50 protein-coding genes, 2 tRNA genes and 3 pseudogenes (1 of these 55 running past the window's edge) are annotated in these 57,671 nt (G+C 38.9%); 27 read left to right on the forward strand and 28 right to left on the reverse strand.

What is annotated here, in order from left to right:
• A partial coding sequence (locus tag H5115_RS02400) for a transposase DNA-binding-containing protein (RefSeq protein WP_182753451.1) occupies positions 1–121 on the reverse strand: 121 nt, incomplete at its 3' end.
• A 155-nt stretch (positions 122–276) separates the two neighbouring features.
• Positions 277–603, reverse strand: a complete 327-nt coding sequence (locus tag H5115_RS20120; protein WP_259396307.1) for an NrtR DNA-binding winged helix domain-containing protein — start codon at positions 601–603, stop codon at positions 277–279.
• Between the two features lie 146 nt (positions 604–749).
• On the opposite strand from H5115_RS20120, the gene H5115_RS02410 reads away from it, so the two are divergent.
• A complete protein-coding gene (locus tag H5115_RS02410) occupies positions 750–1,205 on the forward strand; it encodes a carbohydrate binding domain-containing protein (RefSeq protein ID WP_259396313.1) in 456 nt (151 codons plus the stop codon).
• A gap of 185 nt (positions 1,206–1,390) precedes the next feature.
• On the opposite strand, the gene H5115_RS02415 is transcribed toward H5115_RS02410, so the two are convergent.
• Positions 1,391–2,344, reverse strand: a complete 954-nt coding sequence (locus H5115_RS02415; RefSeq protein WP_182753453.1) for an MBL fold metallo-hydrolase — start codon at positions 2,342–2,344, stop codon at positions 1,391–1,393.
• Between the two features lie 265 nt (positions 2,345–2,609).
• Complete coding sequence (locus tag H5115_RS02420; RefSeq protein WP_259396308.1) at positions 2,610–2,954, reverse strand: DoxX family protein; 345 nt, start codon at positions 2,952–2,954, stop codon at positions 2,610–2,612.
• A 164-nt stretch (positions 2,955–3,118) separates the two neighbouring features.
• Here H5115_RS02420 and H5115_RS02425 point away from each other — a divergent pair, with 164 nt between their 5' ends.
• Complete coding sequence (locus tag H5115_RS02425) at positions 3,119–4,006, forward strand: LysR family transcriptional regulator (protein ID WP_182753457.1); 888 nt, start codon at positions 3,119–3,121, stop codon at positions 4,004–4,006.
• Positions 4,007–4,033: 27 nt separating this feature from the next.
• Here H5115_RS02425 and H5115_RS20125 read toward each other — a convergent pair.
• The 4 genes and pseudogenes from H5115_RS20125 to H5115_RS02440 all read right to left on the reverse strand — a co-directional run.
• Positions 4,034–4,185: pseudogene (locus tag H5115_RS20125) on the reverse strand (transaldolase); the annotation flags it as partial.
• A 36-nt stretch (positions 4,186–4,221) separates the two neighbouring features.
• Positions 4,222–5,232: pseudogene (locus H5115_RS02430) on the reverse strand (xylose isomerase); the annotation flags it as partial.
• Positions 5,233–5,514: 282 nt separating this feature from the next.
• On the reverse strand, positions 5,515–6,882 hold the full coding sequence (locus H5115_RS02435; RefSeq protein WP_182753459.1) for a TrkH family potassium uptake protein: 1,368 nt from the start codon (positions 6,880–6,882) through the stop codon (positions 5,515–5,517).
• Complete coding sequence (locus H5115_RS02440) at positions 6,879–7,538, reverse strand: TrkA family potassium uptake protein (protein WP_182753461.1); 660 nt, start codon at positions 7,536–7,538, stop codon at positions 6,879–6,881. Before H5115_RS02440 ends, H5115_RS02435 begins: the two co-directional genes overlap by 4 nt.
• Before the next feature lie 182 nt (positions 7,539–7,720).
• On the opposite strand from H5115_RS02440, the gene H5115_RS02445 reads away from it, so the two are divergent.
• The 4 genes and pseudogenes from H5115_RS02445 to H5115_RS02460 all read left to right on the forward strand — a co-directional run bounded on the left by H5115_RS02445 (position 7,721) and on the right by H5115_RS02460 (position 12,373).
• Positions 7,721–9,025, forward strand: a complete 1,305-nt coding sequence (locus H5115_RS02445) for a DUF4118 domain-containing protein (protein WP_182753462.1) — start codon at positions 7,721–7,723, stop codon at positions 9,023–9,025.
• A complete protein-coding gene (locus H5115_RS02450; RefSeq protein ID WP_101163047.1) occupies positions 9,018–9,686 on the forward strand; it encodes a response regulator in 669 nt (222 codons plus the stop codon). The genes H5115_RS02445 and H5115_RS02450 overlap by 8 nt, the downstream gene beginning before the upstream one ends.
• Positions 9,687–10,326: 640 nt before the next feature.
• Positions 10,327–11,475, forward strand: coding sequence for a N(5)-(carboxyethyl)ornithine synthase (locus H5115_RS02455; protein WP_182753464.1), 1,149 nt, complete (start codon positions 10,327–10,329; stop codon positions 11,473–11,475).
• 177 nt (positions 11,476–11,652) lie between these two features.
• Positions 11,653–12,373: pseudogene (locus tag H5115_RS02460) on the forward strand (Crp/Fnr family transcriptional regulator).
• A 96-nt stretch (positions 12,374–12,469) separates the two neighbouring features.
• Here H5115_RS02460 and H5115_RS02465 read toward each other — a convergent pair.
• Positions 12,470–13,471: a LacI family DNA-binding transcriptional regulator gene (locus H5115_RS02465; protein ID WP_182753466.1), complete on the reverse strand. Its 1,002-nt coding sequence runs from the start codon at positions 13,469–13,471 to the stop codon at positions 12,470–12,472.
• A 385-nt stretch (positions 13,472–13,856) separates the two neighbouring features.
• On the opposite strand from H5115_RS02465, the gene H5115_RS02470 reads away from it, so the two are divergent.
• The 3 genes from H5115_RS02470 to H5115_RS02480 all read left to right on the forward strand — a co-directional run bounded on the left by H5115_RS02470 (position 13,857) and on the right by H5115_RS02480 (position 20,354).
• Positions 13,857–16,178, forward strand: a complete 2,322-nt coding sequence (locus H5115_RS02470) for a TonB-dependent receptor (protein WP_182753468.1) — start codon at positions 13,857–13,859, stop codon at positions 16,176–16,178.
• 79 nt (positions 16,179–16,257) lie between these two features.
• A complete protein-coding gene (locus H5115_RS02475; protein WP_182753470.1) occupies positions 16,258–18,582 on the forward strand; it encodes a glycoside hydrolase family 3 C-terminal domain-containing protein in 2,325 nt (774 codons plus the stop codon).
• Between the two features lie 122 nt (positions 18,583–18,704).
• A complete protein-coding gene (locus tag H5115_RS02480; RefSeq protein ID WP_182753472.1) occupies positions 18,705–20,354 on the forward strand; it encodes a carboxylesterase/lipase family protein in 1,650 nt (549 codons plus the stop codon).
• Between the two features lie 763 nt (positions 20,355–21,117).
• On the opposite strand, the gene pobA is transcribed toward H5115_RS02480, so the two are convergent.
• Positions 21,118–22,326 carry a 4-hydroxybenzoate 3-monooxygenase gene (pobA, locus tag H5115_RS02485; RefSeq protein WP_182711651.1) on the reverse strand — a complete coding sequence of 403 codons (1,209 nt, stop codon included), beginning with the start codon at positions 22,324–22,326 and terminating at the stop codon, positions 21,118–21,120.
• 121 nt (positions 22,327–22,447) lie between these two features.
• Here pobA and H5115_RS02490 point away from each other — a divergent pair, with 121 nt between their 5' ends.
• Complete coding sequence (locus H5115_RS02490) at positions 22,448–23,320, forward strand: helix-turn-helix domain-containing protein (protein ID WP_182753474.1); 873 nt, start codon at positions 22,448–22,450, stop codon at positions 23,318–23,320.
• Between the two features lie 5 nt (positions 23,321–23,325).
• Here H5115_RS02490 and H5115_RS02495 read toward each other — a convergent pair whose 3' ends face one another.
• Complete coding sequence (locus H5115_RS02495; protein WP_259396310.1) at positions 23,326–24,465, reverse strand: LysR family transcriptional regulator; 1,140 nt, start codon at positions 24,463–24,465, stop codon at positions 23,326–23,328.
• Between the two features lie 197 nt (positions 24,466–24,662).
• On the opposite strand from H5115_RS02495, the gene H5115_RS02500 reads away from it, so the two are divergent.
• Genes H5115_RS02500 through H5115_RS02540 form a run of 9 tightly spaced genes read left to right on the forward strand, consistent with a single transcriptional unit; the run spans position 24,663 to position 32,375 of the window.
• Entirely contained in the window at positions 24,663–25,352 is a 690-nt protein-coding gene (locus tag H5115_RS02500) for a 4-carboxy-4-hydroxy-2-oxoadipate aldolase/oxaloacetate decarboxylase (RefSeq protein ID WP_154903784.1), read from the forward strand.
• Positions 25,353–26,426: a 4-oxalomesaconate tautomerase gene (locus tag H5115_RS02505; RefSeq protein ID WP_182716387.1), complete on the forward strand. Its 1,074-nt coding sequence runs from the start codon at positions 25,353–25,355 to the stop codon at positions 26,424–26,426.
• 49 nt (positions 26,427–26,475) lie between these two features.
• Positions 26,476–27,495, forward strand: coding sequence for an amidohydrolase family protein (locus H5115_RS02510; RefSeq protein WP_154903786.1), 1,020 nt, complete (start codon positions 26,476–26,478; stop codon positions 27,493–27,495).
• Positions 27,492–28,385, forward strand: a complete 894-nt coding sequence (locus H5115_RS02515; RefSeq protein WP_310736276.1) for an amidohydrolase family protein — start codon at positions 27,492–27,494, stop codon at positions 28,383–28,385. The genes H5115_RS02510 and H5115_RS02515 overlap by 4 nt, the downstream gene beginning before the upstream one ends.
• Before the next feature lie 9 nt (positions 28,386–28,394).
• Positions 28,395–28,784 carry a protocatechuate 4,5-dioxygenase subunit alpha gene (gene ligA / locus H5115_RS02520; protein ID WP_154903787.1) on the forward strand — a complete coding sequence of 130 codons (390 nt, stop codon included), beginning with the start codon at positions 28,395–28,397 and terminating at the stop codon, positions 28,782–28,784.
• Between the two features lie 2 nt (positions 28,785–28,786).
• Entirely contained in the window at positions 28,787–29,626 is an 840-nt protein-coding gene (locus H5115_RS02525) for a class III extradiol dioxygenase subunit beta (protein ID WP_154903788.1), read from the forward strand.
• A gap of 14 nt (positions 29,627–29,640) precedes the next feature.
• On the forward strand, positions 29,641–30,585 hold the full coding sequence (locus H5115_RS02530; RefSeq protein ID WP_182681164.1) for a Gfo/Idh/MocA family oxidoreductase: 945 nt from the start codon (positions 29,641–29,643) through the stop codon (positions 30,583–30,585).
• A 20-nt stretch (positions 30,586–30,605) separates the two neighbouring features.
• The gene (locus H5115_RS02535; protein ID WP_182753478.1) at positions 30,606–31,592 is read left to right on the forward strand and encodes an aldo/keto reductase; all 987 of its coding nucleotides are present in this window, start codon (positions 30,606–30,608) and stop codon (positions 31,590–31,592) included.
• Positions 31,593–31,616: 24 nt separating this feature from the next.
• Positions 31,617–32,375, forward strand: a complete 759-nt coding sequence (locus tag H5115_RS02540; protein ID WP_182753480.1) for a sulfite exporter TauE/SafE family protein — start codon at positions 31,617–31,619, stop codon at positions 32,373–32,375.
• An 87-nt stretch (positions 32,376–32,462) separates the two neighbouring features.
• On the opposite strand, the gene H5115_RS02545 is transcribed toward H5115_RS02540, so the two are convergent.
• Genes H5115_RS02545 through H5115_RS02570 form a run of 6 tightly spaced genes read right to left on the reverse strand, consistent with a single transcriptional unit; the run spans position 32,463 to position 37,866 of the window.
• Positions 32,463–33,593: an FAD-dependent oxidoreductase gene (locus tag H5115_RS02545; protein ID WP_182753482.1), complete on the reverse strand. Its 1,131-nt coding sequence runs from the start codon at positions 33,591–33,593 to the stop codon at positions 32,463–32,465.
• 1 nt (position 33,594) lies between these two features.
• Positions 33,595–33,951, reverse strand: a complete 357-nt coding sequence (locus H5115_RS02550) for a Rieske (2Fe-2S) protein (protein WP_182753484.1) — start codon at positions 33,949–33,951, stop codon at positions 33,595–33,597.
• 2 nt (positions 33,952–33,953) lie between these two features.
• On the reverse strand, positions 33,954–34,889 hold the full coding sequence (locus H5115_RS02555; protein WP_182753486.1) for a VOC family protein: 936 nt from the start codon (positions 34,887–34,889) through the stop codon (positions 33,954–33,956).
• A gap of 10 nt (positions 34,890–34,899) precedes the next feature.
• Positions 34,900–36,060, reverse strand: a complete 1,161-nt coding sequence (locus tag H5115_RS02560; RefSeq protein ID WP_154902989.1) for a S9 family peptidase — start codon at positions 36,058–36,060, stop codon at positions 34,900–34,902.
• A gap of 35 nt (positions 36,061–36,095) precedes the next feature.
• Positions 36,096–36,884 (reverse strand): cyclase family protein, encoded by a 789-nt coding sequence (locus H5115_RS02565; protein WP_154902990.1) that lies wholly within the window; start codon positions 36,882–36,884, stop codon positions 36,096–36,098.
• Positions 36,877–37,866, reverse strand: a complete 990-nt coding sequence (locus H5115_RS02570; protein WP_182716392.1) for a fumarylacetoacetate hydrolase family protein — start codon at positions 37,864–37,866, stop codon at positions 36,877–36,879. Before H5115_RS02570 ends, H5115_RS02565 begins: the two co-directional genes overlap by 8 nt.
• A 149-nt stretch (positions 37,867–38,015) precedes the next feature.
• Here H5115_RS02570 and H5115_RS02575 point away from each other — a divergent pair, with 149 nt between their 5' ends.
• Positions 38,016–38,924 carry a LysR family transcriptional regulator gene (locus tag H5115_RS02575; RefSeq protein ID WP_182753488.1) on the forward strand — a complete coding sequence of 303 codons (909 nt, stop codon included), beginning with the start codon at positions 38,016–38,018 and terminating at the stop codon, positions 38,922–38,924.
• 43 nt (positions 38,925–38,967) lie between these two features.
• Here H5115_RS02575 and H5115_RS02580 read toward each other — a convergent pair whose 3' ends face one another.
• Positions 38,968–39,957, reverse strand: a complete 990-nt coding sequence (locus H5115_RS02580) for an MBL fold metallo-hydrolase (protein WP_182753490.1) — start codon at positions 39,955–39,957, stop codon at positions 38,968–38,970.
• 13 nt (positions 39,958–39,970) lie between these two features.
• On the reverse strand, positions 39,971–42,487 hold the full coding sequence (locus tag H5115_RS02585) for a TonB-dependent receptor (RefSeq protein WP_182681173.1): 2,517 nt from the start codon (positions 42,485–42,487) through the stop codon (positions 39,971–39,973).
• 361 nt (positions 42,488–42,848) lie between these two features.
• Here H5115_RS02585 and H5115_RS02590 point away from each other — a divergent pair, with 361 nt between their 5' ends.
• Positions 42,849–44,051 carry an MFS transporter gene (locus H5115_RS02590; RefSeq protein ID WP_182753492.1) on the forward strand — a complete coding sequence of 401 codons (1,203 nt, stop codon included), beginning with the start codon at positions 42,849–42,851 and terminating at the stop codon, positions 44,049–44,051.
• Positions 44,052–44,070: 19 nt separating this feature from the next.
• Here H5115_RS02590 and H5115_RS02595 read toward each other — a convergent pair whose 3' ends face one another.
• Positions 44,071–44,964 carry a LysR family transcriptional regulator gene (locus H5115_RS02595; protein WP_182753494.1) on the reverse strand — a complete coding sequence of 298 codons (894 nt, stop codon included), beginning with the start codon at positions 44,962–44,964 and terminating at the stop codon, positions 44,071–44,073.
• Positions 44,965–45,062: 98 nt separating this feature from the next.
• Between H5115_RS02595 and H5115_RS02600 the strand changes: the two genes are divergently transcribed.
• Genes H5115_RS02600 through H5115_RS02610 form a run of 3 tightly spaced genes read left to right on the forward strand, consistent with a single transcriptional unit; the run spans position 45,063 to position 47,640 of the window.
• Positions 45,063–45,779: a CoA transferase subunit A gene (locus H5115_RS02600; RefSeq protein ID WP_182681175.1), complete on the forward strand. Its 717-nt coding sequence runs from the start codon at positions 45,063–45,065 to the stop codon at positions 45,777–45,779.
• 2 nt (positions 45,780–45,781) lie between these two features.
• Positions 45,782–46,453, forward strand: a complete 672-nt coding sequence (locus tag H5115_RS02605) for a 3-oxoacid CoA-transferase subunit B (protein WP_182753496.1) — start codon at positions 45,782–45,784, stop codon at positions 46,451–46,453.
• A complete protein-coding gene (locus H5115_RS02610) occupies positions 46,450–47,640 on the forward strand; it encodes an acetyl-CoA C-acetyltransferase (protein WP_182753498.1) in 1,191 nt (396 codons plus the stop codon). The genes H5115_RS02605 and H5115_RS02610 overlap by 4 nt, the downstream gene beginning before the upstream one ends.
• 99 nt (positions 47,641–47,739) lie before the next feature.
• Here H5115_RS02610 and H5115_RS02615 read toward each other — a convergent pair whose 3' ends face one another.
• Positions 47,740–48,456: a GntR family transcriptional regulator gene (locus tag H5115_RS02615; RefSeq protein WP_182753500.1), complete on the reverse strand. Its 717-nt coding sequence runs from the start codon at positions 48,454–48,456 to the stop codon at positions 47,740–47,742.
• A gap of 214 nt (positions 48,457–48,670) precedes the next feature.
• Between H5115_RS02615 and H5115_RS02620 the strand changes: the two genes are divergently transcribed.
• A complete protein-coding gene (locus tag H5115_RS02620; protein ID WP_182753502.1) occupies positions 48,671–49,762 on the forward strand; it encodes an aromatic ring-hydroxylating dioxygenase subunit alpha in 1,092 nt (363 codons plus the stop codon).
• Between the two features lie 14 nt (positions 49,763–49,776).
• Positions 49,777–50,733 (forward strand): PDR/VanB family oxidoreductase, encoded by a 957-nt coding sequence (locus tag H5115_RS02625; protein WP_182753504.1) that lies wholly within the window; start codon positions 49,777–49,779, stop codon positions 50,731–50,733.
• Positions 50,734–50,802: 69 nt separating this feature from the next.
• On the opposite strand, the gene H5115_RS02630 is transcribed toward H5115_RS02625, so the two are convergent.
• The 3 genes from H5115_RS02630 to H5115_RS02640 all read right to left on the reverse strand — a co-directional run bounded on the left by H5115_RS02630 (position 50,803) and on the right by H5115_RS02640 (position 54,437).
• Positions 50,803–52,155 carry an MFS transporter gene (locus H5115_RS02630; protein ID WP_404936117.1) on the reverse strand — a complete coding sequence of 451 codons (1,353 nt, stop codon included), beginning with the start codon at positions 52,153–52,155 and terminating at the stop codon, positions 50,803–50,805.
• Between the two features lie 244 nt (positions 52,156–52,399).
• Positions 52,400–53,452: an aromatic ring-hydroxylating dioxygenase subunit alpha gene (locus H5115_RS02635; RefSeq protein WP_182753508.1), complete on the reverse strand. Its 1,053-nt coding sequence runs from the start codon at positions 53,450–53,452 to the stop codon at positions 52,400–52,402.
• 37 nt (positions 53,453–53,489) lie between these two features.
• Positions 53,490–54,437, reverse strand: a complete 948-nt coding sequence (locus tag H5115_RS02640) for a PDR/VanB family oxidoreductase (RefSeq protein ID WP_182753510.1) — start codon at positions 54,435–54,437, stop codon at positions 53,490–53,492.
• A gap of 202 nt (positions 54,438–54,639) precedes the next feature.
• Here H5115_RS02640 and H5115_RS02645 point away from each other — a divergent pair, with 202 nt between their 5' ends.
• Positions 54,640–55,131 (forward strand): MarR family winged helix-turn-helix transcriptional regulator, encoded by a 492-nt coding sequence (locus tag H5115_RS02645; protein WP_182681183.1) that lies wholly within the window; start codon positions 54,640–54,642, stop codon positions 55,129–55,131.
• A gap of 417 nt (positions 55,132–55,548) precedes the next feature.
• Here the strand turns inward: H5115_RS02645 and H5115_RS02650 are convergent.
• The 4 genes from H5115_RS02650 to H5115_RS02665 all read right to left on the reverse strand — a co-directional run.
• Positions 55,549–55,625 (reverse strand) — tRNA-Val (locus H5115_RS02650).
• Positions 55,626–55,745: 120 nt separating this feature from the next.
• Positions 55,746–55,822 (reverse strand) — tRNA-Val (locus tag H5115_RS02655).
• Between the two features lie 113 nt (positions 55,823–55,935).
• Positions 55,936–57,000: a DUF3080 family protein gene (locus tag H5115_RS02660; protein ID WP_182753512.1), complete on the reverse strand. Its 1,065-nt coding sequence runs from the start codon at positions 56,998–57,000 to the stop codon at positions 55,936–55,938.
• Positions 56,963–57,671: the 3' portion of an MATE family efflux transporter gene (locus tag H5115_RS02665; RefSeq protein ID WP_182753513.1), read on the reverse strand. The gene runs 662 nt beyond the window's last position; the window shows 709 of its 1,371 coding nt (coding positions 663–1,371); its start codon lies beyond the right edge, outside the window — the gene reads right to left on this strand; its stop codon occupies positions 56,963–56,965. The genes H5115_RS02660 and H5115_RS02665 overlap by 38 nt, the downstream gene beginning before the upstream one ends.

Consider the following 57,671-nt stretch of genomic DNA (forward strand, 5'->3'; position numbering starts at 1 on the left):
GTTTTCCTGGTTCATTTGCAAGCGTTGATGCTAACTTTACCAGACGCGCTGTTCTTCTTGGATCACCTAAGTCCGATTTACCGAATTGTTGTTTTGCCCAATGAGTATGTTCGTTAATCATAATGGCCCTCAAACAAGATTTGAAGATCTGATCATGAAATTGAGATTTAGTTCAAAAAAATCCCCGCTAATTTCTTAGCAGGGATTTGTGTATAAGAGACAGCTTTCTAGGGGCTATTTATTCTTTGTTGCTCGGTTTTTACTTAGCCCACTAGGTTACAAACCTCGCGCCGCGATTAAATAGCCCCTAGTTTGAACAAATTTTAATCCGCAAAGATCAACAGACCCTAGTAAGTTCATTTTTTGGAACTTACGTCTAAAGTCAGGCTTATCGAGTGATTTATTTAAAATCGACTCGTAAATTCCTTGTAGCTCAAGAAAGGTAAACTTTTCAGGGAGCAGGCTAAAACCAATCGGCTCGTGCCTTACTTTATAGCGTAAGTAATCTAAACCACTTTTTAAAATGTCGGCGTGGTCAAACATTAAAGGGGGAACGTTATTTACATCAAACCATTCACATTCTAAAGCATTGTCGCCGCTCACAAGATTGGTTTCTTCAAAGCGTACGAGCGAATAGTAAACAATGGTTATAATACGTCTAGCAGGGTAGCGGTCAACGTTACCAAACGCACCTAACTGATCTAAATAAAGGTTTTCAACACCGGTCGTACTTTTAACAACACGCAGAGCTGCTAACTAATGGTGACTTTGAAGGCGGTCTTGATTCATGGCAATCACGAGGCAGTGCTACTATTTCACTTGAAACATCCCAAGCTCACAGCGCAAATAATAGCGCTTTAGTACAAGGGCGAGCTGAAACGTGGAATGGGTTACAAAAAGATGTAAAAGGCTTATTTACAGCAGGTAAAACCTATAATGTATCTGCGTGGGTTAAGTTATCTGACTATAACACAGCGGTATCGCCAGGAGTTAAGCTCACACTGCAAATTGAGCATGCGAGCACTGAATACCTCGAGCTAACCACTGTTAAAAACGTAGTTGCAGGCGATTGGGTACAGCTTTCGGGCACTTATACCCATTCAATAACAACCGAGGAAAGTGCGGCTTTACTTTATGTGGAGTCAAACGAACTGACTGCTGATTTTTATGTAGACGACGTATCGGTCACTTTGGTAGAACAATAAACCAAACTAACAGTAATTAACCCCACATTTGATAGTCTGTATTTTTATACAGACTATTTTTTTGAGGGCTTTCATAAAAAGAAGTGCACTATGCTTTTATATTAGTAATGAGTATCGCTTTAAAGCGACACATACCGTCATGATAAATACATTAGCACGATAACACCGGTGCGTGAAAAGCTATATTAGTTTGACTCAAATGACGAAAGTTTCTTTTGAACGTTAATTCGTAATACATCGTCTATGTACTCATTAAATGCCTTATTACCGGTTACCACGGGGTTTTGTTGATCAGATTTACGATTTTTTAATGTATTAATTTGATTAATTAGATCATGTGAAAACGGGTGGTTTGAGATACTTCCATCAACATCGTTTTTGTTTGCAATTTTTTGAAAATAATTTAAAGAGTGCAAATAAGTTTGATTTGCTTCTTTAGTATCCGGTAAACCGGTACCTCCCCAAAGTGCAACTGTATGAGGTATGTCATTATCTGTAACAGGTATTATCAAAGACAACCCACCAGGCGTATGCCCTGGTGTAGCAAGTACCGTTAAATTAGTTTTACCTAAACTTATTTTTTCACCATCGATAACTTGGGTGTAAGTGCTAGGTAATGGTATTTCGGTAGAAAAATTACCGAAAGGATCAGTTAATACAGGTGCATTTGGATTATGGATGTAGTTCCACTCATTTTTTCTCATTAAAATTTTAGCGCCATAATGTGATTCAAAGTAGTGAGCGCCACCATAATGGTCGCTGTGGCCGTGAGTAACTATCACGTATTTAATATCTTCAGGATTTAAGCCTAACTCTTTTAGTCCAGGAACAATCACATGTTTGGCATCGTGCGGGGTCCACATGGTATCGATTAAAATAATGCTCTCAGTTGTCGTGATAACAAAAGTACCTACGCTGACATATCCTACAAAATAAAGGTTATCAAATAGCTGGGTGGGTTCAATAACAGTGGTATTGAACAAATCACTAGAGGTTAGCGAGGAAGGTAATTTATTTAATCTAGTACTTATTTTATCTTCACTCAATTTTGTAATATTACCGTTATTTGATGTTGTGCAGCCGCTCAGTAAGTAAGTTATTACTGTAATCGAGAAAATGCCTAAAAATGTTTTTTTCATATTTACACCTTAGTTAATTAGGCATATTAAAAGCCCAAGTAATAAACTTTAGTACGTCGTATATTTAATTATTAAATACAGGGTATGAACTCAAAATTAAAATTTAATGAATAAAACAACTTTAGCCTTTGTTTGTTTAGAGATCGAGTTTGTTATCTTTAGGCTAAATGAGAGATGCGAAAGCATTAGTCATTTTGTAAAAGAGGGTTTGAATAACGATAGAAGCGAATATATCGTTATTCATTGTATTGAAAATAGCTCTAGGTTACTTACTATCTAAGGCGTTTATATCATTGACTCGGTTAATTATGATATTAATTAATAAAGCACATAAAATAACGGCAGGTATTGCATTGGCAACACTGTCGTAAACTACATGAAAAAATGTTGCACCAGCCATAATAACTAACAAACCACTTGCAGCTAAAATGCTTAGTTTTTTGATCCAAATAGCAATAGCACCCGCAAGTTCACTTGCACCAATAAAATAGCCAAACCAAGCAGGTAAACCCATAAGAGCAAAAGATAAGTGCATTTGCTCAACTCCTGCTAGTTTTGCAGAGCCTGCAGCTATAAAGGTAAGTGTTGTTAATCCTAGTGATGTATACATAAAAATTCTTTTTACTTTTGTGCTCATGTTATTCCCAACTTTAATAAGAGTGATTTAAGCAGATGCTTAGCTTTTGACGTTAGAATAATCACAGTTCTTATTAATTAATATTGAATGTTTTTTTATAAGATATAAACTTTAGCTTTACATGTTTGGCGTAAATTATGAAATTAGAACAGCTTAGTATGTTTGTTACTGTTTCTCAGGTTGGATCATTGAGTGAAGCAAGTGCTCTTTTACACAAAACTCAACCAGCTATAAGCCAAGGTATTAAGCAACTAGAAAATACCCTTAACTTTGCCTTATTTAGTCGTAATGGTTATCGGTTAGAGCTTACCAGTGCAGGAAAAACTATGTTTCATAAGGCTATGAAATTGCTAGATGATGCAGCACAACTTAAACAAGTTGCACACCACATAGCACAGGGGAACGAGGTAAGTATAACGATTGCAATTGAAGCATCATTTAATTTAAAGGGTATTTTACCATTACTAAAAAATATGCAAAATCAGTTCCCTGAAACTCAAATAATAATCAGGCAAGAGTACATAACAGGTGCAATTGAAGCCTTACTTGATGGCGGTGCCGATCTGTGTATAACACCAACAATGGAATTTTCTGCACAAGAAGAGAAAATTCAAAAGCATTTGTTAAATAGCGGCTCATTAATCAATGTAGCTTCCCCTTTGTTGTTAAAGCGAAATCCAAACCTTAGGCAGGCCACTGATTTGTTGAACGAATACCAAATAATTGTGCAGGACTCAGGCACTGGTTCAAAAAACATAGAGTGGGGTGTACAGCAAGGTCAGCGACGATGGTATGTAAATGACTTTCCAACTAAAAAAATGCTTATCGAAAGTGCAATGGGTTGGGGTAAATTACCAGGTTATTTAGCTGATGAAGGTATTGCAAATAATACTCTGAAAATGCTGTCACTTAGTGATGTGCAAAATATAACGCCTCTAAAATATTACATTATTAAGAAAAGGGGAGAAGTGTTGGGGCCTGTAGCAGAGGCTGTGTGGGAGCAATTTAAAAACTATCAGATATAACAATCTTATATATGTGAAAAACTTATTTAAGTGTTTATATTGAGGTAATTTTGCAGCTTGTAAAATTAACGAAGGATTGGTTGTTGCATCAACCGGTTGTAGGCTTTGATTGTCTCTACATCGCCACTGTCGGCAACGACCGTGGTTACTTTTTTGAGTTGTTCTAACAAGTTCATAATGATGTACGCCTCGGCTTTAAAACCGAGGCGATGTCCTTATACGTAGCGGTTAACAATATTCTCAAGCAGCTCTTGTCGGCCAGAAACTTGCTTAGGATCGATGTTGTTTTCGTGTACTAACGCAGCAAGGCTCTCAAGTGATTGTTCACCTTTTAAAATGCTTTGGCCTAGTTCTTCTTTCCAGCCTGCGTAACGTTTTTCTACAAAGTCAGAAAGCTCGCCGCCTTCAATCATTGCTGCTGCATTGAGTAATGCTTTTGCCATCGTATCCATACCACCAATGTGACCGATGAATAAATCATCGCGTTCACACGATTGACGACGAAGTTTAGTATCAAAGTTAAAGCCACCGGTTGTAAAACCGCCATTCTTTATAATTTCGTAAACGACAAGTGTGCACTCAGCTACATCGTTAGGGAATTGATCTGTATCCCATCCGTTTTGCATATCACCACGGTTAGCATCAATACTACCCATAATACCTTCAGCGCAAGCAACGGCAATTTCGTGGTGGAAGCTATGACCTGCAAGTGTTGCGTGGTTTGCTTCAATGTTTACTTTAATTTCGTCTTGTAAGCCGTGCTTGTGTAAAAAGCCTGCAACCGTTGCTGTATCGTAATCGTACTGGTGCTTAGTTGGCTCTTGTGGTTTTGGCTCAATTAATAATGTGCCTTTAAAACCAATTTTTTTCTTGTGTTCTACAACCATTTTCAAAAAGCGTGCGTACTGCTCGCTTTCTTGCGCAAGGTCTGTATTTAGTAGTGTGTCGTAACCTTCACGACCACCCCAAAGTACGTAGTTTTCGCCGCCTAAACGATGCGTTATTTCCATTGCATGTTTAACTTGTGCTGCTGCATATGCATACGTATTAGGATTTGTTGCACCACCGGCACAAAAACGTTTGTTTGAGAATAAGTTAGCAGTACCCCACAGTAGTTTTACACCTGTGCGCTGCATTTCTTTTTCGATAATGTTAGCTATGTGCGTTACGTTATCGTGGCTTTCTTGTAGTGTTTTGCCTTCAGGGGCAATATCAATATCATGAAAAATATTTGTATTTAAGTTTTTACACGAAACCAAAGGCAAAGAGCTTGAACAAATGAAAGGGTAAATATTACCCCTTTAATAAGCGCCAAAACTATTGTAATGGTTTGGCGCTTATTTTATTTATTTTCATACCTATAATGAAAAAGAGTGCTTATATTCATTTTTATTTTTCTATAAAAGACTCCTAATAGATAAAGTTATATTTAGGAGTCATTAATTTTCTATCTTGCACCGCAATAATACCTTACATAAATTATGCTGGCTAAGTGGTCTTAATAATAGTTACCCTATTTGTATGGTTGTTTTAGCAAATTTAAGAGGTTGTAATTTAGGTTTTGCAAAACAATAAGCAAATGTCAGTGGGCCTACTCTGCCAATCAGCATAAGTAAAATAATTATTAGTTGGCTTGGCATACTTAAATTACTAGTAAAATCACGAGATAGCCCTACAGTGCTCAATGCAGAAATTACTTCAAAAGTAATATCTAAAAGAGACGCTTGCTCGATTTTACTCATAATCATGATGCTTAAAAAAGCCGTAAATAAGTATAAAATTACAACACTCAATGCTTTTATCACAAGTTTGTCGCTTAGCTCTCTGTTAAATATGGTTACCTGTGGTTTTTGACGTAAATAACTATACATAGCAAGTAGTAAAATAACAAAAGTTCCTATTTTAATGCCGCTTGCTGTACTTACCGAACCGCCACCTATTACCATTAATAACAATGTAAGCAATGTCGAGTCGGAACTGAGCTGGCTAATAGGTAAAGTATTAAAGCCTGCAGTACGTGGTGTAACTGCTTGAAACCAAGCAGTAATTATTTGCTCGCTAATAGGTAGGTTGGCAAGTGTGGCTGGATTTGAATATTCAAATAAAAAAATAAGCAAAAATGCACTGCAATTTATTACGGCACTTGCAATTAATACAATACGTGTATTAGTTGCTAATTTATGCCAGCGACGTTGTTGATATATATCTATTAAAACGGTAAATCCTAAGCCACCGATTATAAATAATGCACTGATAATAAGATTAACAGATACATCACTTTTAAAAGCCATTAAGCTATTACTATCGAGTGCAAACCCGGCATTGTTAAAAGCCGAAATAGTATAAAATAGACTTTGATAGGCGCTACCCGCAATACCATAGTCATCTACCCAGCTAATAAAAAGTAAGCAAAATGCTATAGTCTGAATTATTAGCGAGTAAGTTATTACACATCTAGCTACATGGATCACTCCATTTAAATCGCTTGTATCGAATGCTTGGCTTGCAAGTAAACGTTGTTTTAATCCTAAGTTTTTACCAATACTTAAAAATGAAATAACGGCCACGGTCATAAAGCCGATTCCTCCAATTTGAATAAGTACCATAACAACACATTGCCCAAATGTGGTTAGCGCAGTACCTGTATCAATAACAACTAGGCCTGTAACTGTAACCGCAGAGGATGCAGTAAAAAAAGCTTGAATAAAGCTAAGCGATTCAACACTTGCAAAAGGTAATAGTAATAAGCAAGTGCCTAAAATAATGAGAGCAAAAAAACCAGCAGTTAAAATTAAAGGGGGGTTAACAGGCCTTTTAAAATTATTTAAACGGCGATTAAATTGCTTTGGAAGTACGTGTGCTTGCCAGTTAATCATAAAGCTTTAAACCGTTTGGTGAGTTTTGTTAGGTAATGTTTAGAGCCCAGTAATACAAGGCTATCACCATGGCGTAACTCGGTGTCGAGTGTTAGGTCTGTATTGAAATTATCATCTCGGCGTAAGGTGAGCGGTTTTATATCTGAGTTACGCTCTTTTAGAAGCCAGCCAATATTGCGCCCTGATAAATGTAAATCTATGGCAAGCTCAACAATAAATGTAGATTGTGTAAGTGCAAAGTACTGGTTAACCATAGGGTAGTTAAGTGCATGTGCTACTCTGATACCCATTTCTTCTTCGGGGTGAATAATACGAGATACGCCAAGTTTACTTAAAATTTGATGGTGACTTTTAGAGCACGCCTTAACCCATATTTGTTTAACATCAAGGTTTTTTAAATGCAGCACGCATAAAATACTCGCTTCTATGTTTTCACCAATTGCAACTAATACAGCTTGGCAGCTGGTTAAGTCGAGTCGAGCAAGCTGTGTTTCATCACTAGCATCTAAAATGACAGTGTAATTTAACTGATTAGCAAACGTGTTAATGGTGCTTTCGCTTATATCGGCTGCGCAAACGTGATGCCCCTGATTAGCAAGCTCAAGCGAGGCGGTAACACCAAAACTACCTAATCCAATTACTGCAAACTGTGCCATGTGCGTTCCTATTTAAAAAATACTACATAGCAAAGACTATGGAATTTTAAAAAAGAGTCACCCCATATCAATTAAGCTTTATAAACATTTAACACTACAGCCAAAAATCTTTATAAAAACTTTATACACAACGTATTAAAAAGCAGTAACCTATAAAAAGAGAATTTTATGGGAGTGCACAAATGGGTATTAATAAATGGCTTAAGCCACTTTTATTAACAACAATTGCGCCTATTTTTATTGTGCTGGCTATTTTTCCAGTTCGAGAGTGGCTAACGACCACCGACATTGTGATGTTGCAATTACTTTGGGTGGCATGGGTTGCGGTGCGTCAAAATGCCGCCTTAGCGGGGATTACAACGTTAGTTAGTGTGGCATGTACCGACTGGTTTTTTGTACTGCCGTACTTTACATTTCATATCGAAAAAATTGAATACTTAGTCACATTTACTGTCATGCTTATAGTTGGCTTGATGATAAGCAAATTGGCGGGCGAGCTAAGTAAAAACGTTCGTGATACCCAGTTACATGCCAGTAATACACGATGTTTATATGAGTTAGCTAAGGCGCTTAATGGGCTTGATGATATAAACGCTCAGCGCCAAGTATTTACAACATCGATTAAAAACCATCTAGGTATTACACTTCGTTGGAACAATAATACAATGGATAATGGAGAGTACTTCAATATCGAACAAAACACACAATGGGGCGGCTTTATTTCAGATGCCAAACTTAGTCCTGAAAACCGTGCATTTATAGACACGGCACTGTCTTTGTTGTTTCAGGTCCACGAAAACTCAAATCTTAGAAACCAGTCGGCATCGATGAAAGTACAAGCAGAGTTAGAACGTGCTAAAAACGCATTGCTGCGTAGTTTATCTCATGATCTACGCACGCCTTTGGCTACTATTATGGGCTCATCAAGTATGTTAGCTGACGAAAATATTGAGCTGAGTAAGGCATCAATTACAGAACAAGCAAAAAATATTTATGAGCAAAGTGAAATCTTAAATCAGCATTTTAATAAAGTGATGGAGCTTAGTCGGGTAAATAAAATAGGAGAGCAGCTAGCGTGGCAAGCTATCAACGTACATACACTGGTTACTGAGGCTAAAGCACGCAGGCAGCAGCAATTAAGTGGTTTTAACTTAGCGTTAGTCTTTGATAAAGCTACTTGTTGTATAGGTGATATAACACTTTTAGAAATCGCGCTTGCGAATATATTCGAAAACGCGGCACGTTACGGTGATGGAGTGGCGACAGTGGACTTTAATACTGAACGAATTGGTAATATAACACACTATAAAATAGCCGTAAGCAACCTCATAGTTACTCATCCAAGCAGTTCGGATGAAGGAGTTGGGCTTGGTAGCGTAATTTGCGATGTAGTTGCTCAGTTTCATCAAGGCGAATTTGTATTATCTATTGATGAGCTGACCCAAGTAGCCACAGCAATACTTAGCTGGAGTGCAAAGAATGATTAATGTATTGGTGCTAGAAGACTCACCTGCACTGCAAAGTTTTTTAAAAACATTACTAGGTGCCAGTGGCTATAACGTATCAATTAGTGCGAAAGGGCTTGATGGTTTTTCATTAATGAGTGAGCAAAGCTTTGACTTAGTGTTACTTGATTTGGGATTGCTTGATATGGATGGACAGGCTTGGTTACTTGAAGTACGACAATGGAGCCAAATACCAATATTAGTGCTTTCGGCTCGCGATGGCGAGGTGGAAAAGGTTACAGCCCTTGATAATGGGGCAAACGATTATATAACCAAACCTTTTAGTGCAAACGAACTTCTGGCAAGAATGCGTGTGCTACTAAGAGTAAATACACAGCCCAGTTTGGCACTGCAATGCGGTAACATCATTATAGATCCGCATAAGCACACAGTTACGCTTAACAGCAGCGATGTAAAGCTCACTAATAAAGAATATAAAATTTTGCTTATGTTATTTCAAAATAAAGATAAAGTGCTTACTCATAATGCTATTTTAAGTCAGGTATGGGGGGAGCAATACATTAATAGACCTGAGTATATTCGTGTACATGTAGCGCAACTAAGACAAAAGCTTGAGGTAAACCCTGCAAGCCCTATTCATATCTTAACTGAGCCAGCGGTAGGTTATAGATTAGTTGGGTAGGCACTAAAAAATTATCGTCCTAAATTTAGCTATTTAGGACGATAAAGTTATACGTTTTCTAGTTTCGTTCCTTTGGTTTCAGTTACTAAGTAAATAACAAAAAGTACCGATATAAAAGCAAAAAAAGCATAGAGCGAATACGCGAGTGCAAGCCCTCCACCGGCTAGCATTACGGGAGTCCATTAAAGGTTAAAAAAGAATACATATAAGTTGGCCTTTACAAGAAAACCAAAGCAGCAAAATCTTGATTCCATACAGAAAATTAGTAATAACCGCTCATGGTCATAGCCGAAGTTGATATAAAAGCTGAACATTCAGCTAACCCAATACAAAGCGAATTAAACCTGCTCTACAGAGTAGTGCTCTTTTTATTTCAGTGTGAGATACCCAAGTTAGTAATACTTATTTCTGATATACTCAGTCAGCACTTTTACTCAAAAGGTAACAGTCTTCAGCTTGCAACTCAATGCAAGTTAACTCACTGCTCTTCATTATTTATTGTCAAAATTACACATTTGTAAAATAGAGTTGGTTCATCCGAGCCAAAAACGTACAGAAAAAATACCGCCTAAGTTTATTGGCGAAGTATGATGATTCGCTGATGAACTCAAGCGTACTTACTTTATAAACAGGACTTAGCATGAGTGAATTAACTATCGGCGTTATCGGAACATCCCGCAAGACAGATGAAAGACGGTATCCTATTCACCCAGAGCATTTATTACGAATTCCCGAAAATCTTAGAAAACAAATGGTGTTTGAACAAGGCTATGGCACCGCTTTTAATGTTAGCGATGAATATATTGCAACGTTAACGGGTGGTATTGCATCGCGCAGCGAAATACTTACCCATATTGGCACGGCCATTATCGCAAAGCCTGTACTTGCTGACTTAGAAGAAATGCGCGAAGGAGGCACTATTTGGGGCTATGCCCACTGCGTTCAACAGCATGAGATAACACAAGCGGCAATTGAACGTAAACTTACCTTAATCGCTTTTGAAGACATGTATGTGTGGTCACCACAAGGAAATGTAGGGCGCCATACTTTTTATAAAAACAATGAAATGGCAGGGTATTGCGCTGTAATACATGCCTTGCAACTTAAGGGTATTGATGGCCATTATGGCGATCAACGTAAAACGATTATATTTAGTTTTGGTGCAGTGAGTAGAGGCGCTATTTACGCTCTTAAAGCGCATGGCTTTAGAGATATTACAATTTGTATTCAGCGCCCTGATCACGAAGTGCGTGAAGAAATATTAGATTGTCACTATGTTAAGGTACGAGAAGGTGTTGAAGGGGAGGCGCGCATGATGGTTGTTGAACATGATGGGACTAATCGACCACTTGGCGATCTTATTAGCGAAGCCGATATTATCGTGAACGGGACTTATCAAGAAACAGCTCATCCGGTTAACTTTGTAATTGAATCAGAAGCCGGCTGCTTAAAACCAAACAGCTTAATTATTGATGTTAGCTGTGATGAGGGGATGGGATTCTTTTTTGCAAAGCCGACAACGTTTAAAAACCCTTTATTTCGATATAACAACACGGATTATTATGGCGTTGATCATACACCGAGTTATTTATGGGAAAGCGCGACGCGTTCAATCTCTGCGGCGCTCATTGTATATTTACAAACGATACTTAAAGGTGCTTTGCAGTGGCAAAAAGATGAAACCATTCGCCGTGCAATAAACATTGAGCAAGGAATAATTAAAAATATGGCTATTTTGGCATTCCAAAACCGTGAAAATATTTACCCTTATAACGTAATAACACAATGATTAAATCTATCTCTAATCTAATTTTACATTAGATTAATTAGGGGTGTGCACTTCGTCTTAATGCTAGTAATTTTAAGGCGAAGTGTTTGTTTATTGATAGTAAAACTGGAGAACTTAAATCTTAAAAGTTTTGATAAAGCGAACACCCACAATTTATAAGGCTACCTGATATGCCTAATGTTTCCGCTTTTAAAGCGAGTCAATTTATCCCTTGGAGAAGTTATTTATGAAACAAGTGAAAAGCTCGATTACGTTTATTTTCCTATAGATAGTATTGTTTCATTATTGTATGTGATGATTGATGGCTCATCTGCTGAAATATCAGTTATCAGTTATCGGTAATGAAGGGGTTGTAGGTATAGCTGTATTTATGGGGGGAGAAAGCACCCCCAACCGAGCTATTGTACAAAGTGCTGGTACCGCTTATCGCTTACCCGGTTGTGAATTACACAGGCAATTTAATAGCGAGCCTGATATGCGTATGCTCATGTTGCGTTACACGCAATCATTAATTACCCAAACGGCGCAAACCGCAGTTTGTAATTGTCATCATAGTATAGTGCAACAACTAAGCCGCTGGCTTTTACTATCAATTGACCGCTTACCAAGTAACAATTTAATAATGACTCAAGAGCTGATAGCAAATATGTTAGGCGTAAGACGTGAGGGGGTAACTGAGGCCGCTGGTAAACTACAAAAGCTGGGTATTATCACTTATAAACGTGGTCATATTAGTGTGATAGACCGACCTCAATTAGAGTCCCAGTCTTGCGAGTGCTATGAGGTTGTAAAAAGAGAAACAGACAGGTTGGAGTCTTATATGGAAAAAAACCTAACGTTAGGAAACTATCCATTATCAGTTAATATATTTTGGTATCTAATAAGTTTATTTACATAAAAATAAAATCCGGTAATAACTTCAAAAAACAGCCAAGCAAGTTGTTCATTAAACGAGGGATCTCAAATAAATTTATTTTAGTTTTTAAAACTATGCTCATTTTGGGGCCGCAGAGCTGGCTCTGACGATTAGTTCGGTTGGCAAAAAATAAGGAGCTGGTGCTTTATTTTGAGTAAATTTTCCCTTGATAATATCGCATAAAAGTTTCATTGCCTCAGAGCCAAGTTCTTTTGCTGGTTGGCGAATTGTTGTAAGCGTAGGATCGCAGAACTTTGCAAACTCAATGTCGTCAAAGCCGACTACTGAAATATCTTCGGGAACTTTTAAGCCAAGCTTTTTAAAGCCCTGAATTAACCCTATTGCCATCTTATCACTCATGCTAAATATTGCGGTTGGTCGTTTGGGCATGTTAGCAAAAAGTTTTGCAGCTTTTATTCCACACGTTGAAGAAAAATCGCCATTAATGATTAAGCCAGAGTCAAACGGAATATTGGCTTTTTTGAGTGCGTTTTGATAACCCTTTAGACGATGTTTTGATGCATGTATAAAATTTAAACCACTAAGACAGCCAATGTGCTTATGGCCCAAAGATGTAAGGTAATCGACCATTTCTTCAGCCGCCCCTACATCATCAATGGAAACAACAGGATAGATACCATTAGGTTTATAATCACAAAGTGTAACAATATTTTGCATCGGGGGGGAGGGTGTTTTAGAGTCTTTAAGCCTAGCTTGAAAGTCAATTATCCCATCGACGAGTCGTGTTTCTAACATGTTGTAATAATGTGTGCCATCGCGCTGTGACTGCATAATGTCGGCCAGTAGTACAGTATATCCATTAGCTATAGCAACTTCTTGAATACCACTTATTACATCAAGTAAAAAAGGGTTATTAATTGGCGCAATAACTAAAATTGAATAGGATTTAGATTGTGTAAAGTTTCTTGCCAGCAAATTTGGTTTGTAATTAAGTTCTTCGATAGCTTTTGCCACTTTAACGGCCGTTTTCTTTGATAGTTTTTCTGGTGAGCTGAAGTATCGAGATACTGTTGCAACAGAGGTTTCAGCGGCAAATGCAACATCTTTTATGTTAGCCATAGAGAATTAGTTCCGAAAATATACTACGACTAGTATACACATAATCCCAAAACTGTAACCAATTACAAATTACGTATTTATATTATTGATTATATGCATCAAAAATAACAATAGATGTAAATTTAGGGGGGAGGTTGTTTGTGTTTTTATTATTTATTATTTTCAACCTCATGATTATAAACATTTAAAATTTAGCCTGTAGTGTGTTGGTTATAAATACGAAGCTTTTTGTTAATAAATTGTAGTTGAGAGATCTTATGTAATCGATTACATTTTGTGTGGCGATTATATCGTCATCACACAAAGATAAATTACGTTACGCTGCCATAAGTAATATAAATCAAGAGCTTAACTTTTAGAATTGTAAAACACACTAGGACCAACTATGAATCACCACACAAAAACACGACTCAGCTGTCTTATTTCTGCGGCATGTACATCCGTGGCTTTATCGACACCATTAGCTTTTGCGCAAGAGGCAAATCTTAAAAAAGAAAAAGATCTTGAAGTTATTGTTGTATCGTCAACTCGCACAGGTAAAGACCTTGCGAACACATCTGCTGCAGTAACCGCTCTATCAGCAAAAGCGTTGATGAACGCAGGAATAACAGATCCCACAACGTTACAAGATCAAGCGCCTAATATTTCTATTGATCGTGCAGGCTCAGACGGACTGCAAATAACAATTCGTGGTGTATCTAGTACTGATAACACCGAAAAAGGTGATCCCTCAGCTGCATTTTTACAAGATGGTATTTATATCGCGCGACCTCAAGCACAAGAAGTCTCATTTTTTGACTTAGATCAAGTTGAAATCTTACGAGGCCCACAAGGCACACTTTATGGACGAAATGCAACAGCAGGCTTGATTAATGTTATTTCTGCTAAGCCGACTATTAATGAAATATACGGCTCACTTGATGGGGGCCTAGGGGATTATGGACGCCGCCAAGCAACAGCCATGGTCAATGTGCCTATTTCAGAAAGTGCAGCCATACGTGCTGCAATAAATTGGGATAAGCGCGATACATACCTAAATAAAAATCCAGAATCTGAATACAGTATTGATCCAGGCAAAGATAACGCCTCGATTCGTTTAAGCGGGTTGTTTGAGCTTACTGATGATGTAAACCTTTTAGTCAGAGCCGACCATTCTTCTATTAAAGGCTCTGGGCGCAGTGCAGTAAAGCTTTCTAATTTTTATGATTTGAGCAATATAAATACATCGAATACAGTCAAAGGAGAAAACCCACCTTATATTGCAGATAACTTAAGCTCAGATGAGTTAAGAACCATAGGTTGGAAAGACTTAGCGCAAGCTTCAAAAGATGGTTACTCTTGGGGGGTTATGAGTGAGCTTAATTGGGAGATATCACCGAGTATAACAATAACCTATTTAGGCTCATACCGAGAATTTAAACGAAATGATCAAAATACCACTGGTTTAGTTGGCACAGTAGAGCTTCCTTTTGACACGATAAACATATCAGATAGACAAGTGTTTGAGGGTAACTACGACCAAAACTCTCATGAGCTTCGCTTTACTTATGTGACTGATACAATGAACTTGCAAGCGGGTATTTATTCATTTTCTGAGAAATCAGCTATTGACTACTATATTTATGCGGGTGAGCAAGGTGAGGATGGTTACATATTTGGTTTCCCCCAAAACCCAACAAAGTCTGAATCCTTAGCTGTATTTAGTCAAGGCACGTTTGACTTAAATGATCAGTTCAGGTTCACATTAGGCGCGCGTTTAACACAAGATAAAAAATCCCGTCTCGGCGCTATTATTAATCATTATACCGTTGATGAACCACTTGATTTTACGTTTGATGAGCAAACCAACCCAATTCCTGACTCTCTAAATAACGCAGAAGTCGATTACTCAGAGCTAACTTGGAAAGTGGGTTTGGACTATGATTTAAGCGAAGATACTTTGCTTTACGCTTTGGTATCAACAGGTTATAAGGCAGGTGGTTTTAACGATGGATGTACACAAGGCATGCCTAATTGCTTTAGTCCGTTATCTGAATCGGCATTATTTTACGACCCAGAAACACTGACAGCGTACGAGCTTGGCATAAAAATGGACTTAGATAGTGGATTACGTACATTTATAAACATGTTTAATTATGACTATCAAGATCTTCAGCTAAGTAACGTTTCTGAAATATGTGGTGGTTCGTGTCAGGTAACCAGTAATGCAGGGGAAGCAAGTGTAAAAGGTCTTGAGGTGGAATCTCGTTATTATATTACTGCTAACGATAAGCTCAATGTAGCCTTTACATGGCTAGATGCTCATTATACTGATTATCAGTTAAATCAAGACATTAATTTAAAAGGCGAAAAACTAAATCGCTCTCCAGAGTTTACGGCATTACTTAATTACCAGCATGTATTTATGCTCGATAGCGGGGCTGATATAGAAGTTGATCTTTCATCTCGATGGAGTGACTCGTATTCAATTTTATCAACTGCGTCGATATCACAGTTTGAACAACCTTCTTTTCATAAATCAGATATTTCTGTCACTTATCGCTCAGCTGAACGCGATTGGTTTGTACAGGCTTATGTTAAAAATATAGAAGACGAAACTACCGTATCTAATGCTTCATTAGGCCCAGCGTTTCCTGGCTTATCAGATGGTACTGCAACAATTTCAGACCCTCGTACAAGCGGGGTTCGCTTTGGTTGGGAGTTTTGATGTTTAACTGCTCGTACAGTGTACGAGCTTTTTTATTGTTAGCCAAAATTTCCAATTCTAAATACATAGGTATGTTTATATGAAAAAAATTAGTAATAAATCGGCAAAACTTAAAAGTGCATCAGCAGTATGGATCCCCTTATTACTTGTCAGTGCGTTAACTACATTAAATACGCAATCGGCTGAGTTACCTAAACTTGGTGTTGACCCTCTTGATGATGTGATTAATACATTAACAGTCGAAGAAAAAGTTAAGCTCGTTCGTGGTACAGGTATGGATACAGGTCAGGACAGCCCAACCGTTGGTCAAACAAAAGATAAAGTGGCCGGTGCTGCAGGCAATACGTTCTCTATTCCTCGTTTAGGGATTCCTTCAATAACATTAGCAGATGGTCCCGCCGGTCTGAGAATAGATCCCAAGCGAGATACCGATAAAAGCAACACGTTTCATGCAACGGCATTTCCTATAGCCAATTTGATCGCTTCTTCTTGGAACTTAAAGCTAGCGCAGGAGGTTGGTAAAGCTATCGGGAATGAGTCTAAAGAATATGGGGTTGATGTATTACTTGCACCTGCACTAAATATCCATCGTTTTGCATTAGGGGGGCGTAATTTTGAATACTATTCAGAGGATCCACTACTGAGCGGAAAAATTGCTGCAGCGGTTGTGAATGGGGTTCAGTCTCAAGGTGTAGGTACATCACTTAAACATTTTGTAGCAAATAACCATGAATGGAATAGGAATACGATTGATGTTCAATTAAGCGAGCGAGCTCTTAGAGAAATTTATCTGCGTGGATTTGAGATTGCCGTAAAAGAAAGTAATCCGTGGACAATTATGTCGTCTTATAACAAGGTAAATGGTGTTTATACATCACAAAGTAGCAACTTATTAACTGACGTTTTAAGACAGCAATGGGGATTTGATGGCGTTGTTATGACAGATTGGTTTGGTGGCACAGACCCTGTTGCACAAATGCAAGCTGGGAATGATTTGCTTATGCCTGGTATGGATTATCAAGAGCAAGCAATCTTAGGCGCTGTTAGCTCTAAAAAATTAGATAAAAAAGTGTTAGATCACAACGTTAAGAACATTCTTACTTTAGTTCAAAAAAGTTTAGTGTATAAGCAATATAAATACACTGATCACCCCGATTTAAAGACTCATGCAAAGCTGTCTCAAGTGGCTGCTGAAGAAGGCATGGTATTACTTAAAAATAGCGCAGATACTTTACCATTGAAAGGAGCTAAATCGGTTGCGTTATTTGGCATTCATTCTTTTAATATTATTATTGGGGGGACGGGCAGTGGTGATGTAAATGAAGCATATGTGACTTCGCTAGAGCAGGGTTTAAAAAATGTAGGAGCAGAAATAGAAGTTGGTCTTGCTGGTGCCTACAAGGCTCATATAAAAAAAGAACAAGCTAAAATACCGGTTTCAAAGCATCCTTTAGCGCCTTTCATGCCTAAAAAAGCTTTACCAGAGTTTTCACTTAATCAAAAGTACCTTAATGCGTCAGCTAAAAAATATGACTACGCACTCGTAACACTTGGCAAAAGTTCGGGTGAATTTATAGATAGACCTGAACACGATTTTTATCTTACTGATAAAGAGTTAGCCATGCTTAACATGGTGTCTAAAACATTTCGTGAGCAAGGCAAACCCGTAGTTGTTATTCTCAATGTGGGTGGTGTAATTGAAGTTGCCAGTTGGCAAGAAAAAGCCGATGCAATTTTATTAGCTTACCAACCAGGGCAAGAGGCAGGCAATGCGATTGCTAATATTTTAGTCGGTAATACTAATCCATCGGGTAAGTTAACAGATACGTGGCCGTTAGAGCTTAATGATTACCCCGCAGCTAAAGGATTCCCAGGCACCGTACTTGACCCTGACGCAAAGCCTGAAGGCATAATGCAAACTGTGCCTGCAAAAGTTAACTACGTTGACGATATTTGGGTAGGGTATCGCCACTTCAATAAACACAATAAAGAGGTTGCCTATCCGTTTGGTTTTGGTATGTCTTACACCAATTTCACTTATGGTGATATTACACTTAGCACTGAAACATTTACTAATAAAATAACGGTAAAATTAGCCATTACTAACACTGGTAAGGCAGCTGGAAAAGAGGTTGTTCAGCTTTATATATCAGCGCCACAAAATGTGTTAAAAAAACCTGAAAATGAACTCAAAGCATTTGCTAAAACTGACCTCCTTAAACCAGGTGAAACACAATTAATAAGCTTTGAGCTTGATGCTAGAGCGCTAACATCTTTTGATGAAAAACAAGATATATGGTTAGCAGAGGCTGGTCAATATGAGGTAAATATTGGTTCTTCTTCACGTAATATTCTAAAGCGTGCCACATTTAACTTAGACGAAAACATGGCTATTGAGCCTTAATGCTTAATAGAATAATTAAGTAAAATAATGCGGCTTTTTCATGTGGCTGCATTAATCAATAAGCAATTGCTTAATAAGGCAACCTGCTTAATTCAGCAACCTGCTTAATTCAGGAATTTAATATGAATACCTTAAAACGAATTCGCTTTATCATTGCAATGTTTATGAGCATAAGTATTTGTGCGAACGGGCAAGACTCAGCTGAACTTAATGAGCAAGCAAAAGCCACACATAATGTGATTGCAAAAACACAATTAGGGCTTGTTAAAGGGGTGTCTGTACTAGATACAAAAATGCCAGTTAATAAATTTTTGGGGATCCCTTATGCACAAGCACCTATTGCTAATTTACGCTGGCAGGGACCTAAAAGTGCGACTCAGTGGCGAGACGTGCTTGATGCAACTCAATATGCCCCTGACTGTATGCAAACCACATTTCCTGGTGATTCGGCGCCCCTAAAAGGCTCATTGAGTGAAGACTGCCTTTACTTAAATATATGGGCACCAGCACAAGATATCACTCAAAAGCGCCCAGTTATGGTGTGGATACACGGTGGAGGCTTTGTCAATGGCGGTTCGTCAGCGGCTATTTATAGTGGTCAGTCGTTTGCCGAATCGGGCGTTGTATTTGTTAGTTTTAACTACAGGTTAGGGCGTTTTGGTTTCTTTGCTCATCCTGGGTTGAGTGAACAAAGCAAAAATACACCGCTTGGAAATTACGGCTTGATGGATCAAATCGCGGCCCTAAAATGGGTTAAAAATAACATTACCCATTTTGGTGGAGACGCTGATAATGTAACACTTTTTGGTGAGTCAGCTGGTGGGCGCTCGGTGAATTTTCATATGTTATCGCCCCAATCTAAAGGGCTTTTTCACAAAGCGATTGTGCAATCAGGGGGTGGTAGAAGTGATTCGACAGAGACGGTCGTATACTTAAATAAAAAAGGCACTAAAGGTAACCCTTCAGCTGAGGATGCTGGCATTCAATTTGCTAGAAGTGTGGGAATTAATACCAATGATATAAAAGCACTCGCAAAACTACGTGCTTTACCTGCAGAAAAGGTATTGAGCGGTTTGAATATGATGAACGCAAATACGCCTACTTACAGCGGGCCTATGATTGACTCATCTATTGTATTAACAAGTGACGAGGAGGGGTTTGCTCAAGCTCTACAAACAAAAGTTCCACTTTTTATTGGCAGTACGGATTTTGAGTGGGGATTTTTAAAAGACTACGATCCGAAAGGTGCTATTGCAATAGCCACAGAAACGCTCGAATCAGTGAACAATAAAGCTCAGTTTACTAAAGCGTATGCGCCATTTGTGCTAGCTAAAAATGGGGAGTTAAATTATCCACTGCTAGGCTCTATGATATTCGGTGATAAGCGTTTTGTAGAACCTGCGCGCTATATTGCAAGCAAAGCGAGTATGAGTGAACAGCCTACATGGCTTTATCGTTTTAATTACGTTCCTAGCCACTTAAAAGGCAAAGTTGATGGCGCATACCATGCCACTGAAATACCTTTTGTATTTAATACTCTTGCGCAAAATCCGTTAACATCGCAAAACGATTTTAAAATTGCCAGTGCAATGCACGCTGCATGGGTAAGGTTTGCTAAATACAGCAACCCGTCACCTAAGCAAGGCATTGCTTGGCCTAATTACAATGCTAAAGATAATAGAATAATTGAATTTAACGAGAACGGAAGTGAGGTAAAACAAGACCCACTTGAGAATCGCTTAAATGAGATAACCAATCTAATTAGCCAATAAACATTTATAGAGCCCGTATATATACGGGCTTTTGTTGGCATAAATATTGATTTTTCATAACTAAAATTTATATTTTTAGAGCGTGTTGATATGTGTTTATTAAAAAATTAAACAAAGCATGTTTAGTGCATTTTAAGCATGATATTAGATTTTAATGTATTAACCATTTGGTCCGTCTGTTAGGCTGATTCAGTATGCTAAAAGCTGCATATGTGCCATTTAAATTAAACTCAAATACCACACAATAGCATTAAATCAAGGCGCAAACCCTGACCAAAGCGTTGCTGTTTACTTTTTAATTATTACGAAAAATTTCATTGATTCAGTAAAATTGCAGTTAGGTAAGCCGTATTTATTAGGTAGCAGACATGGCCTTAACGATTCAAATACATAGCTTATAGCTTAAAAGGAAAAGTTTAGGAGGCATATTATACAATTTGAATTCAATTGTTTTGATTCTGTGAAAGTTAAATTTCAGCAGCAAATCACCTCCAGATAAAATGTTGCCACTGAAATGTATGTTGCTTGGGTTAAATTTGTTACATATGGCAACTCATCACCTTATTTTACTAAAAATTTGCCACTACTTTCAGCGATAAAGAATGAAATTATTGAATTTAATCAGTTTTGGGAAGCTATCAAAAACGATCAGATAGTTAAGCGTTTAAACGATATAACTAAGTTAGTTAACTAATCGTATATATTAATAAATAAAGCCCATGTTACTAATATCATATGAGCTTATTATTTTAAGGGAACTTGTTTAAATTTTCTCGTATGGCATTCCCACATATTGGATTGCTATTACTTTTTTACCTTCTTCATAATTTAGATGAAAATCAAGGTCGGATGCCATGAATCGTTCAAGCGTTTTAGTCTCGTTTTCATTCATGTTGTCATCATCGTATTCATGCAGCATGTTTGACATCCACCATGAGAATCGCTCGGCGTGCCATACTCTTTTTAATGCTATTTCGGAGTATTTGGCTACCGCATCAGGTTCCTCACCATTGTATGTCTTATCTAGCAATTTGCTGAGGGTGGATACATCAGATGCTGCCAGATTAAGACCTTTAGCGCCTGTAGGTGGTACAATGTGAGCGGCATCGCCAACTAAAAATAAGCGTCCATCTTGCATTGGTTCACATACAAAGCTACGCAGAGGGGCAATACTTTTTTCAATGCTGGGGCCGGTAATCAGCATCTCAGCTACGTCTTCAGGTAAGCGTTTTTTAAGCTCAGTCCAAAATTCATCATCAGACCAATCTTCAATTTTATCAGTTAATGGCACCTGTAAATAATAACGTGAACGGGTTGAAGAGCGCATACTAGCTAAAGCAAAGCCTCGTTTAGTTTTACAGTAAATAAGCTCATCAGCAACGGGGGGAGTATCGCTAAGTAACCCAAGCCAGCCAAAAGGATAAATACGTTCAAATTCGTTACGTTTTTCTTTAGGGATAGATTGTCGAGAAACGCCATGAAAGCCATCACATCCAGCAATATAATCACAGTCTAATTTATATTCAATACCATTTTGTGTAAACGTTACAAATGGGGAGTTTGAACTTTGCTCATGAATGGCAACATCACTAGACTCATAATAAGTCGTTGCCCCTATGTTTTGGCGCGCTTGCATTAAATCACGGGTAACTTCTGTTTGCCCGTAACACATAACGGTGCTGCCATTTGTAAGTGCCTTTATATCGATTCGATGACGTTGACCATAATGTGCTATTTCAAAGCCATCGTGAATGTGGCCTTCCTTTTTCATTCGCTCATCTACACCAGCTTCTGCTAGTAGACTCACTAATCCTTGCTCTAAAATACCTGCACGAATACGACCTAAAATATATTCGCCTGATGCGCGCTCTATAATTATGTTATCGATCCCCTTTTTAGCTAGAAGTTGACCGAGTAACAATCCAGAGGGCCCTGCGCCAATGATTGCTATTTTAGTTTTTAATGATTGCATTTTTATACTCGTTGAAAACATCGTGTTCTTTTATATTGCTCATTAGTTAATGTTTAAACCATTCACAATTGATGTCATCTGTTGTACTTTTGAGTCAAAGTTAATTTGAGTACACGTGCACATGAATAAAAAAATTCCATTTTATGACCTATACGGAGAGCCGTTTATTCGCCAAGAGCCAGGTGCTGTTCATGTTGAAAATATAGCTTATCGAAGCAGTGAGCTTAAATGGGAGATATCACCACATCGTCATAATAAGTTAGTTCAAATTGTAATTGTTTTTAATAACTCTTGGGCTGCGAGGTTAGATGAAAGAGAGTATCAACTGAATGGTGATTGGGGGGTAATTATTCCGGCTGGTGTTGTACATGGCTTTCATTTTAAACCACGCACACAAGGCTTTGTAATTTCAATAGACGACAGTTTTTTAGTAAGCAATTATGGTGAGACTAGCCTGAATCAATTGTTATTAAAGCCATTGACGGTTGAGTTTGAAAATGCAGCACGTTTAGTGCATTTAAAGCACTACATAGAGCTGCTAATGTATGAAATTAATTATAATGAATTAGGTGCGCCTATTGCCGTTGAGCAATTGCTAAAATTGATATTATTAAATATTTTTAGGCAAAAAAACACTACTCTTTTGGCAAGTAACGCCCGCAGTCGAGAAACAGAAATAGTCGTTAATTTTAGAAGCTTAATTGAGCTAAATTATACCTCACATATGACTATTCCTGACTACGCTGAGAAGCTACATATATCTACTTCAAAGTTAAACCGTATTTGTAAAAGTTTATTAAATGATTCTCCCAAAGCAATTGCTCATCAACGTCTGATCACTGAGGCAAAGCGACGTTTAATCTATACTACACAAACAATCGACGAAATAGCGCTTCATTTAGGATTTAAAGATAGCGCGTATTTTTGCCGTTTTTTTAAGTTAGCCACTAATACAACCCCAACATTATTCAAGCAACAGTCGAATATTAACTAGCTCGATTAAAGCATGCGCGTATTGTTTTTAATTATTGTTAAAAAACGCGATTGCATTTGGGTAGGCTGCCAGTCTTTTCGTATCGTCAGTCCTATACTACGGTCAGTATCGGGCAGTGTCATCGGGCAGATAGCTAATATTCCTGTTTGTACTTCTATTTCAACTTGCTTGGCTGGTAACAAGGCCGCTCGAGAACTGTTTAATAAAATACCGCGCGCAGCAACTTGCGAGCTGCACTCTATTACATGGCTTGGTGGTGGTAAACCTCGGCTAACAAATATGTTACTAAAAACCTGCCACGCGGGTGTGCTTTTGTTAGGTGCTACCCAATCAAGTTGCTGGAGCTCTTTTGTTGATATTGTTTGGCGGCTTGCCAAAGGGTGTTGAGCATTTACTACAACACAAAGTTGATCTTTAAATAATGGAATTTGTTCAATATCATTATGTTGAGCAGGGATGCGTAATGCACCGACAATGATGTCAATTTCACCATGAAGCAAGTTAGCTAGCTGCTCTTGGTATGGACCATCTATAATACTTAGCTGGGCATCAGGAAATTCATTATTTAAAGCAATAATACTCAATGGCACAATAGCTGAGCGTGCCAATGGTAAGCTACCTACTTTTAGAGCACCATCCATTTGTCCATTAAACTCCCTCATTTCATAAATACCTTGGCGTAATTCAGAGAAAAACAGCTTTGCAAAACGATTTAGCAAGTTTGCCGTCCAAGTAGGTTCAATACCCAAGGGTGAACGTACCGCGAGGTCCTTTTTACATAGTTGCTCTAAATCTTTGATGCTGCGGTGTAAGGTGGGTTGCGACAAATTAAGTTTATTGGCTGCAGCGGTGTAGTTTTTCATTTGTACTAAGTGTATGAGTGCTACTAATTGCTTTGAAGTGACAGAGCGATTAAAGGCATCTTGCTTATGTTTATTATTAAAAATAACCCTCGAAAATTCATCTAAATACTCAAATGCACGTTCAACCCGATTTAGAAAAAATATACCGCTTGGCGTCGGTGTCATCCCCGAGTGGGTCCGAATAAATAGGACTTGATTAAGTTCGTTTTCAAGTTTTTTAATGCCTTGGGTGAGTGCCGACTGGGTTAAGTGAACAGTATTAGCTGCCTTGCTTAACGACATTAAGTTCTTTATATACAAGGCGCTTAACAAATGTCTATTATTAAAATTCATTTTTATTTAACTCACACATTAATATTTGATTACTACCACTATAGAAAAAACTAATGTCCTTTGACAGCTTTTTAAAGTTCTTTATATAGCTGACTTCAATATACTCATTGCATCAATAGCGTTTAATTATAAATAAGGTAAATAGTATGGCTGTGTGTATTACAGATATAGCGCGCCCTAATAAAGAGATATTAGAAAAATACCAAAATGCTGAAGTTGCAACGGTACATGAGGCACAAGGTCGCGTTGGCTTATTAGCCAGCTATATGAAGCCTATTTATCGCTCTGCTCGTATTGCTGGCAGTGCAGTAACATGTGAAGTGGCTCCTGGCGACAACTGGATGATTCATGTAGCTGTAGAGCAATGTCAGCCAGGTGATGTACTTGTTGTTACACCTACGAGCGGGTGTATTGACGGTTTTTTTGGTGACTTGTTGGCAACTTCATTACAAGCGCGAGGCGTTAAAGGTTTAATTATTGATGGTGGCGTACGCGATATCGCAACACTGACTGAAATGGGCTTCCCGGTTTGGTCTAAAGATGTTTATGCGCAAGGTACAGTTAAAGAAACCATTGCAAATGTCAATGTGCCAGTTGTGTGCGCAGGGGCTTATATAAAACCTGGAGACATCATTGTTGCTGATGATGATGGCGTTGTTGTTGTTGAACAAAGTCGTGGTGAAGAGGTTCATGAAAAAGTCCTGAAACGTGTTGCTAACGAAGAAGACAAGCGAAAGCGTTTAGCTTCGGGTGAGTTAGGTTTGGATATATATGCTATGCGCGAGCGTTTAGCAGCTAAAGGCTTAACTTATATAAAGCAAAGTGAGGATAAGTAAATGCACGCGGCTATTCCTTGCTCAATTATGCGCGGTGGTACCTCTAAAGGGCTTTATTTTTTAGCCAGTGATCTTCCGAGTGATTCCTCAAAGCGCGATGAATTACTGTTACACATAATGGGGTCGCCTGACACAAGGCAAATTGATGGTTTAGGTGGTGCGCATCCTCTCACCAGTAAAGTGGCTATTGTTGAAAAATCAATGCGAGCAAATACTGATGTGGATTACCTTTTTTTACAAGTTGTAGTTGATAAAGCGGTGGTGAGTGATACACAAAATTGTGGCAATTTACTCGCCGGTGTTGCGCCATTTGCAATTGAGCAGGGATTAGTGAATGCAAAAGAAAAAACAACCGATGTACGAATTCATATGCTAAATACTGCAGCCTCAGCTGTTGCACGCGTTCAAACTCCTAATGGCAAAGTAAGCTATAAAGGAGAGGCCGTAATCGACGGTGTACCAGGTTCAGCAGCGCCTATCACGCTCGACTTTCTAGATATAGCGGGTGCCAATTGTGGTGCACTTTTTCCTACGGGTAATGCCATAGATGAAATTAATGGGTATTCAATAACCTGTATTGATAACGGCATGCCGGTGGTTATTTTAGATGCTAGCGAGTTTGGTTTAGTGGGTGATGAGTCGCCTAATACACTCGAAGATAATACCGATTTAAAGCAAAAGATTGAAGCTATTCGTTTAATCGCGGCTAAGATGATGAATTTAGGGGATGTAACTAATAAAACGATTCCAAAAATGTCTTTAGTAAGCCCTGCAAAAAATGGTGGGGTAATTAACACTCGAACATTTATACCCCACCGTGTTCATGAGGCTATTGGGGTGTTAGGCAGTGTGAGCGTAGCAAGTGCATGTGTTTTAAAAGGTACAGTAGCCTATAGGCATGCTAACCAAAACTTTATTGATGGGGAGTTTGATATCGTTGTTGAGCATCCAACGGGTCAGTTTACTGTTGAAATGCAGGTATCAGGTATCGCTCAACTGAGCACTTATAAAATACATCGTTCTGCGCTGTTAAGAACCGCGCGCTTATTAATGGTCGGCTCAGCAATGGCTTGATCGACTACTAAAAGATAGTTTCAATAATACTCTCAGCAGGAGACACACAATGATAATAGACTGCCACGGACATTACACAACAGCGCCAGAGTCATTACAGCTTTTTAGAGCAGCGCAAATTAAAGCATTTGAAGAGGGAAGAGCCCTTCCAGGCGTTCCCTATATTTCGGACGATGAAATTCGCGAAAGTATTGAAAAAAATCAGTTAAAGTTGCTCGATGAACGCGGCCTAGACATGACTATTTTTTCACCTCGTGCATCGGCTATGGCGCATCACGTAGGTAATGAAGAGGTATCAAAACAATGGACCTCAGCCTGTAACGATTTAATAGCGCGAGTTGTTGACTTATACCCTACGCGTTTTATAGGAGTGTGCCAATTACCACAATCGCCGGGAGTACCAATTGAAAATTCAGTTGCTGAGCTAGAGCGCTGTGTTAATGAATTAGGATTTGTTGGTTGTAATTTAAACCCTGACCCTTCTGGTGGTCATTGGACTTCAGCTCCGTTAACCGATCCGAGTTGGTTTCCACTTTATGAAAAAATGGTTGAGCTCGATGTTCCTGCAATGATCCATGTATCGGGCTCATGTAATCCAAATTTCCATGCGACGGGCGCGCATTATATGAATGCTGATACCACCGCATTTATGCAATTTTTACAAGGTGACTTGTTTAACGAGTTTCCTGATTTACGGTTTATTATACCCCATGGTGGTGGAGCGGTGCCTTATCATTGGGGACGTTATCGTGGATTGGCTGATATGATGAAGCAGCCACCACTTAACGAGCATGTTATGAAAAATGTATATTTTGATACCTGCGTTTATCATCAACCAGGCATAGATTTATTAGTAGACGTTATTGATACTAAAAATATTTTATTTGGCTCTGAAATGATTGGGGCTGTGCGTGGTATTGATCCGCAAACCGGACACTATTTTGATGATACTAAACGTTACATTGACACATTAGAAATATCGGCAGCAGACAAAAAAGCGATTTTTGAAGAGAATGCGCGTCGCGTATACCCACGCTTGGACGTCAAATTAAAAGGGATGGGTTTGTGAGTAAATTTATAATGGATGCCGATTGGCTTCATTGGCATCAATCGCCATCAAAACCTGGTTTTGAGTTACTCGAAGGTGCGGTTGATGCGCATTGTCATGTATTCGGCCCCGGCAATGAGTTTGGTTTTGCGCCCGAGCGTAAATACACACCGTGCGATGCATCAAAACAGCAGCTCTGGGATTTACGCGATTACTTAGGATTTAGTCGAAATGTTATTGTGCAAGCAACCTGTCATGGAGCTGACAACAATGCGATGGTAGATGCGCTTTTAGCATCAAATGGTTTAGCACGTGGTATTGCAACTATTAAAGAAGATATTAGCGAAGCCGAGCTTGATAAATTACATGCTGCAGGTGTACGCGGTGTGCGTTTTAATTTTGTAAAGCGCCTAGTTGATGCCTTGCCATTTGACTCGTTAAAACGTATAGCTGATCGTATTGTTAAACGTAATTGGCACATTGTTATCTATTTTGAAAGCCAAGATTTGCCCGAGCTTTATGATTTTTTCACTAGTTTGCCAACGACATTAGTCGTTGACCATATGGGGCGCCCAGATGTTACTAAACCTGTTGAAGGCGAAGACTTTGCGTTGTTTTTACAGTTTATGCGTGAGAATGAAAATGTGTGGTCTAAAGTAAGTTGCCCTGAACGGATCTCTGCTGATGGTCCTGATAAAGGCTACCAAGACGTTGTTCCTTTTGCGCGTAAAGTCGTGGAAAGTTTTCCTGATCGTGTTTTATGGGGCACTGATTGGCCGCACCCAAATATGAAAAGCCACATGCCCGACGATGGTAAATTAGTGGACATGATTCCACTTTTTGCACCTACTGCTGAATTACAGAAAAAGTTATTAATTGATAATCCAATGCGTTTGTATTGGTCGAAATAAGGAATACATATGGCTATTAATAAACCTTACAAAGAGGTGCCAGGTACCATTATATTTGACGCCGATATGGCGCGTTTAGGTTTTCACTTAAATCAATTTTGCATGTCGTTGATGAAAGCGCCAAATCGGAAGAAATTTAAAGCAGGTGAGAAAGTCTACCTTGATGAGTGGCCAATGAGCGAAGCACAAAAAGAAGCGGTTATAGCACGTGATTACAACAGAATGATGAGCCTAGGCGGCAATATTTATTTTCTTGCAAAAATATTTTCTAGCGACGGTATTAGTTTTCAAGCCGCAGCATCAACGATGACGGGGATGACACAAGATGAATACGCGCAAATGATGCTATCAGGGGGTCGTGCACCCGACAGCAGTAATACATTAAAGAAAGGAAGTTAATCATGGCCAAAATAAATGCAGGTGTTGCTACATCACATGTTCCGGCTATTGGGGCTGCTATTGATAATGGCATAACAGATAATGAGTATTGGAAACCATTATTTGAGGGCTATGATTACGCTAAAGAGTGGATAAAAAAGCAAAAACCAGACGTTGTATTATTAGTATATAACGATCATGCAACCGCGTTTGACTCTAATTTAGTTCCTACCTTTGCGATTGCAACGGGTGAAGAGTTTAAGCCAGCCGATGAAGGATGGGGGCCACGTCCTGTGCCAAATGTAAAAGGCTATCCTGAATTTGCTTCACATATTGCTCAATCTGTTATTCAAGACGATTTTGACTTAACTGTCGTCAATACTTTAGATGTTGATCATGGCTTAACGGTCCCGTTATCACTGATGTTTGGTCAGCCTGAAAATTGGCCGTGTAAAGTTATTCCTATTGCAGTAAATGTAGTGCTTTATCCAACCCCATCTGGGCAGCGTTGTTACAATTTAGGTAAATCGTTACGTAAAGCTGTAGAAAGTTTTGATGAAGACCTGAATGTACAAATTTGGGGGACGGGCGGCATGAGCCATCAATTACAGGGACCGCGTGCAGGTTTAATTAATAAAGAATTTGATAATGCTTTTTTAGATGACATTGTTGATGATGCTGAAAACTTAGCCCTAAAACCACATCTTGAATACATTAACCTAGCTGGCTCTGAAGGCATTGAGCTTATTATGTGGCTCGTAATGCGTGGTGCGCTCAATGATGAGGTTGAATTAAAGAAGCGTCATTATCATGTACCCGCATCTAATACTGCTGTTGGTCATCTTGTTTTAGAAAATAAATAACCTGGAGAAATTTTATGAAAGTAATTGTTGTTGGACCAGGCGCATTTGGAATTAAGCACCTTGACGGTATTAAAAATATCGACGGTGTTGAAGTGGTAGCACTTGTTGGTCGTACGCTAGAAAAAACTCAAAAAGTGGCTGATGAGTATGGCATTCCACAGGTTTTTACAAGCTTAAATGATGCGCTTAAAATTGACGCAGATGCAGTTATTTTATGTACACCTACTCAGCAACACGCTGCGCAATCTATCCAATGTATGGAAGCGGGTAAGCATGTGCAAGTTGAAATCCCATTAGCAGATAGCTGGGAGAATTCATTAAAGGTAGTTGAGGTACAAAAGCGCACGGGGCTGACTTGTATGGTTGGGCATACTCGGCGCTTTAATCCATCACATCAATGGGTTAATAATAAAATAACGGCTGATGAGTTTAGTATTCAGCAAATGGATGTACAAACGTACTTTTTCCGTCGTAAAAATATCAATGCTAAAGGCGAGGCCCGGTCGTGGACTGATCACCTTTTATGGCACCACGCTGCGCACACTGTTGATTTATTTGCTTATCAAGCAGGCGCTAAAGTGGTTAAAGCGAATGCTATTCAGGGACCAATTCACCCAGAGCTTGGTATTGCTTTAGATATGTCTATTCAATTACTAGCTGAAAATGGTGCAATTTGTACCTTATCATTATCGTTTAACAATGATGGGCCTTTAGGAACATTTTTCCGCTATATTGGTGACACAGGAACATACATAGCACGCTATGATGATTTAGTGGATGGCAAAGAAAATGCGATTGATGTCTCCGCTGTTGATGTATCAATGAATGGTATTGAGCTGCAAGATAGAGAGTTTTTTACTGCTATAAAAGAAGGTCGCGAGCCTAATTCAAGTGTGGAGCAGGTACTTGATTGTTATCGGGTGCTTCACGACTTAGAGCAGCAATTAAATAATCAATAATTAATCGCAAAGGAGGGCGTATGAATAAGCGTAAAATTAATGGTCATAGCGTTAATCCAATTGGGTTGGGCTGTATGAACTTGAGCCATGCCTATGGGAGTCCTCCCTCAGATGAAGCTGCAATTAATTTATTACACGCAGCGATTGATTTAGGTGTTGAGCATTTTGATACTGCCGCTTTGTATGGATTTGGTAAAAATGAAGCCCTACTAGGTAAAGCTTTAGCTCCACACCGAGATAAAATTTTTTTGGCGAGCAAATGTGGTATGGCGGGCGTTAATGGCAAGCGTGTTATTGATGGGCGTCCACAAACGCTTCGATCAACAATAGAGGCGTCTTTAACTAGTCTAAATACAGAAGTTCTAGATTTATATTACTTACATCGTATGGATAAATCTGTGCCGATTGAGGAGAGTGTTGGCGAGCTCTCGCGCTTAGTTGGTGAAGGAAAAATTAAAGCAATTGGCTTATCTGAGGTATCAGCCGACTCAATAAAGCGAGCAAATAATGTTCATTCGATTGCAGCGGTGCAATCAGAGTATTCGTTATGGACACGTAATCCTGAAATTGCAGTCCTCGAAACATGTAAGCATATAGGGGCTGCTTTTATTGCATTTTCACCATTAGCGAGAGGCTTCTTAACTGAGCAGGTTACCAGTCTAGAGGTACTAGTTGAAGGTGATATTAGACGTGGTATGCCACGCTTTAATGAACCTCATTTTAGCAAAAACAAGCAATTGTTAAGTGCATTAAAATCTATCGCACAAAGCACAAATTTAACACTGGCTCAATTGTGTTTAGCCTGGGTGCTTCATCAAGGTGAGCATGTTCATGTTATCCCTGGCACACAGAATAATGAACATTTAGCCGATAATGTAAGTGCTGAAAAAATTGTACTGTCAGCAGAGCAGTTAACGCAACTATCAGCTTTATTCTCACCGTTCTCAGTTAGTGGTCCGCGTTATCCTGAGGCAACTCAAGCGGAAATAGACACCGAAGAGTTTTAAATGTAGCAATTAAGGTTTTTCGTTTTGAGCTTATTACTAAATGATTTACTCACCCCGCTATATGCGGGGATTTTAATTGCATTCGCTTTTTTTGGATCATTTATTACCGCCGCATTTGGCGCAGGAGGCGGCTTATTACTACTGCTTTCAATGGCCTCTATACTGCCTATGTCAATTGTTATTCCCGTTCATGGCCTTGTTCAGTTAGGCTCTAATGCGACTCGAGCAATAGCAACGTTTAGATACATTGACCTGAATATGTTGGCTTATTTTTCAGTAGGAGGGCTGTTTGGTGCTGTGCTATCGACTACTGTAGTAACACAAATAGCACTTGAGCCGATGAAAATTGTGTTGGCAATATTTATTTTTTATTTGTTGTGGGGCCCAAAGCCTAAATTTAGTGGCACATCACCAAGCGTGCGCTTTATTGCAGGGTTAAGTACTGCCTTTCTCTCTGTATTTGTTGGCGCTAGCGGCCCAATTGTAAGCAGTTACTTGTATACAAACGAGTATGAAAAATTAAAATTTACGGCAACATTTTCAAGCTGTATGGCACTTCAGCATGTATTAAAAGCGGGAGTTTTTAGTGTTGTTGGATTTGCATTTTTTAATTGGCTGCCTTTAATTTTTTGCATGGTTGTCAGTGGTATGCTCGGAACGTTTATAGGTTTACATGTACTAAATAAGATTCCCACATCTAATTTTAAAAAGGGATTACGACTTATTTTGAGCTTTTTATCTCTGCATTTGATATGGCAAGGTGTCCGTTATTTTTATAATTAGTAGAGATAATATAAATAATACCCCCTCGCTGTCACTCATTTTCAGCGAAGGGATATTAACAACCTATTTAATCTAAGTTCTGGTAAGTTAAATTGCTTTAGCTAAGGCAATATGGGAGTCACGCATAATTGCAGAGTGCTCAGCTTTGTCGCCTCCTTCTATTTCTATTTGAGCAAGTCGACCTGAGTTTTCAACAACAAGCTTACAACGCTCCCAACGACGCTCTTTAAAAGCGGTTAGTGCGTGTTCTAACTGAGCATGCTTAGTGAGTTCATCAGCCAGTACAATAGCGTCTTCAATACCTATACATGCACCCGACGCTAAATGAGGTGTCGTTGCATGTACTGCATCGCCAATAAGTACGATTCGGTTTTTATGCCATGCTTCTTTAACTAATAGCCCTTCAAGTGGTCGGTAATCAATTTTAGAGTTTTCATTTAGGTGAGCATGTATTTCTTGTACTACCGGTGCTGAAAATTTGGCTACAAGTGCTTTTAATAAAGGTAAAAAGTCTTTTGGTTCAATATAATTATTTTCAATTTTATCCTCTGTAACAAACATATACATTTCGTTTTTCGACATAGGGTTAACCCCTACTTTAATATGTTCGCCTACCCACATTACCGTGTTATCAATGCCTTCAAGGCGAGGCAGTACGGCTCGCCATACACCTTGGCCTACAAATTTAGGCTTTTCAGCTTCAGGGAATGTGACTTGTCGTACTTTTGAGTACAAGCCATCAGCACCAATAATTAGGTCATATGTTTTTGTTGTGCCATCGGTAAAGGTTACTGTTGCCCCATTTTCGTCTTGTTCAATAGATGAAAATGTACAGCCAAGCCTAACATTGGCATTGGTTTGTTTCGTTTTATTTGCCAAAATTTGTGCAAGTGCTGGTCGCATTATAGCGCCCGCTTTTGGAATATTAGCATTAGCCATTAATGGCGTTGGTATATGGGCCAGGTGCAAACCATGTGGGGCATATATATCTAACCCTTCATGGGCACTGCCTTTTGCTAAAAACTCTTCTAAAATTCCAAGTTGTTGAAAAGCTCGAATTGTAGCTCCACCTAAACTGATCCCAGCTCCTTCTGCTCGCCAGTTAGGATCAATTTCTACCAAATCGACAGCAATATTTTTTTTCTCAAGTTCGATGGCTGCCGACATACCAGAGAAGCCACCACCAATTATTAATACATTAGAAATACACGGGTTCATTTTAGAACTCCTTTATTGTTGTTATATCCACCCAAATTTCATTGTGTTGGTGAATATCTAATTCAATGTTTGTTAAGGCCTGATTTTTACATGGCCCTTGTGTGCAAATACCAGTGCTAATTTCGAATAAAGCGCCGTGAGCAGCACAGACTATTTGATCACTTTTTGAATCTAAGTATTTATCTTTTTTCCAAGGTAATGTGGTATCACCGTAGTGAGGACAGATATCTTTATAGCCATAATACTCCCCATTTTTATGAACTATAAAGAGGCTGTCGCGCCCTAGATTAAGAGGGTCAAAGCCTTTAGCTTGACCCTCTGTAATATCGCTTTTATAGGCGATAAATACTTTACTCATGATTACTCTGGTTTACCGGGAGGTGGGCCCATTGGTGCCCACTTTTCGCGGTACTGAAGCAAGAAAGCTTGCGAATTATCAGCACCCGGCATTGCTTCTCGTGCAGTCCATTCATCATCGTGTAAATCCATATCAGCATCATATTCAATGTTGCAGCCAAACGGACTTTTGAAGTACCAAAACCAGTTTGATCCGAATATATGACGACCTGGCCCCCAAAAGCTTTGATAGCCTTTATTAACTAAGGCAGTACCTGCCTGAGAAACTTCTGTTGGTCCGCTCATATGAAAAGTGAAATGCTCAATACCTTGCATGTGTGGCGGGGTATTTATAAAAAATAATGTGTGGTGATCGTTGGTACCGGCGGGGCGCATAAAAGGACCTACATGGGTAAAACGATCCGTAGTAATAAAGCCTAAACGCTGTGCGTAAAAAGCTTCAGCTTTAACGGCATCCGGTACAAAATACACAACATGAGAAAGGCTACGAGGCTTTGCCTTGAAGTCTGTATTAATACCAATATTGTTTACAGCACGGTTGTTTTCACACCCTGGCGCGTTGACTTTTTCTGCTGGTAGATTCTCGAGCGATTGCCGTATGGTCACTTGAAAACCAATAACAAACCCTAAATCGTCAACAGATTCGATACTGCCATCGTCTAAAGTTGTTACTGTTCGGTCTTTTTCAAGCTCTGTTTTTAAAGCATCTATTGTATACTGATCTTTTACACCGTAAATTGTTTTACGCAGCATTGAACCAGTAGCAAGAGGATTCGGTAATGAGCTGTCATCTGCTTTTTTAATCTCAATACCTGTGCCATCAAGAGCAACAAATCGTGTTTCAGTTTTTTGTGTTAAGCCATAATCTAGTGCGAACTGCTTACAACTCTCGGTGTCTTCAACACCAAAAACAAGCGTATCGGGGCCAATAATATTCATGGTGTGATCCTTATTGTTTTTTTAATTCGTTAAATGTTTCAGCTACCCAATCAGCTATGTACTGACCCGCGTTTGAACTGTTGTCGAAGCTAGAGTGCTGTACACCACCTTCTCGTTCTGTAAAGATTTTTAGCTCACGCTTAGGGCTATTGACTAGTTGCTCAAAGGTGCGCTCGGCCCATTTAAGTGGAATTTGCGAATCTTTAGCGCCGTGAGTGACTAAAAATGGCACTTTAATTTTTTCAATTTGACCATCAAGGTGGACGTTTTCAGCAATTTCCATGAAATCATCCATATTTTTTGCACCCCAAACCCATTGCACATGTGCCCAGTAATGAGGTACGGGGAAGTCACCTTCTTTTTCTAAGCGACGTTTTTGAACGTCACGCCAATCGTGGTTTGCACCCCATACACAGCCTAGGGCAAGTCTCGGTTCATTCGCTACCGCACGAGGGCAGTAATAGCCACCTAAAGAGACACCTTCCATGCCAATTAGCTTGCTATCTACTTCATCATGTTGTTCTAACCAATCAACAACAACACTTGCCCAATGCTCAGTGTCAAAACGAGCATGGAAGTCTTGTAGCTTTAACGCTTCACCTGTACCTGGTTGATCTAAAACAAGTGATGAAACGCCACGTTCTGCTAACCATTGTGGTAAACCAACGCGATATTTCATTTCCTTTGATGAATCTAGGCCGTTTATTTGTATAAGAATAGGGGCAGGGCCTTTAACGCCTTTGGCTTTGACATAAAGAGCACTAAGGTGTTTGCCTTCATAAGGAATTTCCACGCGTTCACAGTTTTCGTGACCCAGTTCGATTGATTTTTGAAAAAGCGAAAGTGAACGTTTATACAGCTCTGTTCTTCCCGAGGCGCCATGTGCTTGAATGCGTTCACAGGTTATAAGGTAGGTTGCAGCGCGATTATATTTGTACCCTGCAGAAAGTAGTCTGCCACGTTCTAGATCTTCTTCAGCAAGACCACATAGTTTATCGGCCATTTTAGCCCACGTGTCTCTAAATGCTTGAACGCCTTCTTTATCTGGTGATTTTGCAGCCTCTTGTAAAGGGCCACACATTTCTTCGATTTCGCCAATGCGAGCGCCCATTTCGATAGCTAAATTTACTGATAAATTCCATACATAATTCGTCGGGAAATACTTAAACATAATAACCTCTTAATAAATTAATGTGTTGTGCTCAACTACTTTTCTAGAAATGCGACAGCTCTGACAAAACCTGCTGAGGCATGTTTAATTTTGTAAGGAAAACATGAAACTAAAAAACCACTACTTGGTAGTGATGCTAAGTTTGCTAGCTTTTCCATTTGCCCATAACCAATGTCGCGACCCGCTTTATGGCCTTCCCAAATGATTGATGGGTCGCCGCTTTCTTCGAAACGTTGTTTAGTGAATTTAAAAGGAGCATCCCAGCTCCAAGCGTCGGTACCTACAACTTTTATACCGCGCTCTAAAAGATACAAGGTGGCTTCGCGGCCCATACCAACACCAGCATCAAGGTAACCAGGCTTACCGTAAACAGAGCCTGCACGGGTATTGACTAAAACGATGTCTAACGGCGATAAGGTGTGATTAATTCGGGCTAGCTCTTTTTCAACGTCTAGGGCAGTAATTACATAACCATCAGGGAAATCTCTAAAATCTAATTTAACACCGCGTTGAAAACACCACTCCAAGGGCAACTCATCAATACCAAAGGCTGGTTTTCCACCATCTGTGGTAGAGGCATAGTGCCATGGTGCATCCATGTGAGTGCCACTATGAGTGGTGATCTCTAAACGTTCAGCCGCCCACGATTCATTTCCTGGGAGTTGATCTTTTTTTAAACCAGGGAACATTGATGACATTTCTGGCCAACCTTGTTGGTGGTCGGTATACTCGATTTTTGGTAATAATGGCGGTGGATCGGTATAGGGGTTATTCTCAAGCGTTACCGATAAATCGATTAATGTGTATTGTGATGGATTAAACATGTGTATTCTCCATTATGGCTTCTTGTTTTATATCTCCAAATATTGACTTGCCCTGCGAGTCTAGTACTCGCATATGAACTGTTTCGCCAGATTGTAAAAAGTCTGTTTGTGGTTTGCCTGTGGCAATCATTTCCTTAGCACGTAGCTCTGAGATACAGGCTTGTCCTTTACTAATATCTGCGTTAGAAACAGTACCTGAGCCAAACACGGTGCCCGCTTTAATAGGGCGAGTTTTAGCGACATGGGCAATTAATTCATGAAAACCAAAAAACATCTCTGTGCCATCAGGCGCACCAAACCATTTGTCGTTACGGTAAACTTCTAGTGGCAGTGAAATACGACCATTGCGCCAGTTTTCACCAAGCTCATCAGGGGTAATAGCAAATGGTGCGAAGCTGGTAGGGCCTTTAGCTTGTACAAAGCCAAAACCTGTTTTCATTTCTCTTGGCCCGAGTGCGCGATAGCTGATGTCGTTAAGCATGACTATTAGACGTATTTTCTCAAGTGCAAACTCTGGACTACTCCCCATTGGGATGTCACCGACCATCACGCCAAATTCGCCCTCAAAATCAAGACCAACTTCGTTACTTGGAGCTGCAATTTTATCATTAGCGCTAAGAAAGCTATCGCCAGCACCTTGATAAACAAGTGGATAAATATCAGCATCTTCGATTGGGTCCAGATGAAATGCTTGCTGCATCAACACGCCATGATTTAAAAAAAGTGAACCGTCTAACCATTGCCAACTACGTGGTAAAGGGGCCATTAATTGAGTGTTACACACTTTATTAATGCCTGTTAGCTCAAGTGCGTTAAGTGCCTCGTAGCGAAGTAAAAGCTTATCTTGTATAGCAGGCCATAAATCTAGTGCCTCTTGGAGCGTGCCGGCTAGGTCGCTAATGTCTACGTAGTCAGTTAGATCCTTAGAGACTAATACAAGCTGACCATCTGGTTTTGAATTATTAATTGTTGCAAATTTCATTGTGTGTCCGCAGATGTTGTTAAACTTTGGTTTAAGTTATATTAATACTTCATTTGCAATTGATGAAATTGAATGTTTAGATAGGTTGTATCAATAATTTTAATACTTAAAAATAATCAAAATTTAAAAATCAGCAGTGGACCAATGTTATGAGATTTGAGCATTTAGATTTAAATTTACTGGTTGCATTAGATGTTTTACTAGAAGAAAAAAACATAACCAAAAGCGCTAAGAGACTGCATTTATCGCAGTCTGCTATGAGCAGTATTTTGGGTAGAGCACGTGCCTTTTTCGAGGATGACTTGTTAGTGCAAGTTGGTAAAACTATGCAACCGACCCCTTTTGCGCTTGAAGTTCAAGTACCAATTACTGAAGTACTGACAACCATTAGAGGCGGGATTATTGGTAAGCGATTTAATGATCCATTAAAAAGTGAACGTCATTTCAAAATTGTTGCATCGGATTATGTTATTCAAGTTTTGTTTTCTAGTATTTTAACCGAGCTTGCTACGTTAGCTCCATTATTGACGTTTGAGTTTTTATCGCCGTTTTCGCATGAAGTTAGTATACTTACCAAAGGAGGAGCCGATTTATTTATAGCACCGGAATCGGTAATGCTTGATGGTTACCCTAGTTCATTACTTATGGTTGATGAACTTGCATGTGTAGTCGATATGGATAACAAGTTAGTTGTTGGTGATGTAATTTCAGCTGAACAAGTTGGCAGTATGGGGCATGTGTCGGTAGGTTTTGCACGAACAAGTCATTTAAGTATTGAAACATGGTTAACGGAGACGATGGGAGGAAGTCGAAAAGTTGATATTATTACAAATGACTTTTCTACTATGATTTATACTTTGAAGGGGACTCAACGCGTAGCTATTTTACCAAAAAAGTTTGCCAATATACACGCACAAAAGCATGGTTTAAAGGTAGTTTCATTTCCCTTTGATACACCCCTTTTAGTTGAATCAATGATGTGGCACCCTACACTTGATAACGACCCTATACACCGGTGGTTAAGAGAAAAAGTAATTTCTACTGCACAAAACTTATAAAAAAGTCGCCTTAATAGGCGACTTATAGTTTTATATAATTAGGTCAGTGCTTTAATTCATACCGATTCAAATCTTGAGCTATTGATATCGTCCCTTTGTATTCACCTTGCACTTGCTTGGTATAAAAGTCGATTTCCTCTGAAGTATCTAACCCTGGCGCCATATGAGTAATGACGAGTTTTTTTACGTCTGCTGCTTTAGCCAGCTCACCGACCTGCTGAGGAGATAAGTGATGCTTTGAAAGGTGCCTATGAATACCTTTAAATTTTTTCTCTGGCATACGAGGATTCGTTTTCTTAATTTGATTAACGGTATGATCAATATCCATCATCTCACTAACTAATAAATCAACGCCGTTTGCGAGTTTTTCTACGGCCTTACTAGGGCCCGTGTCACCAGTGTAAACAGCAGTATAACCATCATCCAGTGTAAACTTAAACGATAAAGCTTGAAACTTGTTCCATTCGTCACTGCCTTTTGGCCAGCTATAATGAGTGTTTCTAATTACATTTAGAGTAAAGTCATCAAATTTAATATCTGAGCCATCTTGAACCTCAATTACTTTAATATTGTTATTTGCAGGAGCTGGAACTTGACCAGGAACACCATAATGACCTAATGCACCGTAAGTCATGTATTTAAAAATACCATCAACGGTTTGCTGAGTACCTGGCGGGCCATATATAACAAGGTCATTATTAGCACTTGTTTGCCACCTTAAGCTAATAATTGCAGGCAAACCACCTGTGTGATCAAAGTGAAGGTGACTTAAAAATATAGCATCCACATCCTTTATATTAAGGCCTGCTTTTGCTAATTGCCCTGCAGTTCCATCACCCGCATCTACTAAATAGGTATTACCATTAACAAGCATCGCATTAGCTGGTTGAGAGTGTTTTGCATTAGGAATAGGGCCTGCCATCGTACCTAGAGTTATCCACTCATTTTTTGTTTCGCTTGCGTTACCGTTAAACGTAAATGCTAAACAGCCTAAAGATAGAAATAAATTAAATAAAATACTACTTTTTTTCATTGTGTGTGCTCTCTTAATAGAAGTCATATTTAAATGTAATGCCGTATGTTCTTGGTTTTTCATAGGTTGATACCATGGTATTGCCACCATTTGCAAATAACTGTGATGTTGCTTTTATCTCTTCGTCAGTTATGTTTCTCACATATGCGAGAATTGACCACTTATCATTTGCTGAAAATAATTGCATAGAAGTGTCTAAGGTAATAACATCTTCAGCACGCTGTGATGGTAAGAAGTCAAAGCCAACCCAACGTTCGTCGCGGTAACGAGCATCAAAAGACACCGATGCCGAATAACCATTATTAAACTCTAAGTAATGGTTAATACTTGCAGTTAAAGAAAGTGATGGCGAGTTTCTGCCTTCCTTACCTGAACAGTTGACATTATATGTGGGCTCCCCATCAGTCATGCTTATTACCGTTGTGTCACAACCAGTCACAACATTTACAGCTTCGTCTGGCGTTTTTTGAAGGTAACTAAACTCTTCAATCTCATTTTTTAGGTATTGAATATTACCTTTGATTCGTGTTGCTTCAGTCAGTTGATAAAGAATATCAACTTCAACGCCTTTAATACTTGATTGACCTATATTTTCAGTAAAGAACGCGGAATTACCATTACCATCAATACCAAAGTGACTTGCCTGTTGATCTTCATAATCCCAAATAAATGCCTCAGCATTGATTTGTAAATAATTATCTAAAAATCTATTTTTAGAACCAAATGTCCATGCATTTATATACTCAGGTAAAAACTCTTCACGACCTGCTGTTGGACTAAACCCTCCTGAACGATAGCCTGTTTCGTAACTAGTGTAGAGTAAATTACTATCAGCAATATCGTATTCTATTGCTGCTCGATACGTTATTTCGTCATTTTCTTGAACACGGTCAATTTGTGTTTGGTTAATGAAAAGCAAGTTTGCACGCAGGTTATCTGGCGCACCAGGAAACAACGGAATTTGGCCATACGGAACAGGACCTCGGTTAGCTATAGGAGCTCCTTCTGGCAAATCAGCTGGATCAATAGATGCAATTGTTTCTGCAACAGTTGCACCAACAGGAATAACTGGCGCACCGTCACAATTAGGGATTTCTGGTCCGCCAGGGTAGGCTGGTAAATCTCTAATACATAAATTTAGAAATACATCCGCTTGTCCCTGGAATTCTTTTTTATCTTTGGTCCAACGCACAGCACCAACGAGTCTAAGATCTTCAGAGATGTGATATTTACCATGAACAAAAAACGCGGTTGACTTTGTACTGGAGTTTTCAATATCTTGCGTTGATTGCAGGCTGTATTGGTTAAATGAGGCTAGACCATCAACTTTTTCATCAAAGTAAAAGCCACCCATAATTAAATCAAGCGCCCCTACGGTTGTAGAGAAACGAGCTTCTAAACTAGATTGCTGGTGATTTTCTTGATTAATAGCTGCTTGGAAAGCGGGATTATTAAATAAAACGTCAACCGTATTCTCTCTATAAGCCGGAATAATTGTTAGATCACCCAATGATGTTGCAACGTTTAACTCTGCCGATACCCCCATATACTCGTTGTCTATATAAGGGTCATATAGGGGAGTGATAGAAGTAAATGCTGGCGAGGTTATTTGGCCTGTGTAGTATTCAACTGCAGCTGGTGTACCTGGGCCTGTATGAGGAGCTGATACGTTATCTGGAGCAGGATTGAAGTTGTAACCTGGAATATTTTTTGGGTGGTTATTACTTCCTTGGAGTGGGAATCCGTAACTACCTTCAAATGAAGGTGAATTACCATTGCCTTTTGTTGTTGAGTAATCTGCAGTGACGGTAAGGTTTACATCTTCTGAAAACTCACCAAATAAACGTGCGCGGAATGCGGTATCATCTGTTGCCGCTGTACCATCATCGTTGTAGCCGTCATTTTTAGTTTTGCCAATCGCAAAACGAGCTGCCCAGTCATCGCTTATTGGTAAATTGACAGCACCAGAAGCTGTTATTGTTCCATAGTTAGCAGCACCAATAGAAATATTGCCAAATGTCTCACCAAGTTCAGGTTTTGTTGAAATAACATTGATCGCACCCGCTGTTGCATTTCGGCCATAAAGAGTGCCCTGAGGTCCCTTTAAAACCTCTATACGTTCTACATCTAAAAATGATGCCGTTGTGGCTGTTGGGCGCCCTAAAAATACACCGTCTACGTTAAATGCTAAAGCAGCATCTGTGTATGCATTTACAGCAAAGTTACCAACGCCTCTGACAAAAAATACAGTATTAGAGCCGCCACCAGAGACAACATTGAGTGCAGGTGATATTTTATTAAGCCCTGTTGCATCGGTAACACCGATGCGTGATAGTTCTTTACCTGTTGCGGCATCAATAGGTACAGCCACATCTTGTAAACTTTCTGTTTTTCTAAGTGCTGTAACCGTTATTAACTCAATACCACTATCTGCTTTAGGTTCTGTAGTTTTTTCGGCAGTTTGAGCCGAAATAGCTAAAGGTGCTAAACATGCAGTCAGAATACATGAACGTAAATACGATTTGTTCATAGTTCTATCCTTATAATTGTGTGTGTAAAAGCGTTTTACTAATAACTTGTTAATACAAGTGACGAGATTGCGATGTGTGTGCAACGCAAAAGTAAAGATAAAGTAAAAACTGCATATCAAGTTAATTGATTTTTATGATTGAAGTTACCTATTTCATAGATACATGAGAGAGCTAGGCACTCTAGCGAGGAAAGGTGATAAAAAAGGTAATTGCAATTAACTATTTATTTACGTGATACATTCTATCTAAATATTAAATTCTACAATTGGAAACTTTCAACACATAGTGGAGCCTTCGGGTTTGTATTTAATGACCCGACAACACACTAAGCAAAACACACAATAATTAAAGGAAGTTTTTATGAATACTATCTCGCCCACTGTGGCTTCTACTAAACACGGTATTATTTTAATTTTAGCGGCTATTATGCCTGTTATGGCAGTCATCTCCCTTGTTCCTGTGCTGCCTATGTTACTTGAAGAGTTTAAGCAAATTAGTGGTTATGAGGTTTTAGTGCCTATTGCTATGACTATTCCTGCACTCTGTGTTGCTGTCTTCTCTCCAATTGCGGGGTCTCTTTCTGATAAGTTTGGCAGGAAGTCGCTCCTTATTTTTGCTCTGTTAATATACAGCGCTGTTGGGGTATTACCTTATTTCTTGGAAAGTTTATCTCATATAATAGTATCTCGTATTTTTTTAGGTATTACAGAAGCGGTTATTATGACAATTGCTACCGCATTAATTGCTGACTACTTCATAGGAAAAGAAAGACAAAAATGGATTTCTATACAAATAGCGTCAGTGAGCTTAAGTGCTATTTTTCTCATTGCACTTGGCGGTATGTTGGGTGAAGTATTGGGTTCAAGAGGCCCATTTGTTTTATACTTACTTGCCTTGCCTGTTGCTTTGCTGGTTGCTTTAAACTTATTTGAACCTAAAGTAAGAGCAAATGAAGACAAACAACTCACGGGATTCCCTGTAAAAAAAGTACTGCCTCTATTATTTATAACACTATTTGTTGGTATTATTTTTTATTCTATGATTGTAAAACTAGGTGAAGTACTGTCGATTAGTCAGACAGTGACGCCCGCTATTATTGGCGGAATAGGAGCTTTAGCAAATATAGGTGTTGCATTAGGTGCATTTTGTTACGGAAAAATTAAGCATATCTCAGGGCCACTTTTATTATGTGTTGGTTTTGGTTTAAGTGCCTTTGGTTACTTTGCAACAGCAGTGTCTTCTTCAATTGTAATTTCATCAATAGCTATTTTTATTGGTTGCTTGGGTTTTGGCTCTTTATTACCAACGACTTTAACATGGGTATTAAAGCTACTCCCTGAAAATGTACGTGGTAAAGGAACTGGGATGTGGACGGGTATGTTCTTTTTAGGTCAGTTTACAGCACCTATTGTTGTAACTTTACTTCAAAAAACATTGGACTCTTTGAGTGCTGTGCTTGTGCTAATTGCTATTTGTTGTGCAATTGCATCGCTGGTCGCTGCACTAAAAAGTAAAGGTGCAAGAGATTTAAAGTGTGATGATACAAATAAGGCACCTGTTTGAACATTCAATGGACCTAAATTCAATCTCTTAACTCCAATGAATAGAGCTTAATTGTTTCAAGCATTGATTTAGCCGCGATAGATAAAGACGTGATAGGTTTAGAAATAACGCCTACACGTCTTGCAATAATAGGGGAATTTATTTCTCTGCATATTACGCCTGCTTCTAATGCTTGCTCTTTGCAAAGTGCAGGTACAACAGCCACTCCTAAATCATTACTCACCATCCTTATAACTGTCGCTAACTGGTGCGCATCAAATGCAGGGTTGAGTGCAATGTTATGCTGCGAGAGAGTGTCTTCAATTAGCCCTCTGACAGAAGAGGGACTTTGCAGAGTAATTAACTCAAACTTTAGTAGCTCCGACCAACTAATACTATGGCACTTAGCAAGCGGATGAAATTGAGGTAAAACCACAATAAATTGATCGTTATACAGCGGATGAAATACTAAGTCACCATTATGTTTAGGCTCAAATGAAATACCGAGTTCCACCAAGTCAGCATTTACCAAGTCAATAACCGTATCAGATAACACATCGTCCACTGAGAGTTTTATGTTTGGGTACTTTGTATGAAAACGCTTAATTATTTTTGGCAAAATTGAACTGGCAAAAGAGGGCATGGCTGCGATAGATGTATGCCCAAGATCCAGTGCAAATCGCTTATTCATCTCTCGTTCTGCTGCGTCTATTTGGTTTAATAAGTTTTTAGCGACAGGTAAAAATGCTTTACCTTCTTGGGTGAGTATTAATGTACGTGTTGTGCGAGTTAATAATTTACCGCCCAAGCTCTCTTCTAAATTTTTGATACTTAAACTAAGCGCGGGTTGCGATAAGTGTAATTTAGCTGCGGCTTCTACAAAGCTTAGGCTGGAAGCCACCTGCGTAAATGCCTTCAATTGTCTTATATTCATTTATAAGAAAAACTAATTAATAAAACATAATTATAAAATTAACTATATCTTGCTTTGTTGTCAAACTAATAAATACATTCTTAATTTGGACTTAAACAATGGCTGGATTTAATAAAGTAGTAATTACGTATTCTCAAGCGCTTGAAGGACTTGAAGACGGTATGACCGTTTTAGCTGGTGGCTTTGGCTTATGCGGTATACCAGAGAATTTAATTAAGGAAATACAAAAAAAAGGTACTAAGGGGTTAACGCTTGTGTCGAATAACTGTGGTGTTGATGACTTTGGTTTAGGATTGCTGCTAGCAAAACGACAAATCAAAAAGATCATTGCGTCTTATGTTGGTGAAAATGCAGAGTTTGAGCGACAAATGATGTCTGGTGAACTGGATGTTGAATTGACACCTCAAGGTACATTAGCCGAAAAAATGCGTGCCGGTGGTGCCGGTATTCCTGCCTTTTTCACCGCAACGGGTTATGGAACTCAGGTTGCACAAGGAAAAGAAGAACGTAACTTTAAAGGTAAAACCTACATTTTAGAAGAATCGATAAAAGGTGACTTTGCCATTGTAAAAGCGTGGAAAGCCGATACGTATGGTAATTTAGTTTATCGAAAGACAGCACGTAACTTTAACCCTTTGGCGGCTACAGCGGGGAAAATTACGGTGGCAGAGGTTGAAGAGATTGTAGAGGCAGGACAATTAAATTCAGATGAAATTCATACTCCTGGCATTTACGTGGATCGTATTATTAAAGGTTCATTTGAAAAACGTATAGAACAACGCACTATTCGTGCTTCGCAAGCTGAAGGAGTGTAACAATGGCTTTATCTCGTGAACAATTAGCAATGCGTGTTGCGCAAGAATTACAAGATGGATACTACGTAAACTTAGGTATTGGTATTCCAACGCTGGTGGCGAACTATGTGCCTGAAGGCATTGAAGTGATGCTTCAATCTGAAAATGGATTGTTAGGTATGGGGCAATTTCCAACAGAAGATGAACTTGATGCTGATTTAATCAATGCAGGTAAACAAACGGTAACAATGGCTACGGGCGCCTCAATTTTTGATAGTGCAGAGTCGTTTGCCATGATCCGTGGCGGGCATGTTGATTTAACCGTATTAGGTGCCTTTGAAGTAGATGTGAATGGTAATATTGCGTCTTACATGATCCCTGGTAAGTTAATTAAAGGGATGGGAGGCGCTATGGATTTAGTGGCGGGTGCTGATAATATTATTGTCACAATGACTCATGCATCAAAGCATGGTGAATCAAAGTTATTAGCAAATTGTACATTGCCATTAACAGGTAAAGGTTGTATTAAAAAAGTATTAACTGATTTAGCTTTTATAGAAATTAAAGACGGTAAATTTCATTTGTTAGAAAGGGCGCCGAATGTCTCGGTAGAAGATATTCAACGGTTAACAGCAGGTGAGCTTGTTATTCCTGAGTATGTACCAGAAATGGACTTGCCCGAGGTGGTAGCATGAAGGCTGTTATTGTGGCAGCCAAAAGAACTGCAATTGGCGGTTTTGGACAAAGTTTGGCAAGTCTGTCAGCCATTGAAATAGGCAGTCAGTTACTTAAAACCGTTCTTGATGAAACACCTCAAGTAAAGCCACACATTGAGGAGGTAATTTTAGGGCAGGTGCTAACAGCAGGTTGTGGTCAAAATCCAGCAAGGCAAACAGCACTTAATGCTGGACTACCTATTAGTGTGTCTGCTTTTACTATTAATCACGTATGTGGCTCAGGACTAAAAGCGGTGCAATTGGCTGCGCAATCAGTTCTTTGCGGCGATGCTAAAATGGTGGTTGCAGGTGGGCAAGAAAGTATGTCTCAGGCAGCGCACGTATTACCCAATAATAGAGTACCTAAAAAATTAGGTGATTTATCACTGGTTGATAGCTTAATAAAAGATGGGCTGTGGGATAGTGGTGAAAATATTCATATGGGAGTAACCGCCGAAAATATTGCCGAAAAATTTTCGGTTTCACGAGAAGCACAAGATAAATTTGCAGTTCATTCACAGCAAAAAGCAGCACATGCTATTAGTAGTGGTTTATTCAAAGATGAAATTGCCCCTATTCATATTGTAAAACGTGGAGGCGATATCCAGAGTTTTGATGTTGATGAATCAGTAAAAGCTGATACACAAATTATAAACCTTAGTAAGCTTAGGCCTGCGTTCAAAAAAGGTGGCTCAGTTACTGCCGGAAATAGTTCTACTATAAATGATGGTGCAGCGATGGTTGTGGTAACCACAGATGACCATGCCAAAGAGCTAGGTTTACCTATTTTAGCTGTGATTGAAGCTACCGCTTGTGAAGGCGTTGATCCGCTTTATATGGGGGTGGGGCCTATAGCCGCTACGCAAGCCGTGTGTAAAAAAGCGGATTGGCAAGTCGGTGATATTGATCTAATTGAGGCTAATGAGGCATTTTCAGCCCAAGCGCTGCATGTAACTAATGAATTAGGGCTTGATCCTAAAAAATTAAATGTAAATGGGGGGGCGGTAGCTTTAGGCCACCCCATAGGTGCTTCAGGTTGTCGTATTTTAGTCTCGCTGATATATCAAATGCAGCGAGCTAATAGAACAAAAGGGTTAGCAACACTTTGTATTGGTGGTGGTATGGGCATTGCTATGTTGGTTTCGCGTGAGCGCACAAAGGCTTAATAAGTTGTAATATTTAAAGGCCGTCTTTATTAGCAAGCTTCATACCTTACAGAATATGGCTCATTCAATGTGTAAGAGTGAGTAACACTCCTGCGCAGGTTATTTATTTGCGTGCGAAATAACAGTGAGTATGTTTTTAAGCTCTGTTCGGTGATAGTTTCGATCGTAACCGAGTGTTGCTTGTGCATGCTCACGCATAATTCCTTCAGCACGAGCACCTTGGCGAGAAAGCATTGCATGAAATACGTGGTGATGTTGCTGATGGGCAAATGCAAAGCGTTTAAACTCTTTTTGCATATTATTTTTGTCGATGGCAAGCGCGCTTACCGATGCAAATGGTAGGTGCTCATTTTTAGATAGTGCAGCCTGGATAGCCAAGTTACCCGACGCTTCAATAATTAGTAGATGAAAACGGCGGTTCATATCATGGTAGGTTGCTAAGTCATCTTCAGTTAGCTCGGCCCCTTCAAATAATAAATCACCACAAGTAAGCAGGGATTGCATTTCATGTTTTTGTTCTTCATTAAGGCCGTTTTCAGCAGCTTGTCGAGCAGCTAGGCCCTCTAATACTCCTCTTACTTCAATAGCGCCTTCAATTTCAATTGGTGAGACTGAGCGAACTTCGTAGCCACGCCTAGGAAGTTTGGTCAACAAACCCTCTTGTTCAAGTGTTCTAAATGCAATTCGTACCGGCGTTCTTGAAACACCTAGACGTTCAGAAGTGGCAATTTCAACTAGCCTTTCTCCGGTTTTTAGTGCTCCAGTTAAAATCATTTGTCGCAATGTGGTTACTGCATTTTGGCCTGACTTAGTCATAAAAAATTACCTTAATTACTTTTTAAACTGGATCCAATTAGGAATCTACACTGCATATAGTCATTGAAATAGTGTGAATTTACAACTAAAGCGTGACTAAAAGTACAAAAAAGAAAATTATATGGATCCAATACGTGCGTATTTGTTTCATTTATCTTGTTTATTAGTTTATATTGGATCCAATGACAACAAAAACACAACAGGAGATCAAGGTATGGCTAAGCAGACCTTTATTAAAAATACATGGTATGTGGCGGCAATGAGTGATGAAATCAATCACAAAAAACCACTCGGCCGAAAAGTGTGTGATCAAAGTATTGCTTTTTATCGTCAGGCGGATGGAAAAGTAGCTGCGGTGCTAGATTTTTGTCCACACCGTGGCGCAGCTTTATCTTTAGGATATGTTGAGGACGGCTTGCTTGTATGCGGCTATCATGGTCTAAAAATGGGTGAGGACGGTAAAACAAAAGAAATGCCGCTGCAACGTGTGCAGAAATTTCCGTGTATGAAGTCATTTGCAGTTGAGGAGCGCTTTGGTTTTATCTGGGTTTGGCCTGGTGATAAAGAGGCTGCAAATACAGATCTTATCCCACATTTACCTTGGGCTGAAGATGATGCTTGGGCCTATGGGGGGGGGTTATATCATATAAAATGCGACTATCGTTTAATGATCGATAATCTAATGGACTTAACTCATGAAACCTACGTTCATGCTAGTAGTATAGGTCAAAAAGAAATTGATGAGTCTCCGGTGCAAACTAAAGTAGAAGGCGATAAAGTTTTTTGTCGCCGTTATATGGAGAATATTATGGCACCGCCATTTTGGCGAACTGCTCTGGAGGGAAATGGGCTTGCATCGGATACACTAGTAGACCGTTGGCAAATTTGTCGCTTTATGCCGCCATCACATGTAATGATTGATGTGGGTGTAGCACATGCTGGTTATGGTGGTTTTGATGCACCAAAAAATAAAAAAGCGAGCAGTACAGTGGTTGATTTTATTACTCCTGAGACTGAAAATACGATGTGGTACTTTTGGGGGATGGCACGTAACTTTAATGCCCAAGACGCTACATTAACTGATAAAATTAGAGAAGGGCAAGGCAGTATTTTCCAAGAAGATTTAGAGGTATTAGAGCGTCAGCAGCAAAATCTGAAGAATTTCCCGCAATTTGATCTTTTAAAGCTTGATATAGATGCAGGTGGTGTTCAGTCGCGACGTATCATTGAGCGTTTAATTGATAAAGAAATAAATGCGAAAAATATATCTACAGACGAGCTACCGCTCCAATCAGTAACATTTTAACAAAGGGAATTAGGATGATTTCAGTTATTGTTAAAAATGTGGTCGTTGAAGCAAAGGCAGTTGTTAGGCTCGTACTTGGATGCGCTGACAATGAGGATTTGCCACCATTTGAGGCAGGTGCACATATTGATATAAAGCTACCAAATGGTTTGCTTCGTCAATATTCTCTATGTCGGTTACAGTGCGACCCACGTTACTACGAAATTGCAGTATTAAAAGATCCTCAATCTCGTGGTGGATCAGCAGAGGTACATAGCCTACAAATAGGGGATAGAGTCGAAGTAAGTGAACCAAAAAATCACTTTTCATTGCTGAATCCAAAGAAAAATACATTACTGATTGCAGGTGGAATAGGGGTTACGCCATTATTAACGATGGCTCAAACATTACATAGTTTAGGGACACCTTTCGCATTTCACTATTGCGCTAAATCTTCTGAAACTGCAGCATTTGTTGAAGCATTAAAATTAGGGTCGTTTAGCGATAAAATAGCGTTTCACTTTAGCCAAGAATTGCAATCGGGTCGTATGGATGTAGAACAGGTGCTAAGTGAGCATATTCATGATATTGACTTGTATATATGTGGCCCTGCTGAGTTTATAACATATGTATTAAATCATGCTCGTTTGCTGGGTTGGTCTGAGGAGAGATTGCATCGAGAGTACTTCGCCGCACCAGTGGTTGCTGAAAATATTTCAAAAGACACGTCATTCACTATAAAAATTGCTAGCTCAGGTAAACAGTTTACTGTAGGCGAAGGGCAGTCTATCTCTCAAGTGCTAGAGGTTAATGGGATATTTATACCAGTTGCGTGTGAATCAGGAGTTTGTGGCACTTGCCAAACTGGTGTAGTGGAAGGCAATCCGGAACATCGCGATGTTTTTTTAACAGACAAAGAAAAAGCACAAGGCAAGTTGATTATGCCGTGTTGTTCAAGAGCAAAAACAGGGTCCATAACACTCGATTTATAAATACACTTACACGTATAAAACGATTTATAATTACTTTTATACGTGTAACCCGTATCAGCAACGCATAATTTAGGCTTTCCCACGAAATGCCGAGATACAGCTTGCTAGAATTACAAAGCCTAAAGACACGTTAAACGCGAGTGAAATTGTACTCATTAAAGCATGACTATGTTGCGCTGAAAACGTGCTGTCCCCTAAGTAATAATGCACAATTAAATTTACCAAGCTCATTCCAAATAAATTACCAATTGTTCGTGATAAATTCATGGAAGAAGAGGCTACGCCTAACTCATTCTTATCTACAGCACCCATAATTGCATTATTGTTAGGCGTTGAGAATAAGCCAAAGCCAATACCTAACAATAACAGTGAGCCACTTATGTATGTGATACTTGAGTCCATAGATAACAGTGATAGTAAAAAAAAGCTGACCATAACAATTATACAGCCAAATGTAGCTATTATGCGTGGCTGTAATTTATCTGAAAGTTTACCAGACAATGGTGCCATAATGGCCATAGAAACCGCTTGCAGTAACACGATTTGGCCAGCATGAGAAGGACTTAACCCTTTAATATATTGCAGATATAAGCTTAACAAAAAAGCCAATGAAAAATTACTGGCGTACATTAAAAACGATGTAGACAGCGATAAGCTAAATACTCTGCTTTCTAAGAACATTTGTACTCTGATTAATGGTCGCCTGCTTTTACTTTGGTGAATAATAAATAATCCTAAGCTTATTACCGAAAGTAATGTTAAACCCCATCCAGTCATAGTGGGTAAATCACTGAGTCCTAATACTAAACATATTGCAAAGAGTGAGAAAAGCGCAGTACCCCACCAGTCAAACGAGGATTTTTTATCGTTTTTCCACTCACCATGTAAAAAAAGTTTAATAGCAAGTAGTAGCAGAAGGACAAGCGGAATTTGAGAGTAAAATACAGCCCGCCATCCCCATATTTCGGTGAGCCAACCGCCTATTGCAGGGGCTGCACTTAAGCCTATATACACACACGCTGCAGAGGTGCCCAGTGCCATGCCTCTTTTATTATCTGGCGTAATAGAAGTAATAATTGCAACACCAATACCAAAAATCATGGCACCTGCAGCGCCTTGTACAAAACGCCAAAAAAGTACCCATTCAATTGATGACGCAATAGCACACATCAGTGATGCTAGTGCATTTAGGCCTAAACCAAATGCATATACTCGTTTTCGACCATAGTTATCGGCTATTTTCCCGCAAGGCAGCATAAATATCACGCTACTAAGTAAGTAAAGGGTCGGCATCCAACCAATCATTTTAGCGCTTGCTTGTAAATCCTCTGCAAGATTTGGAATAGCTATGTTGACGCCGGCCATGCCGAGAGGTCCGATAATAGATCCGCTGCATACAATTATAAGCGCGATGGTAGTAATAGGGAGTTTAAACAAATATGATCCTTAAACGCATAGACTATAAAAATAATAAAAGGTGGTGTTTGAGAACATGGGTTTTTTAATGTGTTTATTATTGCCAATAGCAACAGAGGTAGCAAGCTGGTCTACTAAGTATCTACGTAATTTTTAATTAGCGTATTTTTGGTCCAATATGATGAGGTATTACTTTGTAGGCCATTGAAAAAGTAATACCGTATTTTTTTAATATAAATAAAACAAGCCTTTAAGCTTCACATAAGCGCTTAATTATTCGCCTAGCGTGATTTGCACCGGTATCAACATGGATATCAATCATAGGTTGCCCTTTAAAGTGCTTCATTGATTTGTGTTGCGCTTCAATAACCACTTTGTCTTCATTGAACGTGTAACGAGTTTGCTCTACTACTTTTTGTTTTACGTTTTCAATATCAGTTGTTGGGTTTGTTGATATAGTCCAAAAATAATGACATGTTTCTTCTGTCTCTGGAGTTATGCAATGTAAGCCACGCATATGAAAGCCGCCACGGTTAGGGTTAGTTACCGATTCACTGTTTGCGTCAATACCGCCAGTCCATATCCTTAAATGTGATGGATAGAATTCAATTTCTTGCCAGCGATCTATTTTATCTTTAAATGGATAAGCAGCTGTATATGTTGGTGGCGGGGTTGAATTTGGCATGTAACGTTTTACGGTCACTTTATCACCTATAGCTTCTACATCCATTTGTGCATGCATATGCGTTTTAGCGTCACCACCAATAGTTTTAAGGTGCACGTAACCTAGGTGGCTAAGATCGAGTAAGTTGTCATGTATGAGTTGAAATGGTGCTTGGTAGTGATATACATCACCATCGTAAACATATTTTTCGTCAGAATGATAAAGATAGCGAGGTGGGTCTTGAACAGGAGTTGAGCCTTGCTCTGAACCAAACCAAATCCAAATTAAATCATCTTGCTCTTTAAGTGTAAAAGGCATTACTTTTGCTTTTCTTGGAACTTTTTTTTGCCCTGGTACTTCAAGACATTGGCCTTGGCCATTAAATAATAGACCATGATAACCGCATCTCAATCCTTCTTTTTCAAGTGTTCCCATCGATAAAGGCAGTTGGCGATGGCAACAACGATCTTCAAGTGCGCTAGCATGGCCTTGTGCATCTCTAAACAAAACGATAGGGGTGTTTAATAAAGTGCGCGCTAGTGGCTTATCTGTTAACTCTTTGCTTAGTGCTGCTAAATACCACATATTAAGAGGAAAGGGTGTTTTAGCGTCCGAATTAGTTTGTGTATGTGTGGTCATAAGTGTCTCGTGTAAAGTTTAGTATCTAAAATTTTCTCTATAAATCTAGAGTTAAAGAATCGCTTAACGCTCTTGAACAACAGGGTGTGAACCTATCGTTTTTTGCCTTTTCATCAACAGTAAAAAATTCATCTCTGTGGTCAGGTATACCGCATGTCACAGAGGTAACGCATGTTCCGCAAATTCCCATTTCGCACGATACGTCTAACTCAATACCCGCTTCTTCAATTGCTTCTAGTGCGGTTTGCTCTGCAGAAACATCAATTTCTAAGCCTGAGCGGCTCAAAATGAGCTTAAACGGAATGTTTTCAGAACTCTCAGCTTTAGGTTCTGCTTTAAAGTTTTCTTTGTGTAAGTACTCGTCTTTCCAGTGGTTTGACTTTGCACTGTCAAAAATATATTGCATATAAGTTGCTGGGCCACATGTGTATAAATGAGTATTCGTTTTAAATTCACCAATAAGTTCTTTGGCATCTTTTTTTGGTTGGGTTGAAAAGTGAAAAAATACCTTTTCAGAAAATGAACACTCTAGCAATTCTTGATAAAAAGCAGCCTCTACGGGGGATTTAGCATGATAATGAAGCTCAAAATCAACGCCGTTAATATCAAGCTCTCTTGCCATTGAGATTATCGGAGTAATGCCTATACCGCCTGCGAATAATAGTGCTTTATTATGAGTTAAATTGAGTGCAAAGAGGTTGCGAGGATCAGAAATTGATAATGTATCACCGACTTGCACATCAGAGTGAAGTGCAATTGAGCCTCCTCGTGAATTGGCATCTTTTAATACCGCTATTTTATAAAACTCATCGGATTGAGGATGGCTGATAAGTGAGTACTGACGAGTTATTTTATCATTAAGCACCACATCAATGTGGCTACCCGCATCAAATTTAGGTAAAGCTTGCCCATTTATAGGTACTAGCTCAAAACTGACAGTATTAGGTGTTTCAACCTTTTTACTGCGTACGTTTACTGAAAACATAAAGTTCCTAATGTTTGTTACTTTATGTTTATAATGTTGAATTATAGTTGAGGTGTCAACTATAATTTGGGTGTAGAGATTAACTTAGTGTTAACGTTATGAATGTAAAACTCTTAGATCGTAATAAGCAATGATCATAAATAGTTTTAATCTCAAGATTTACCTAGTAAAATTTATTTATACCTAAAAATTGGAAAAACCAATGCCTTCTAAACCCAAAGAACCTAGTGCTAAGCAGCTAGATCTTGAACGTTATATACCTGCGCTTGTAAATTTTCTTTCTAATAAACTCTCAAGTGGTGCATCTGTATGCTATCGAAAAAACTTTAATGTAGGCGTTATTGAGTGGCGTGTATTAGCGATGCTGAAAGTAGAAACTAACATTTCTGCAAATCGTATTTGTCAGGTGATTGGCCTAGATAAAGCAGCTGTTAGTCGAGCTTTAAAACAATTACAAACGTTAGGCCATATTAGCTTTATAAAAAATGCTAAAGATGGTCGTTCATCATTAGCAAAGCTGACGGAAAAAGGTGAAAAGTTACATGATAAAATTCTCTATGTAGCTTTAGAGCGAGAAAGATTGTTATTACAAGGGGTTTCACAAAAAGAGCTTGATACACTTATTGAGGTATTGTTAAAACTAAATAAAAACATTAAGCAAGTAAATGAGTTTAAGGTAAGTAATACCACATAGGGACTCTTTGTTGTGATTCAATAAAACCGGACACTAATTTAGGTGGTATTATTACCACTCAATCTAAACTAATGTAAAGTTATACACTTGCTAAGAAGTGGTCTATTTTAACTGAAAATAGCTTTAGGCGTTCAGATATTGTTTTAAGAACAACTCGATGAAAAGCATAATATTTAGGACGGTTTTTTGGATTTGGCTCTAGTTAGTTCTAAATTTTGAATACAAAATAATAAAAACTTAGAATTTAAATTCAGCGTAAAAATTATATAGATAGATTATTTAGGTTTTTAACCGTTTGAAATGTATAGTTTAATTGGTACGACTGAGTGGGTTCGAACTGCTGACCTTTGGACCGGGTGATCAAGAGTAGGTAGTGCTTATTTTTCGGTATTTTTAGTTTTTTTTATTACTTTGAAGTGGTACGACTGAGTGGATTCGAACCACCGACCCCTACCATGTCAAGGTAGTGCTCTAACCAACTGAGCTACAGTCGTACAATTTTTGAGGTTTTACTTAAATGTTGGTACGACTGAGTGGATTAGAACTACTGACCTTTGGACCGGGTGATCAAGAGTAGGTAGTGCTTTTTCCTTCAATTATACTTTTTTAAATGTTGGTACGACTGAGTGGATTCGAACCACCGACCCCTACCATGTCAAGGTAGTGCTCTAACCAACTGAGCTACAGTCGTATTACTTTATTTAAGTAAGTGTTAATTGCTTAACAACGGCGGCTAATATATAGCGTGGCGGTTGGTGAATCAAGCAAGTTTGTTGTTTTTGAGTTTATTTGCCGTTTTTTTATTCATATTGGGCTTATTTCACACGTTTTATAAAAACCTTGCCACCAAACCACATGTTTTTTAGCTGAGCTTTTAAGTAAGTTCAGTAAGTTACTTGTCGAGCCCGTTTTTACTAAGTTATTAATTTGAGGGCTTGAGATACTTTCGTTAAACCAAAGCTCGTTATAAAGCGGTTGCAGTACCTCTAGATAACCAGTTAATTGCGCTTGATAGGGCTGAATTTCTTTTAGGTAAAACTTTTGAAATACGTTGCTTATGATTTTTGCGTTTTTATTATTTTTATCCTCTGGGCACAGCGTATTAAAGTTTAGTGTTTTTACAAACTGTGTAGCGTTGTTATTTAACACGACCTGCATGCGGACTGATTGAATGAGTGCTTGGTTAAATTGAAATTTATTAAGCTGCTCGAGTGCACTAAAAATAGAGTCGCTATTAATTGTACTAAACTCTTTAGCCTTAATTTGCTGCTTAATGAGTGCAAGTTGCTTTAGCGCAAATACGGTATCGCGAAAACCAGCGGGTTCTGTAGTGAGCTCGTTTGAGGTGAGTTGCCAGGTACGATTTAACTCAGGTTCTTTAAATAACATGGTATTAAAAAAGTACATTAGGTGTGTTTCTTTATAGTTTTTGGCTGCGAGTATTTTTGTGTAACTAGGGCTATTTTTATCAAGCGTATTTAAGCAAACCTGCGCACTTTTAATAAAGTTTATTTGATATTTTAATTGCCCAGCAGCGCTGGCTGTTTTTCCTAATTGGTTATTGTGCTCACTTATAAGCACGTTAAGCTTACATTGGCTAATGCCAGCAAGCTCAACAATACTCAGTGTTAAGTCACTTTGTGCTATTAGGGGAGGCTGCAGTAAGGGGAGTTGCTTGAGTGGCGCAGGCTGTGTTGGGCTTCTATCAACTGTGCTACTTAAGCGTTCAATATAAGTAACGTTTACACTACTTTGTGGTTTGTTGCAGCCAGTAAGCATTAAAAAACACATTACCAGCAAAGCAGCTGGTAATGTTTTAAGGCTGAGTTTATTAGTTTTGATTGAGTGAATCACTGTTAACAAATTCATATTTTAGACGCTTTCTTACTGTTAGCATTAATAAAATAGCAGCGACACTAAGGCCTACTATTATTCCAACCCAAAAGCCATGCGGCCCCATAGCTGGCACAATTATATCTGTTTTTGCCAATACGTAACCTAAACAAAAGCCGATTAACCAATACGATATAAACGTAATATACGATATAGGCGTGGTGTATTTTAACCCACGGAGCATCCCATTTGCAGCAACCTGTAATGCATCGGGTAACTGGTAGACACACGCTAATATCATAATTGATGAAGCCAGAGCCATTACTGCGGGACTGTCGGTATAAAGTTGGCTAATTAAATCACGACCTGTAAAAGTCATAAGTGCCAAAAATAGTGCAATTACAATAGCTAATATGTAACTAGTCGATACGGCAACTTTTAACTGCTGTAAATTATTTTGACCATATAGATTACCAATACGAATACTTATAGCGATAGAGAGGCTCAGCGGCATCATAAACAGCAATGTAGTTACACTCGCTGCTATTTGATGCCCCGATACAGCCACCGCACCTAAATGAGCAATAAATAGCGGTATACATGCAAATAAAGTGACTTCAAAAAAGGTGGCCAGTGAAATTGGTATACCTAACTTCGTAATAATACCAATGGTAGTGAAATTAGGTTTTTCGAATGATGAAAGAAGG

The organism is Pseudoalteromonas sp. SR44-2, assembly GCF_014163745.1.
GTDB classification, from domain to species: Bacteria; Pseudomonadota; Gammaproteobacteria; order Enterobacterales; family Alteromonadaceae; genus Pseudoalteromonas; species Pseudoalteromonas distincta.

Coding starts and splice junctions, on each gene's coding strand:
- H5115_RS02530 (WP_182681164.1), top strand. CDS start 29,641: ATGAAAGTAATTGTTGTTGGACCAGGCGCATTTGGAATTAAGCACCTT.
- H5115_RS02470 (WP_182753468.1), top strand. CDS start 13,857: ATGAATCACCACACAAAAACACGACTCAGCTGTCTTATTTCTGCGGCA.
- pobA (WP_182711651.1), bottom strand. CDS start 22,326: ATGCAATCATTAAAAACTAAAATAGCAATCATTGGCGCAGGGCCCTCT.
- H5115_RS02660 (WP_182753512.1), bottom strand. CDS start 57,000: ATGAATTTGTTAACAGTGATTCACTCAATCAAAACTAATAAACTCAGC.
- H5115_RS02640 (WP_182753510.1), bottom strand. CDS start 54,437: ATGTTTTCAGTAAACGTACGCAGTAAAAAGGTTGAAACACCTAATACT.
- H5115_RS02625 (WP_182753504.1), top strand. CDS start 49,777: ATGATTTCAGTTATTGTTAAAAATGTGGTCGTTGAAGCAAAGGCAGTT.
- H5115_RS02555 (WP_182753486.1), bottom strand. CDS start 34,889: ATGAATATTATTGGCCCCGATACGCTTGTTTTTGGTGTTGAAGACACC.
- H5115_RS02545 (WP_182753482.1), bottom strand. CDS start 33,593: ATGAACCCGTGTATTTCTAATGTATTAATAATTGGTGGTGGCTTCTCT.
- H5115_RS02440 (WP_182753461.1), bottom strand. CDS start 7,538: ATGGCACAGTTTGCAGTAATTGGATTAGGTAGTTTTGGTGTTACCGCC.
- H5115_RS02565 (WP_154902990.1), bottom strand. CDS start 36,884: ATGTTTAATCCATCACAATACACATTAATCGATTTATCGGTAACGCTT.
- H5115_RS02620 (WP_182753502.1), top strand. CDS start 48,671: ATGGCTAAGCAGACCTTTATTAAAAATACATGGTATGTGGCGGCAATG.
- H5115_RS02475 (WP_182753470.1), top strand. CDS start 16,258: ATGAAAAAAATTAGTAATAAATCGGCAAAACTTAAAAGTGCATCAGCA.
- H5115_RS02425 (WP_182753457.1), top strand. CDS start 3,119: ATGAAATTAGAACAGCTTAGTATGTTTGTTACTGTTTCTCAGGTTGGA.
- H5115_RS02600 (WP_182681175.1), top strand. CDS start 45,063: ATGGCTGGATTTAATAAAGTAGTAATTACGTATTCTCAAGCGCTTGAA.
- H5115_RS02490 (WP_182753474.1), top strand. CDS start 22,448: ATGAATAAAAAAATTCCATTTTATGACCTATACGGAGAGCCGTTTATT.
- H5115_RS02420 (WP_259396308.1), bottom strand. CDS start 2,954: ATGTATACATCACTAGGATTAACAACACTTACCTTTATAGCTGCAGGC.
- H5115_RS02535 (WP_182753478.1), top strand. CDS start 30,606: ATGAATAAGCGTAAAATTAATGGTCATAGCGTTAATCCAATTGGGTTG.
- H5115_RS02560 (WP_154902989.1), bottom strand. CDS start 36,060: ATGTTTAAGTATTTCCCGACGAATTATGTATGGAATTTATCAGTAAAT.
- H5115_RS02505 (WP_182716387.1), top strand. CDS start 25,353: ATGCACGCGGCTATTCCTTGCTCAATTATGCGCGGTGGTACCTCTAAA.
- H5115_RS02615 (WP_182753500.1), bottom strand. CDS start 48,456: ATGACTAAGTCAGGCCAAAATGCAGTAACCACATTGCGACAAATGATT.
- H5115_RS02585 (WP_182681173.1), bottom strand. CDS start 42,487: ATGAACAAATCGTATTTACGTTCATGTATTCTGACTGCATGTTTAGCA.
- H5115_RS02580 (WP_182753490.1), bottom strand. CDS start 39,957: ATGAAAAAAAGTAGTATTTTATTTAATTTATTTCTATCTTTAGGCTGT.
- H5115_RS02575 (WP_182753488.1), top strand. CDS start 38,016: ATGAGATTTGAGCATTTAGATTTAAATTTACTGGTTGCATTAGATGTT.
- H5115_RS02550 (WP_182753484.1), bottom strand. CDS start 33,951: ATGAGTAAAGTATTTATCGCCTATAAAAGCGATATTACAGAGGGTCAA.
- H5115_RS02465 (WP_182753466.1), bottom strand. CDS start 13,471: ATGGCTAACATAAAAGATGTTGCATTTGCCGCTGAAACCTCTGTTGCA.
- H5115_RS02605 (WP_182753496.1), top strand. CDS start 45,782: ATGGCTTTATCTCGTGAACAATTAGCAATGCGTGTTGCGCAAGAATTA.
- ligA (WP_154903787.1), top strand. CDS start 28,395: ATGGCTATTAATAAACCTTACAAAGAGGTGCCAGGTACCATTATATTT.
- H5115_RS02415 (WP_182753453.1), bottom strand. CDS start 2,344: ATGAAAAAAACATTTTTAGGCATTTTCTCGATTACAGTAATAACTTAC.
- H5115_RS02525 (WP_154903788.1), top strand. CDS start 28,787: ATGGCCAAAATAAATGCAGGTGTTGCTACATCACATGTTCCGGCTATT.
- H5115_RS02590 (WP_182753492.1), top strand. CDS start 42,849: ATGAATACTATCTCGCCCACTGTGGCTTCTACTAAACACGGTATTATT.
- H5115_RS02450 (WP_101163047.1), top strand. CDS start 9,018: ATGATTAATGTATTGGTGCTAGAAGACTCACCTGCACTGCAAAGTTTT.
- H5115_RS02510 (WP_154903786.1), top strand. CDS start 26,476: ATGATAATAGACTGCCACGGACATTACACAACAGCGCCAGAGTCATTA.
- H5115_RS02610 (WP_182753498.1), top strand. CDS start 46,450: ATGAAGGCTGTTATTGTGGCAGCCAAAAGAACTGCAATTGGCGGTTTT.
- H5115_RS02645 (WP_182681183.1), top strand. CDS start 54,640: ATGCCTTCTAAACCCAAAGAACCTAGTGCTAAGCAGCTAGATCTTGAA.
- H5115_RS02635 (WP_182753508.1), bottom strand. CDS start 53,452: ATGACCACACATACACAAACTAATTCGGACGCTAAAACACCCTTTCCT.
- H5115_RS02435 (WP_182753459.1), bottom strand. CDS start 6,882: ATGATTAACTGGCAAGCACACGTACTTCCAAAGCAATTTAATCGCCGT.
- H5115_RS02480 (WP_182753472.1), top strand. CDS start 18,705: ATGAATACCTTAAAACGAATTCGCTTTATCATTGCAATGTTTATGAGC.
- H5115_RS02455 (WP_182753464.1), top strand. CDS start 10,327: ATGAGTGAATTAACTATCGGCGTTATCGGAACATCCCGCAAGACAGAT.
- H5115_RS02595 (WP_182753494.1), bottom strand. CDS start 44,964: ATGAATATAAGACAATTGAAGGCATTTACGCAGGTGGCTTCCAGCCTA.
- H5115_RS02570 (WP_182716392.1), bottom strand. CDS start 37,866: ATGAAATTTGCAACAATTAATAATTCAAAACCAGATGGTCAGCTTGTA.
- H5115_RS02495 (WP_259396310.1), bottom strand. CDS start 24,465: ATGTCGTTAAGCAAGGCAGCTAATACTGTTCACTTAACCCAGTCGGCA.
- H5115_RS02500 (WP_154903784.1), top strand. CDS start 24,663: ATGGCTGTGTGTATTACAGATATAGCGCGCCCTAATAAAGAGATATTA.
- H5115_RS02445 (WP_182753462.1), top strand. CDS start 7,721: ATGGGTATTAATAAATGGCTTAAGCCACTTTTATTAACAACAATTGCG.